We start from the raw sequence: 40,693 nt of genomic DNA, 5'->3' as shown, positions 1-40,693 counted from the left end.
GAAAATCCAGCGAAGAGGTAATGGATTTCAAGTGTGACGAGCTGATTTTGGGAAAAAAAGATGCCGATTCAAGGGCGCTTACCTTATACCACTAAAGACAACACCCCATGTTTTTTCGTTTGCCTCATAATCCCCCATATAAAGGCATCCTGTTCTTCTGTTTATTTCATCTAATAGCACACTGAGCAGATTATTATGAATTTTTTGTACCACGTTAAATTCAATCGACAAAAAATGTGACGAAAAATATGACCATTGACCCTCTGGGCCAGAATAAACCACCATCGAGTTCCCGTTGCAACCACCTGGCAACTTATTGAACATATTTACTATTTGTTTTTTGTGGTTTTTATTTGACCAGTATTTTTCAAAGTCTGATGAAGAATGTATTGATATATTATTTTTTAACAATCCAGAGTTGAATATTTTAACTCTCTCTTCTTTTAAATGATTTATTGCAATATAAAACCAATCTACTTGTTTTGTGGGAACCAATTTGGTTCCACTATTAATGCAACTATCATCAAGAATGTCAACCACATTTAACTGGTCATCTCCACCTCGACTGGCATGTGATTTTACGAAGATGCACTTTGTTTTTGGTGATAATGACTTTATTGTCTTATATGGATCTAGAGTGAATTTTTTTACAAAAGGTGGTGCATTTTTGTTCTCTAAAAAGAAAATAGTTGAGAGAGCCATATCATACTGAGGGAGAACAACATTGTTCACCCTATAGTTACTAAGCAAATATTCGATCCCATTAATATGGTCACGATGAAAGTGAGATATAAACAATATTTCAATCGGCTTTTCTTTATCAAAGTAACCAACAATAGCATTCTCTATTGTTTTTATTCCGCCAGTTTCCGTGCCACAATCATAAACCACATAAAAATCATCAAACTCTTCGGTGTAAAAAGCACCTTGACCAACCGAATGAAAAGTCCTCAACACAAGAAGTCCCTCTTAACATAATCCAATATCTATCGTTGAATTCATAATAAATGAGCCCGTAGATGCAGATTGCAGTTTAACAATCAGGGAGCCTCGGCTCCCTGATTGAATTTATTATGCTGCCGGAATCACGATTACTCGCAGCGCACCAGCACCCGACCGGTGATCTGGCCCTGGGTGATGGCGTCGGCGGCAGCAATCACGCCGTGCAGATCCACCTCGTGGCAGGCTTGGCTGTAGAAGCTGGCGGGCAGCAACTCACCCAGCCGCTGCCAGGCCTCGGCACGACGGGTCAGCGGGCACTGGACCGAATCCACCCCCTGCAGGCGGATATTGCGCAGGATAAACGGCATCACGCTGGAGGGCAGATCGGCGCCACCGGCCAGGCCGCAGGCGGCAACCGCGCCATTGTATTTGACTTGGGAGATCACCTTGGCCAGCAGCTGACTGCCCACGGTATCGATGGCACCGGCCCATAACTGCTTGTCCAGCGCCTTGGCAGGGCCAGCGAACTCATCGCGCGCGATCACCCGGCTCGCCCCCAGTGCCGCCAAATAGTCATGGTTGTCGGCACGCCCGGTCACGGCTACCACCGGATAATCCAGCTGCGCCAGCAGAGCGACCGCCACCGAGCCGACGCCACCACTGGCGCCCGTGACCAGCACCTCGCCCTGCTCCGGGCTGACACCGGCCTCTTCCAGCGCCATCACGCAGAGCATGGCGGTCAGGCCGGCGGTGCCAATTTGCATCGCCTGACGCTCGCTCAAGGTTTCCGGCAGCAGCAACAACCAGTCCGCCTGCAGACGAGCCCGGGTGGCCATGCCGCCCCAATGATTCTCGCCAACCCCCCAGCCGGTGGAGAGCACCCGATCCCCGGGGGCGAAGCGTTCATCGGCAGATTCCAGTACCTCCCCCACCAGATCGATACCCGGAATCATGGGCCAGCGCCGGACGATTGGCCCCTTGCCGGTGATCGCCAGACCATCCTTGTAGTTCAGCGAGCTGTAGTGCACCGCCAGCAACACCTCGCCAGCGGGCAAGCTGGCCTCAGCCACATCCTGAACCCGAGCCTGGGTCTTTCCATCTTCCTGCTCTAACAGTAATGCCTTGAACATATCTCACCCGCTGCTAAAAAAATGACGTCAGGGCTCATTCTGCCACACTCCGGGCCCTGCCGCGTCATCTCCAGCGCCAGAGCCTTGACACTTATCGACGAGACGGAAAATCAGCGGAAAGAGGAAACCATTTTTTGGCGCGTGGCAGAGTGACTCCTGCATGTAGATGTAAATTTAAAACCTTATATTTCAATGCAATAAAACATATCATTGGTGATTTACCATCATGCCGAGAAAATAGGCATAGGAGTTGCTATTTAATCTGCAACAACGTTTTATGCAGTAGGTGGCCTCGATGGAAAGCCTTCAATTAATCAGTAATTTTGGTCGCAATGGTGAGCTGAAGCTGAACCATTACCCGACGCATCCCTCGATTGCCAATCGGGAGAAGCTGGAGTTGCTGGAAAGCCTGATGTCGCAGGAAAAACTTGCCGATCTGCTGCAAACTTTTGCCGCCTGGGTTGCCAACCAGTTGCCGGTTTGCCGCATGGCCTACCACTTCATGACCCGGCGCGTAAAACTGCTGGACAGCCTGAAGCGTGGCCACAAGCAGAGTTTCACCCTGCAGGATTCCCAGATGCAGTATCTGGGGCAGATGGATTACGAGTTGCAGGAGAACCTGGATCCCCAGCAACAGCGTAAGCTGCAACAACTGCACCAGCTGTTGGCTCAGCCGTTACGTCTGTTTCTGCGCATGGAGCAGATGGATTTGCAAAGTCGGCTCGATCACCTCACCGGTGTCGGTAACCGCGCCTTCTTTGATGAGTCACTGCCGCGTGCCATCCAGCAGAATCAGCGCAATCCGGACGGTCTGACGCTGGTGTTGCTGGATCTGGATCGGTTCAAGCAGGTCAATGACACCCACGGCCATCCGGTCGGGGATAAGGTACTCAAAGAGTTCGCCGATATTTTGACGCGCAGTGTCCGCGGTACCGATCTGGTGTTCCGGTTGGGCGGCGATGAGTTCGCCCTGCTGTTGCAACCGGCGGATGAAGAGGCCGCCACCCGGGTCGAGGCGCGCATCAACTACCATCTGCGCAACAATAAGGAGTTGCAGCCATTAGCCGTTGGTTGCAGTCTGGGCTTTGCCCGCTGGCACAAGGGCATGGATGCGACCGCACTCTATACCCAGGCCGACCAGCAACTCTATCGCCACAAAAATAGCCGGGCCTGAACAGGCCCGGCTGTTATTCCGCCCCCCAGCTTATGGCCAAACCCGCGCCACCATCGGCGACCACGAAATCCTGACTGACAAAGATCCCCAGCGCCGCCGCAACTTGCTCACCATAGAACAACAGCGGGATCTGGCTACGCTGCCAGGGAGCTATCTCATACTCCTGCCACAGTTTTTTCAGCGAGCGCGAGCCCGAGCGACCGGCGGGATGGGCGCGCACACCGCCGCCCACCGCAAAGCGCAGTGACAGTGGTTCGTCCGCCGTAGGCAGTCGCAGATCCGCCCCTTCCGTCACGGGCGTCAGCCGCAGCAGCTGCTCCCCCACCTGCCAGACGCCGGGATAATCCAGCACCAGTGTCGCTCCCGAGACCGGGGCCGCATCGGCCACGCGGTACAGGGCGCCCTGATAGCGGCGGATCACGCCGCAGTCGGTCTTGAGCTGGGGATTGGCATCCTGACGCGCCATGGCCACTTCCGACCAGATCCGCAGCACCGCATCCCGATCCGGCACAGCGCCACTGTGCCGGCGTAGCCAGTAGCGCAGCAGGTTATGCCGCCGCGACGGCGACAGGCACGCTAACTCAGCCAGTAACAGGCTGCCGTCTGGCTGTTGGCAACTAGCCAGATCGGCGGCCGCTACCTCGTTCGCCAGAGCCTCTTGCTCGCCGCACAGTTCGGCACTGCGGCTGGCCGTACGGCCAAAGCTCGGCCAGCGCTCCTGCAATAGCGGCAGGATCTGCGCTCGCAGAAAGTTGCGATCGAAGCGCTCATCCTGATTGCTGTCATCCTCTATCCACTCCAACTGCTGCTGCCGGGCCCACACCAGCAACTGCGCCCGGCTGCAATCGAGCAGCGGTCGCACCAGCTCGCCGGTGGCAAAGGGTTGCCGGACCGGCATGGCCGATAGACCGCGCACCCCGGCACCGCGCTTGAGGGCCAGCAGCATAGTTTCCAGCTGATCGTCCTGATGATGGGCGGTGAGCAGGGTGCCCCCATGCGGCAGATGACGAGCCAGCGCCTGATAGCGCACCTCACGGGCACTGGCTTCCAGACTCTCCCGCGGGCCGCGGGGCACAGTCACCCGCTCCACGACACAGGGCACGGCCAACTCGCGGCAGATGCGCAGACAATGCTCCGCCCAGGCATCGGCGTGTGGATTCAAGCCATGATGGACATGCACCGCCTGCAGGCTGTAGCCCGGGCTCAGACGCACAAACTGCGCCAGCCAGACCAGCAGCACATGGGAGTCCATGCCGCCACTGTAGCCGATGACCAGTGGCCCCGGTGAGAGCTGGGCCCCCAGCCACGCCAGATGGGACTCCTGTAGTCGATCGATATGCTTCATGATTCCGGCTTCCTCATCGTGGGTTTCGGGGCTTCGTGGCGGGCAGTGCATCCATCTGCGGTTATTGGCTGAGCTCGAGAACCGGGCTGTGCGGGGCATGATAGCAGAGACGGGGGCTCATCCCATCTTGCTCGTATGCCTTGTCTTGTCCGAGTGCGCGGGTTCGTGAACCACCACGGCAGAGGCAATCTGTGACTGCTCTCGCCTTCCCTGCGCCCGAACCCCAGCTCTGGCCACAAAGCCGCTATGATAGCCGCGGTTTGATTGTATTGATGAATAGACAAGGAGTGTCCATGCACTGTATCCATTGCGGTAGCGCCCATACCGATACCGCGCAATATTGTCCCCAGTGTGGCCAGCCGTTAGCCAACGCCACGCTCAACCCCGCCGAGGTGACGCGGCAGAATTTCGAGGCCATGGTCGGGCCGAAGAACCAGCATTATTACCTGCCACGTTTCGAAGCCTTTGAAGCCACCGGCAAGACCAGCCTCGGTTGGCATTGGCCCGCCTTCTTCATCACCTTTTACTGGCTGCTATACCGCAAGATGTGGCTGGCCGCCCTGCTCTATTTCATCCTGCCCTATGTGGTGACCACCGCGTTAGGTGTTGTCGGTGCTGTGGTGGGCGAGCAGGGCCAGATGCTGGTGCTGGGCGGCTATGGGGTGTATTGCCTGGCCATCCTGCTCTTGCCGCCAATGCTGGCCAATGGTCTCTATTACCGTCATTGCCAAAGCAAGATCCGCAAGGCTGAGGCCCAGTATCCGGAGCGACAACGCCTGCTCGGTTATCTTCAGGCCAAGGGGGGCACCAGCAATGTGATCCTGTTTGTAGTGCTGATATTCGGTCTGATCGCCGTTATCGGTATCCTGGCGGCCATTGCACTTCCGGCTTACCAACAATACACACAAAAAGCCAAGCTCATGCAGGTCTATCACTCCGGCCAGAGCGTCACTCAGGAGCTGAGCCTCTATTACGCCGAGCATCAGGCTCTGCCTGACAATCTGAGTCAGCTGACGCTGCCCCAACTAGCGCCCCAGATCGCAGCCCTGCAACTGGATCCGGAACATGGCGTCCTGGATGTGCAGCTGGCAGCCCCGGCATCCGGTCAATCGTTGCAATTTATCGCCAGCGCCGATAGCAATGGCGCCCTGAGCTGGCGCTGCCAGAGCCAGACCGTTCCAGTCCGCTCTTTGCCCCCGGCCTGCCGCTAGAAGACTCGAGTGTTCCAAGCCGCAGAGACAACAAAGGCACCCGAGGGTGCCTTTGCTTTTACCGCAGAATGGTTCAGCAATAGCCGAACGACATCAGACGGTTATAGCGCTCTTCCAGCAACTGCTCGGTGGAGAGACGACGCAGATCGGCCAAGTCCGCCAGCAGACGCTTGCGCAGCAAGGCGGCCATACCGTCGTGATCCCGATGGGCGCCGCCAAGGGGCTCCGGCACTATGTTGTTGATCAGCTTCAGCTGCTTCAATCGTTGTGCCGTGATACCCATGGCTTCGGCCGCGGTGGAGGCCTTGTCAGCACTCTTCCACAGGATCGAGGCACAACCTTCCGGTGAAATCACCGAGTAGGTGGAGTATTGCAGCATGTTGACCCGATCGCCGACGCCGATGGCCAGTGCACCACCGGAGCCACCCTCACCGATCACGGTACAGACCACTGGCACCTTGAGGCTGGACATCACCTTGAGGTTACGGGCAATGGCTTCCGATTGCCCACGCTCTTCGGCACCGATCCCCGGGTAGGCACCCGGGGTGTCGATAAAGGTGATAATCGGCATCTTGAAGCGCTCGGCCATCTGCATCAGACGCAGTGCCTTGCGATACCCTTCCGGACGCGGCATGCCGAAGTTACGGCGGATCTTCTCCTGGGTGTCGCGCCCCTTCTGTTGACCAATGACCATCACCGGCTCACCTTCGAAGCGGGCAACGCCACCTATGATTGCCTTGTCGTCAGCAAAAGCGCGATCGCCGGCCAGCTCTTCAAACTCGGTAAACAGACGGCTGATATAGTCCTTGGTGTAGGGACGGCCAGGATGACGGGCAATTTGGGAAATCTGCCAGGCGCCCAGCTCGGAAAACAGCTTGCGCGTCAGCTCTTCGTTTTTTTTCTCCAGCCGGGAAATCTCCTCGGAGAGATCCACGTTGTTACCCACCCCACTGCTGACATGTTTAAGCTCATCAATCTGAGCCAACAGCTCGGCAATCGGTTGTTCAAAATCCAGAAAATTCAAATTCATAGTGATATCCGAAATCGCTACTCAAAAATCAGGTCGACATTCTGCTTGCCCAACAGCACATGCAGGTCGTCCAGTAGTTGATCGGTGGGCGTAACTCGCCACTCGGTGCCCAGTTGCAAGGCGGCCTGTACGCCAGGTTTGCGGTAGCATACCTGAACCGGACAGATACCGGCACGATGAGGTTGCATAATTTCAGCAAAACGCTGGAAAAAGCGCTCATCGATTTGTTTTTGTTCCAGGTTCAGACGCAGTCCGCGCGCATAGCGCGCCCGGGCGTCGGAAATATCCATCAACTCTCGGGCCGACATCTTAAGCCCACCGGAGAAGTCGTCAAAGCTGACCTGTCCACTGACGACCAGTATCTTGTCTTGGACAAGCAAGGATTCATATCGTTCCAACGCTTCGCTGAACAATGTGATATCCAACCGACCAGAGCGATCATCCAGGGTCAGGATCCCCATGCGGTTGCCCCGCTTGGTCACCAGAACCCGGGCGGCAATCACCAATCCGGCCACAGTGGTGATCTTGTCCCGCTCGGTGGCATGCACCTCACTCAGGCGGCCGGAGACATAATGTTTGAGCTCGGGCAGATACTGGTTGATGGGATGTCCCGTCAGGTAGAGCCCCAGCGTCTCGCGCTCCCCCTCCAGCCAGATCTTGTCCGGCCACTCCGGCACCACGGCAAAGCAGGGACTGGGCAAGACGGCATCATCATCGTTGGCAAAGATATCGCCAAACAGATCGTTCTGCCCCCGCGCCAGATCCTTGGCCTTCTGCTCGGCAGCTTTCATGGCCTCTTCCAGACTCGCCATCAGCGCCGCTCTGTGAGGACCAAGCCGGTCCAGCGCCCCGGAGTAGATGAGCTTCTCCATCACCCGCTTGTTCAGGCGCTTGATATCCACCCGGTTGCAGAAATCAAACAGATCCCGGAACGGCCCACCCTGATTGCGGGCCTCGATGATGGCCTCGATAGGCCCCTCACCCACGCCTTTCACCGCGCCTATGCCATAGACGATATGGCCTTGCTCATTGACGGTAAACCGGTACTGGCCGCTGTTGACGTCCGGCGGAATGATGGTCAGCTTCATGCGCTGACACTCATCCACCAGGGTCACTATCTTGTCGGTATTATCCATATCCGCGGTCATCACCGCGGCCATGAACTCCGCCGGGAAGTGGGTCTTCAGCCACAAAGTCTGGTATGAGACCAGCGCATAGGCCGCGGAGTGCGACTTGTTGAAGCCGTAACCGGCGAATTTCTCCACCAGATCGAAGATTTTCATCGCCAGTTCGCCATCGACACCATTGGCGACCGAGCCGGATTCGAAGCCTGCGCGCTGCTTGGCCATCTCTTCGGGCTTTTTCTTACCCATGGCGCGACGCAGCATATCTGCGCCCCCCAGGGTGTATCCCGCCAGGGTCTGGGCGATCTGCATGACCTGTTCCTGGTACAGGATGATGCCGTAGGTCGGCTCAAGGATCGGTTTCAGAGATTCATGCTGCCATTGCACATCGGGATAGGAGATGGCTTCCCGGCCATGCTTCCGGTCGATGAAGTTATCCACCATCCCGGATTGCAGTGGCCCGGGTCGGAACAGGGCCACCAGTGCGATCATATCTTCAAAGCAGTCGGGCTTGAGGCGCTTGATCAGATCCTTCATGCCCCGGGATTCCAGCTGGAACACCGCGGTGGTCTCATAGGCGAGCAGGGTGCGGAACGAGGCTTTATCTTCCAGCGAGATGGCGTCGATACGAATCGGCTCTTTGCCCTCCAGCTGCAGACGCGGATTGATCATATCCAGTGCCCACTGGATGATGGTCAGGGTGCGTAGCCCCAGAAAGTCGAACTTGACCAGACCGGCGTATTCGACGTCGTTCTTGTCAAATTGGGTGACCGGGTTGTTGCCTTCGCTGTCGCAATACAGAGGCGCAAAATCGGTGATCCGGGTTGGCGCTATGACCACGCCACCGGCATGCTTACCGGCATTGCGGGTCACCCCTTCAAGCTTGCGCGCCATATCGATAAGCGCCTTGACCTCTTCATCCTGCTCATACAACTCAGGCAGTTTCGGCTCCGCCTCGAACGCCTTGGCCAGCGTCATCCCCGGATCGGGCGGCACCAGTTTGGAGATGCGGTCGCAGAAGCCATAGGCATGGCCCAGCACCCGGCCCACATCACGAATGGCGGCCTTGGCGGCCATGGTGCCGAAGGTGATGATCTGGGAAACCGCTTCCCGGCCGTACATGTCAGCCACATGCTCAATCACCTCATCCCGACGATCCATGCAGAAATCGACGTCGAAGTCGGGCATCGACACCCGCTCCGGATTCAGGAACCGTTCGAACAGCAGGTCAAATTCCAGCGGATCCAGATCGGTGATCTTGAGGGCATAGGCGACCAACGAACCGGCCCCCGACCCCCGCCCGGGCCCAACCGGAATATTGTGATCCTTGGACCACTGGATAAACTCCATCACGATGAGGAAGTAACCGGGGAACCCCATCTGGTTGATCACCTTGAGCTCGATATCCAGCCGCTCATCATATTCCGGCCGTTTCTGCGCCCGGACTTGTGGATCGGGGAACAGAAACTCCAGCCGCGCCTCCAAACCTTCCTTGGAGCGCAGCACCAGATAGTCTTCGGTGGTCATGTCGCCAGTCGGGAACTGCGGCAGGAAGTATTCACCCAGCCGCACGGTGACATTGCAACGCTTGGCGATTTCCACACTGTTGATCAAGGCTTCGGGCAGGTCAGCAAACAGCTCGGCCATCTGCTCCTGACTCTTCAGATACTGCTGCGGGCTGAAGCGCTTGGGGCGGCGGCTGTCGTCCAAGGTGTAGCCATCGTGGATGGCCACCCGGATTTCATGGGCGTCAAAATCTTCTTCGTTAAGGAACACCACCTCGTTGGTGGCCACCACCGGCAAGTCGGCCTCCAAGGCCAGCGGGACCACCATGCGGATATAGGTTTCTTCGTCGGGGCGTCCGGTGCGGATCAGTTCCAGATAAAAACGGTCGGCAAAATGCTGGCGATAAAAGTCGGTGCAACGCGCCACCATGGCCTCATTGCCCTTGAGCAAGAACTTGCCGATGTCGCCATCGCGTCCGCCCGATAGCAGGATCACGCCCTGGTGGTGTTCCACCAGCCACTGCTTGTCGACCACCGGGAGATCCTGAACGTGACCGCGCAGATAGGCTTTGGAGATGAGCTGCACCAGGTTCTGCTGCCCCTCATTGTTCATCGCCAGGCCGGTCAGCCGGAATAGCTCGTCGCCCAGCTCGTCGCTCTGCACCCAGAGATCGACCCCGATCACTGGCTTCATCCCCTTACCATGGGCATCGCCATAGAAGCGCACCAGACCGCACTGGTTCATCTGATCGGTGATGGCCATGGCCGGCATGCCATATTCGGCCGCCCGAGCCACCAACGGCTTGATCTTCTGCAAACCGTCGACCATGGAGAAGTCGGAATGAACACGCAAATGTATGAAACGAGGTTCGGCCATCTTCGTCTATCCCTTCATGAAGCGAGCAGCGGAAATGATCATTCCAGACCCAGTGCCAGGCGCACCGGACGGAAACTACGTCTGTGATAGGTCGTAGCCCCGAACTGCTGTAAACGGGCCAGATGTTCGGCGGTCGGGTAGCCCTTGTGCTGGGCAAACCCGTAATTCGGGAATAACAGATCCAGCTCGGCCATCTCCCGATCCCGGGTGACTTTAGCCAGGATCGACGCAGCGCTGATTTCGGCGACCTTGCTATCCCCTTTGACGATCGCCTGTGCCGGAACACCGAAATCCGGCGTCCGGTTGCCATCCACCAGCACATAACCGGGCTGGATCGATAAGCCAGCAACGGCACGCTGCATGGCCAGCATGGTGGCCCAGAGGATATTCAGGCTATCAATTTCGGCGGGAGAACAACGCCCGATCGCAAATGCCAAAGCCTTATCGGTGATCTCGTCATACAGCGCCAGACGCTTCTTTTCGGAGAGTTTCTTCGAGTCATTCAGACCGGTGATCGGTCGTGCCGGATCCAGGATCACGGCCGCTGTCACCACATCCCCGACCAGAGGGCCACGACCAACCTCATCCACGCCAGCGACCCGCACCAGGCAAGGGTCGCAGGGATAGAAAAAATCACTCATGGCATATCCAGTAATTGCAGCACGGCATCGGCGGCTTGTTGGTCCGCATCGCAGCGGATCAGTTGGTGCAGGCGAGTAAACTCCGCCAGTAAGGCCGAGTTGTCTTGTGCCAGCAAGCGATTGAGCTCCTGGCTGATGGCTTCCGGCGTGCACCCGCTCTGGATCAGCTCAGGGACTATGTTTTTACCGGCCAGTAGATTGGGCAGAGCAAAGGTGCGAATGCTCACCAGCCGCTCCGCTAACCAGAAGGTTAAAGCATTGACCTTGTAACCCACCACCATGGGGCGTTTGACCAGCATAGCCTCTAAGGTAGCGGTGCCAGAGGCCAACAAGATGGCATCGCCCGCAGCCATCACATCACGGCCTTGGCCATCGAACAGGTGAATGGGCAACTCGGGAGCTGTCGCCGCCAGAATGGCCTCGAACTGCGCACGGCGTCGAGGATTGACCAGAGGGACCACAAACTCCAGCTCAGGATGAGAGTGGCGCAACAGCAGGCAGGCTTGCAAGAAGATGGGAGCCAACAGCTCGACCTCCCCTTGGCGACTGCCCGGCAAGACCGCCAGAAAAGGCTTGCTAGCATCCAGTCCCAAGCGCTCACAAGCCTCGGACTTGTCACTGACCAGCGGGATCGCATCGGCCATGGTATGACCGATAAAGCGGCAGGGTGCCTGATGCTGATCATAGAAGGCTTTTTCGAACGGCAAGAAGGCCAATACCAGATCGGTGGCCGCCTTGATTTTATGAATGCGCGATTGACGCCAGGCCCAGACCGAGGGGCTGACATAATGGACCGTCTTGATGCCCTGGCGCTTGAGCTTGAGTTCAACCCCGATATTGAAATCCGGAGCATCGACGCCGATAAACAGATCCGGCGGGTTATCCAGCAAGGTCCGGATCAGCTGTCGACGCACCTGCAGCAATCGCGGCAACCGCCCGAGCACCTCGACCAACCCCATCACCGCCAGCTCTTCCATCTCGAACAGAGTCTGGATCCCCAGAGCCTGCATACGCGGCCCGGCAATACCGATAAACTCGGCATCCGGGTGCCGAACTCGCAACTCGCGCATCAGACCTGCAGCAAGAATATCGCCGGAGACTTCTCCGGCGACAATGGCGATACGTAGTGGACGGTTCGAGATCGTCATGAGCGTTTAGCGAACAATGCCGCGTTCATTCTGTTTGAGAAAGTCAACAAACAGAGCCACCGCAGGCTCTTCCGCAGCCATGGCTTCCAGCTCCGGCAGTGCCGCTTCGATCGTTAACCCCTGGCGATACAGCAGTTTATACGCGCGCTTAACCATGGTGATCGCCTCAGGAGAGTAACCCCGGCGCTTCAGACCTTCGCTGTTCACCCCGAATGGCTTGGCATAATGCCCTGCTGCCATGACATAAGGCGGCACATCTTTGTTCAAGGCCGCCATGCCGGCCACAAACGCGTGGGAGCCGACACGACCGAACTGATGAATGGCCGCCAGACCACCAAAGATGACCCAATCGCCGATGTTCACATGGCCTGCCAGGGTGGCATTGTTGGCGAAGATACAATCGTCACCAATCACGCAATCGTGGGCGACATGAACATTGACCATGAACAGGTTACGACTCCCCACTTTGGTCAGTGCTTGATCCTGCACTGTACCGCGGTGGAAGGTGCAGTGCTCGCGGATCACATTGTGATCGCCAATCTCCAGGGCCGTGCGTTCACCCTTGTATTTCTTATCCTGGCAATCCTCGCCAATGGAGCAGAACTGGAAAATCTTGTTGCCTTGACCAATTTTGGTCGGCCCCTTGATCACCACGTGAGAGCCAATCCAGCTCCCATCGCCGATTTCAACCTCGGCACCGACCACAGTCCATGGGCCTATTTCCACATGGGCACCAATCACGGCATCCGCGTGGATAATTGCAGTTTCATGAATAACAGCACTTGGATGGATCACAGCATCAGCTCTCGCGTTTGGCACACATCAGTTCAGCGGTACAAACCACTTCACCATCCACAGTCGCCACGCCGGTAAATTTGGCGATGCCACGACGTTCTTTCAGGAATTCCACATCCAGCACCAACTGATCTCCCGGCACGACGGGACGCTTAAAGCGGGCATTGTCGATAGATGCAAAATAATACAATTCATTCGGCTTGGGCTTACCCACCATACGGAAGGCCAGAATACCGGTTGCCTGCGCCATCGCCTCGAGAATCAAAACACCGGGAAATACCGGTTTTTGCGGGAAATGGCCCTGGAAAAACGGCTCATTAAAGGACACATTCTTGATACCTCTCAGTACCTTGCGCTCCTCGCTGATCTCGTAGTTGACCACCCGGTCCACCAATAAGAAGGGGTAACGATGGGGCAGCAGCTCCAGAATGTCCTGGATGTCGAGTTGGTTAAGTTGGTTGCTCAAACCTGTATCCTTATCGCTTATTGTTCTTGGTCTTCGATCCGTTTTTCCAGCTGGTTGAGGCGCTTGTGCATCTCATCAATGTGCAGGACGCGTGCCGCCATCTTGCGCCATTCCCTATTGGACTGAGCTGGAACGCCCGAGGAGTAAATCCCCGGCTCGGAGATCGATCGCATCACCATGGACATGCCGGTGATGGTGGCCTGATCGCATACTTGAATATGGCCGTTGATCACGGCCGCGCCGCCAATGATACAGTATTTGCCGATTTTGGTGCTACCCGCGATCACTGTACCGCCCGCAATCGCCGTGCCGTAACCGATTTCTACGTTATGGGCAATCTGGCACTGGTTATCGATGATGACATTATCCGCAATGATGGTGTCATCGATGGCGCCCCGATCAATGGTGGTTGATGCACCGATCTCGACCCGATTCCCCAGGATCACTTTGCCAACCTGCGGGATCTTGATCCATTCGCCGCGCTCGTTGGCATAGCCGAAGCCATCCGCGCCAATCACGGTTCCGGATTGGATGAGGCAGGCATCGCCAATCTCCACATTGTGATAGATAGTCACATTCGCCCACAACCGGCTGCCTTTGCCTAACCGGCTGTTTTTACCAACAAAACAACCCGGGCCAATGGCCACACCATCACCCAGCACAACACCAGATTCAATAACGGCATGGGGACCGATCGCTACGTTTTGTCCTAGTTGGACATCGGCTGCAATAACGGCGGTGGAGTGAATATCCAAAGCAGGCTGCGGGGTGGAATCAAGCAGCTGAGCCACTCGCGCAAAACCAACGTACGGGTCTTTCACCACCAGAGCATTGGTCTGACATACCGATAGATCCGCTGCTTTCACCAACACAGCACTGGCGGCTGTTTGGGCCAGAAAGCTTTGATATTTGCTATCGGAAAGAAAACTGATCTCGCCAGAACCGGCTGTTTCCAAGTTGGCAACACGGGACACCTCGATTGAGGCATCCCCATGCAGCTCGGCGCCAAGCAGAGTGGCCAGTTGTCCGAGAGTCACACTCATTGCTTACTTGCTCTTGCTAACTTGTTGGATGACTTGAGCCGAAATATCCAGCTTCTCGGCACCAAAAACCACAGATTGACCATTCAACACCAGATCATAGCCTTGTGCCTTGGCAATACTGTCGATGGCGTCCTGAACCTTGTTCAGCACCTTCTTCTGCTCTTCATTGAAACGGCGACGCTGATCTTCCTGCAACGCTTGTCCCTTCAAATTGAAGTCGGCTTGCAGTTCAGCCAGCCGACGCTGCAGTTTGGTGCGCTCATCGGCAGCCATGAAGGCTTCGTCTTTTTTCAATTTAGCAGCTAGGTTTTGGCCTTCCGTTTCCAGACGCTGCATCTCACTGATACGAGAAGAAAATTCGGATTTCAGCTTGGCTTCAACTGCCTTGCCCTGCGGGATTTCCTGCATGATGCGCGGCACATTGATGACTGCAATTTTGGTCTCAGCAGATGCTTGAGCCGAGAAACCTGCGGCCATCAAACCCAGAGCCAGACTAGCGACTTGTAATACTTTACCCACTTCCTACTCCTTGTTTTATCTCACCTTTAGAAGGTGCGACCGATATTGAAGTTGAATACTTCTGTTTTGTCACCCGGCTGTTCTTTGATCGGACGGGCAAACGAGAATGCTAATGGCCCTAAAGGTGATAGCCATTGCAGGGCAATCCCCATAGAGGAGCGGTATAGCGATGGATCAGAATAATCGTAGAATTTGTCACAGGATGAACTACATGCGTTGTAATCTGCGGGATCAAAAGTAGTGTCCCAGACAGTCCCGATATCAAAGAACACCGATGTCCGTAACTGGTTGCGATAGGATTCGCTGGCAAACGGTGTCGGAACGATAAACTCGAAGCTGGCAACACTCATAGCATTACCACCGACAGACTGATCGGTCGCCGTGATGCTGTTATTACCTTGATCGTTGTACAGATAGAGCGCCTTAGGCCCTACGCTATTGCTCTTGAAGCCCCGCAACCAGTCATTGCCACCCGCATAATAATTTTCAAAGAACGGAAGTACCTGATCGAAGCCACCAACCTGACCATATCCTGCGCCATAGGCGAGCTTCATCCGCCCCAACAAGACCCAGCTATGCTCTTTATCCAGCGGGTAGTAGTGAGAGTCATCAAAGCTGACCTTGTAGAACTGCAGATCCGAACCCGGGATGGTAATCTTGCCGTTAAGCTGTTGTTTATCGCCCTGAGTCGGGAACATCCCCTTGTTCAGATCGTTGCGGATCCAGCTACTGGAAAGATCAAAGTTGTTGAATACCACCCGACCTTCACTATCCCGATTCTCGGCATAAATTTCCCAGAATTTACGAATTTGCGCGTAAGCCTGAAGTTGAGACAACTTGTTATGTTCGAAGCCAACGCCGTATTCAAGGCGGTTAATCTCGTTCACCGGATAGCCCGCCGTCACCCGAGTACCGATGGTCTGGTTGTTATAATCCACCAGATTGGCATCGCCCGCCTCAAACTCGGTGTAATACACGCGGCCACCAAGGCTGATACCGTCTAGCGTAAAATAAGGATCGGTATAGCTGACATCAAACGTCTTGCTGTAGTCGTTCATATTGAAGGTAAACGCACCCTTCCGACCCGAGCCCATGAAGTTGTCCTGAGTCAGGCCGAACTGGAAACTCACCCCAGAGGTGGTGCCATAGCCAACACCACCGGTTACTGAACCTGCGGGTTGCTCCTTAACGGTGACATCCAGATCAACCTTATCCTCACTGCCCGGCAAGCGGCGTGGCTGCACCTCAACGGTTTCGAAGAATCCGAGGCGGTTCAGACGCGCTTTGGAGCTTTCAACCTGTTCATTCGACAGCCAGGTCCCTTCCATCTGCCGCATCTCACGACGCACCACCTCATCCTTGGTCGCCTGGTTACCTTGCACCATGATATTCCGGACATAGATGCGCGGCCCCGGAGTCACATTGATATTCAGAGAAACTTCTTTTTTCTCATCATCAATCTGGGGAAAAGTGGTGACTTGCGGATAGGCATAACCAAATTTACCCAGGAACTTGGATAAACTCTCTTCGGTATGGGTGACATTGGCAGCAGAATAGAGCTCACCTGCCGTAATGGGGATCAGCTTTTGCATTTCGCTGCCCCGGCCGATCAAGTCCCCTTTCAGGCTGACTTGCGAAACCTTGTACTGCTCACCCTCATTGATATTGATGGTGATATAAATGCCTTTCTTGTCAGGCGTCATGCCAACCTGAGTCGACTCAACCTTGAAGCGCACATAACCGCGGTCCATGTAATAGGAGCTCAGGGCCTCCAGATCACCGCCTAACTTTTGCTTTTGATACTTCTGATCCGCAATGAAGTTCCACCAAGGAACCTGATCACGCAAGGACATCTGCGCCAGCAATAGATCTTCGGCAAAGACCTTGTTACCGACAATATTGATCTGCTGGATCTTGGCGGAGACACCTTCCACAAAGTTAAGCTTCAAATCGACGCGATTCCGCGGCAACGGAGTCACAATCGCCTGGACTTTGGCTGAATACTTACCCACGCCGTAGTAAAAATCTTCTAGATTTTTTTCCAGCGAGCGCAATACCGTGCGATCTAGGGGTTCGCCGACGCGAACACCAGAAGACTCGATAGATTGCTTGAGTTGCTCTTCTTTGATGTCTTTGTTACCCACGAATTCGATATTACTGATGGTCGGTCGTTCTTTGACTTCGACCACCAGAACATCGCCTTCCCGTATCAACTGAATATCTTCAAAGTTCCCAGAAGCGTAGAGCTTCTTGATGGCATTAGCTGATGTTTGCGCATCCAGGGTGTCACCCACTCGCACCGGTAAATTGAGTAACGCAGCCCCCAAGGTAACCCGCTGCAATCCTTCAACACGAATATCTTTAACGACAAAGGAACTCGAAGTTAACTCGGCCCCTTGAGCCATCAAACTGATGCCCAACAGGCAAGAGGCGACCAGCGCTTTTCTTACAGCCATGTTATTCTCGTATGTCCTAGTTGCCACGCCCTCACAGGCGCACAAAATCATTAAACAGCGCAATCCCCATCAAACAAACCAAAACGGCTGCGCCAAACTTGAATGCATATTCCTGCACTTTTTCCGGTACAGGTCTGCCGGTTATTGCCTCAAAGACAAAGAACAGCAGATGCCCTCCATCCAGCACCGGCAGAGGGAATAAATTGATAATACCTAAATTGACGCTCACCAGCGCCAAAAAACCGAGGAAGTATACCAGACCAAAACTGGCAGTGCTGCCTGCGCCCTTCGCAATTGAGATCGGACCGCTCAGATTATCCAGCGAAACCACACCGGTAATCAGCTTACCCAGCATATCCACGGTCAATGACATGACAGCACCCGTTTTCTGCACCCCCGCCCACAACGCATCAACAGGGCCGTAGTGCATTTCCACGCGATACTTGTCATCCAGAGGCAGGACTTTAGGGGCCAAGCCAACATAGCCTTGCACCTTCCCTTGCTGCTCACGGGCCGCAGGGATCAACGCTAGCTCAAGCTCGGCACCAGCACGGAGCACTCGCAGCGTTATGGATCTGTCCGGAGATGCCTGGACCAAGGTGACAAATTGCTGCCACTCGGTCAATGGCTGACCATTGGCAGCCAGTAAACGATCCCCCACCAGCAAACCCGCTCGCTCGGCACTCCCATCCGCCACCAGTTGACCGACCTCGAGAGTCACTTGCGGGCCAAGAGGATCAATCCCCAACGCCGTAAAGGGAGCCTGTTCCTCTGTGCCATCCAGCGCCCAGCCCTGTAATGACAGTTGCTTCTGTAACCGGATCCCACGGTCGTCCTGCACCGTCAGCTGCACTTCATCATCACCCAGATGCCCCACAAGAGCGTAGGCTACAGCCTCCCAATCAGGTGTCGTCTGCTCACCAATCTGCAGGATCTCCATCCCCGCTTGCAAACCGGCCGCTGCCGCCGCCGTTTGTGGCCTGACCTCGCCAATCACCGGCTTGACGGTCGGCACACCGACCATAAACATTAGCCAGAACGCGAAGAGCGCAAACACAAAGTTAGCCGCCGGGCCTGCCGCCACGATCGCAAAACGCTGCCACACGGCTTTGTTATTAAAGGCTTGTGACTTGAGTTCTGCTGGCACCGGATCTACCCGTTCATCCAGCATCTTCACGTATCCGCCGAGCGGGATCAGAGATAGGGAAAACTCGGTTCCCAACTTGTCTTTGCGGCTAAACAGTACCTTGCCAAACCCGAGAGAAAAACGCTCAACCCGAACACCGCAGCGCCGGGCAACCCAGAAATGACCCCACTCATGCACAGCAATCAAGATGGCTAACGCAAGAATGAAGGAAAAGAAATTCCAGAGAATGGCCGTCATGTTGTCTCCTTGAGTAACCGTAATGCCAGGCGCCGGGCCTCGGAGTCCAATTCAAGAATCGTGGTCAAATCCGGCGTAGCACGAATAGATAGCGATTCGACCACCTGGGCACAGACTCGATAGATGTCCATGAACCCGATTTGAGCATCCAAAAATGCCCCTACAGCCAATTCATTTGCGGCATTCAGCGTCGTCGTTGCCGCTTGGCCAGACCAACAGGCGTCCATCGCCAACTGCAGGCAAGGATAGCGCTCGTAATCCGGTCGGATAAAGCTCAACTCGCCTTGAGAAAAGAAATCGAGAACCTCGACTCCGGAGCTGACTCGCTGCGGATACGCCAAAGCATGGGCGATTGGCGTGCGCATATCGGGTCGTCCCATCTGCGCCAGCACAGAGCCATCCTTATATTGCACCATAGAATGGATCACGGACTGGGGATGAATGATGACCTGGATTTGTTCCGGCGCCGCATTGAATAACCATTTGGCCTCAATGAACTCAAGCCCCTTGTTCATCATGGTGGCGGAATCTACCGAGATCTTGCGTCCCATAGACCAGTTAGGATGAGCAATAGCTTGTTCTGGCGTGACCGAGGCGAGGTTCTCCAACGCCGTGTAGCGAAAGGGGCCACCAGAGCCGGTGAGCAAGATGCGCTCCACGCCCGCCGCGGCGAGATCACAGTAGCCCATGGCACTCTGTACATGTTCAGGCAAGCATTGGAAGATCGCATTGTGTTCACTATCCACGGGCAGTATGGTTGCCCCCGATGCTTGAGCCGCCTGCATAAACAAGGCACCAGACATCACCAGCGCCTCTTTGTTGGCCAATAGAACCCGCTTGCCCGCCTCTATCGCCGCCAGCGCAGACAGCAAACCGGCAGAACCGACGATAGCGGCCATGACAGTATCGACCGCGCCAAGCCGAGCCACCTCTTGCAAGGCAACGGCACCACTGAGCACTTCTACATCCTGAATCCCAGCCTCGGCCAGTGCCAGACGCAGGGCTACCGCCGCATCCTCTTGTACCAGCACGGCATACTGAGGTCGAAATTCGAGACAATCGGCCAACATTCGGGTGACATCGGCATTCGCCGCAAGAGCCACCACATTAAAACGTTCCGGATGACGACGCACCACATCCAGAGTGCTACGACCAATAGAACCGGTCGAGCCCAACACAGTCAGCTGATGCATGGCAAAGCCCTAGTTGAGTAACAAATAGCTGACGACAAAAATCGGCAAAGCGGCCGTCAAGCTGTCGATGCGATCCAGAACCCCACCGTGTCCTGGCAGCAGGGAACCCGAATCCTTGATACCCGCCTCACGCTTGAACAAGCTCTCTGAGAGATCACCCAACACGGAAGCAACAACGGCCAACATGGCGCAAAGCACTATGACTACAGTTTCTCGAACGCCCAAAGAGCGGCTATAGGCAACCGCACCCGCCACCAGAGCCGACAACAGTAAGCCCCCGAGCAGACCTTCGACTGTCTTCTTCGGACTGACCGCCGGTAGCATCTTACGCTGGCCAAAAGCCCGGCCAACAAAATAGGCCCCCGAATCGGCACACCAGACCAAGAGCATCACAAAAAACAATGTCCAACCGCCCAGCATCGGGTCGGCCAGATAATCATGGCTACGCAGTAACAGCAGCGCCCAGAAAAACGGCAACAGAGTCAAAACGCCGAATAGCGCCTTCAGGCTGGCACTTTCACGCCACAGCTGGGTGCCGCGAGGATATCGCAAAACCATCACCAGCGCGGCAAGCCACCATAGCGCACCGGCATATAAAATCGCCATCACCAGCGGATGCGGAGCCGCCACGGGCAACAAGGAAGGGGGACTTAACCACAGGGTAAGAGTGAGCAAGGCACCCATGGGGAGCAACAAACGATGGGGATGAGCCGGGCAGACAAAGCGCCCCCACTCCCGACTGGCGAGCAAAAAAATCAGAATAGCTCCCAGGCTGAAGGCATCTAGCGACAAAAAAAACATCCAACCAATCGCCAAGGGGATCAGGACAAGCGCAGTGATAATTCTTTGTTTCAACAACGAGATCCTCTAACTTCAGCCGGGTTGGTCCAACAACGCCCTGATCTGTTCACCCGTACAGCCAAAGCGGCGTTCACGGCTGGCAAATGAGGCAATTGCCTCACTAAATACCACTGCATCAAAATCCGGCCATAGCACCGGCGTAAAATAAAGCTCAGCATAGGCCGCCTGCCAGAGCACGAAATTGCTAATGCGATGATCGCCCCCGGTGCGGATCAACAGATCGACATCGGGTAAGCCATGGGTACTCAAGTGCCGGGCCAAGGCATCTTCATCGATCTGCTCCGGCGCCAAATGGCCAGCCTGTACTTCGACCGCTAAAGCAGCGGCAGCCTGAGTAATATCCCAGCGGCCACCATAATTGGCAGCCACGTTGAGTATCAGACCCGTATTGTTGGCCGTCAGTGCCTCTGCGGCAGCAACTTTGTCTTGCAGGCGAGAGCTGAATCGGGAGCGTTCTCCCGTGATCCGCAAGCGGATGTTGCTCTTGTGCAGCTTCTTGACTTCACCGCCGAGAACATGGATGAAGAGCTCCATCAAGGCCGAGACCTCAGATTCCGGTCGACGCCAATTTTCGCTGGAAAAAGCAAAGAGAGTCAGGGCCGACAAGCCAAGACGGGAGGCGACGGAGACTGCATCGCGAACCGCATTCACTCCTGCCTTATGACCGAAGACGCGCATCTTGCCGCGCTGTTGGGCCCAGCGTCCATTACCATCCATGATGATGGCAACGTGTCGGGGGAGCCCCTGTTTGGCCATCTCACCGAGAGAGGCAGGTAACGACATGCTTCATCTCCTGTACATAGAAAAACGCCGTGCAGAGACCTACACGGCGTCGGTACTATACCTGATGTGACAATCAGATTTCCATCAGCTCTTTTTCCTTGGCGGTCAGCAAGTCATCCACCTGCTTGACGAAACCATCGGTCAGCTTCTGGATGTCTTCCTGAGCACGGCGATCGTCGTCCTCGGAGATATCCTTGTCTTTCAGCAAGGCCTTCAGATCGGCATTGCAATCCCGGCGCACGTTACGGACCGCAACTCGAGCCTGCTCCGCTTCAGCACGCACCAACTTGATCAGATCTTTACGACGCTCTTCGGTCAGCGCAGGCAACGGCACACGGATCGTGGTACCAGCCGATGAGGGGTTAAGCCCCAGATCAGAGGTCATAATGGCCTTTTCAACGGCCTGGATCATCGAACGATCGAATACGGTAACCGCCAGCGTGCGTGAATCTTCGGCCACCACGTTAGCGACCTGACGCAGCGGGGTGGAAGAACCGTAATAATCAACGGTGATGCCATCCAGCAGTGCCGGTTGTGCACGACCGGTACGGATCTTGGACATCTGACTCTTGAGCGACTCGACGCTCTTAGTCATCCGCTCTTTTGCATCTTGCTTAATATCATTGATCACTGTCGTTATCCTTCTTCTGTGTCGTCTGACTTTACTGATGATTGTAACCAGTAAATGCGATCGGCAAAGCCAGTGTTATTTGTTTTTGTGATGGATCAGAGTACCTTCCTGCTCGCCCATGATGACACGACGCAAAGCGCCCGGCTTATTCATGTTGAAGACACGGATCGGCAAGTTATGGTCTCGCGCCAGAGTGAAGGCGGCCAGATCCATGACTTTGAGTTCTTTATCCAGCACATCGCTGTAATCAAGTTCAGTATACAGTTCAGCATCCGGATTCTTGACCGGATCATCAGAATAAACACCATCCACCTTGGTCGCCTTCAAGACGGCATCGGCTTCGATCTCGATACCGCGCAAACAAGCGGCCGAATCGGTGGTAAAAAATGGATTACCGGTACCTGCAGCAAATATTACGACCTTGCCCGCGCGTAACTGGCTGATCCCTTCGGCCCAGCTGTAAGAATCACAGATCCCTTGCAGACTGATGGCGGACATCAGGCGCGCATTCACATAGGCACGATGCAACGCATCCCGCATGGCCAGACCATTCATCACGGTCGCCAGCATACCCATGTGATCACCCACCACCCGGTTCATGCCTGCCTTGGCAAGACCGGCACCACGGAACAGGTTACCGCCACCGATGACCAGACCGACTTGTACCCCGAGCTCTACCAGCTCCTTGATTTCCTGAGCCATACGTTCCAACACCGCAGGATCAATGCCGAAGCCTTCATCACCTTGCAGGGCTTCACCACTCAGTTTCAACAGAATTCGTCTGTAAGCAGCTTTAGGATTGGTACTCATCTTTTCTTCCTGGTCATAGAAAGACCGCGACATAGGTCGCGGTCTGAATTGGCTTGCTAACTTTATCGCAGATTAGCCTTTCATGGCAGCGATTTGAGCCTGAACTTCGGCGGCGAAGTCAGTCTCTTGCTTCTCGATGCCTTCGCCTACTTCAAAGCGAACGAATTCCAGCACATCAGCGCCTTCTTTCTTCAGCAGATCGGCAACCAGAACGGAAGGGTCCTTGACGAACGGCTGACCGGTCAGGGAGATTTCACCGGTGAATTTCTTCATGCGGCCTTCAACCATCTTCTCGGCGATTTCTTTCGGCTTGCCAGAGTTGATCGCGATGTCGATTTGGATTTCGCGCTCTTTGGCAACCACTTCAGCAGAAACATCTTCCGGCTTAACGAATTGCGGGCTGTTGGCAGCAACGTGCATGGCCAGATCTTTAGCCAGATCTGTGGTACCGCCAACCAGCTTGGTGATAACACCAATACGACCACCGTGGATATAGGTACCCAGGTTGTCACCTTCAACCACGATCACGCGGCGCAGGTTCATGTTTTCGCCCAGCTTGGCAATCAGGTTGTTCAAAGAGACTTCAACGCTATCACCATTTTCCATGGTGGCGGCCTTCAGTGCTTCGAGATCCGTGATCTTGTTAGCAACGGCCAGCGCCAGAATCTGTTCACCGAAAGCACGGAAGCTGACGTCCTTGCCCACGAAGTCGGTTTCACAGTTCAGCTCGATCATGACAGCGGTGTTGCCTTCGGCACGAGCCAAGATCACGCCTTCGGCAGCGATACGGCCAGCCTTCTTGGCAGCCTTGGCTTGGCCAGACTTACGCATGTTCTCGATCGCCAGCTCGATGTCGCCATCGGCTTCGGTCAGTGCTTTTTTGCAGTCCATCATGCCCGCGCCGGTACGCTCGCGCAGTTCTTTAACCAGAGCGGCGGAAATGTTTGCCATGTCCTATATCCTCGGTCTGAGTGATTTGTATAAAAATGCAGGGGTCACGAGGACCCCTGCTAACCAATTACAACGGGTTAATAAGGGGGAACAGCGAACTGTCCGGGCCTTTATTAGTTGGCTTCTACGAAACCGTCTTGCTCGGCTTGAACTGCAATGTCCAGCTCGCGGGAGGCATTCACAACACCAGCAGCGGCAGACAGGTACAGGCTAACGGCACGGATCGCATCGTCGTTACCCGGGATGATGTAATCAACGCCGTCCGGGTTAGAGTTGGTATCAACGATAGACACAACCGGGATACCCAGGTTGTTGGCTTCTTTGATAGCGATGTGCTCGTGCTCAGCATCAACAACGAACAGAACGTCCGGCAGGCCGCCCATATCCTTGATACCGCCCAGGCTCTTTTCCAGCTTTTCCATTTCGCGAGTACGCATCAGCGCCTCTTTCTTGGTCAGCTTTTCGAAGGTACCGTCTTGAGCTTGAAGTTCCAGATCTTTCAGACGCTTGATGGACTGACGAACGGTCTTCCAGTTGGTCAGCATACCGCCCAGCCAGCGATGGTTCACATAGAACTGATCGCAGCTACCAGCGGCTTCTTTCACGGCTTCAGCGGCAGCACGCTTGGTACCGACGAACAGGATCTTGCCCTTCTTGGCAGCAACGCTGCTGATGAAGTTCAGCGCATCATCAAACATAGGAACAGTCTTTTCCAGGTTGATGATGTGCACACCGTTACGGGCACCAAAGATGAAAGGCTTCATCTTCGGGTTCCAGAAACGGGTTTGGTGACCGAAGTGAACGCCGGCTTGCAGCATGTCGCGCATTGAAACTTTTGCCATTTTAAACCTCTGTATGGGGTTAGGCCTCCACACATCCCGCGACTCCGACCCAAAGGGCACCCCGGAGAGCGTGTCGATGTGTGTGTGGTTTAAGGATTTAAGTGTGTTGAGCATGACAGGCATGACTCGGCGCGCTTTATACCATATTCGCCCCGCAAACACCACCGTCGAGCCCTGCCGTCACTGCGGTCCGATCAGAGTTGCCTCGACAATCAGAAATTTGTTGATCCGGATCAGCAAACTGGAACTCCGAGTAGCAAATCGTTACAATTTCGCATCATCAAAAATGCCGCGCGCAGGATGCCCGCCCCAAGGGTGAGCGGCCAAAAATCTGAATCGAGAGATGCCATGTCAGTCGTACTGAAAACCCCGGATGAAATTGAAAAAATGCGTGTTGCAGGCCGTCTGGCGGCTGAAGTACTGGAAATGATCGCCCCTCATGTTAAGGCCGGCGTTTCCACCGAAGAACTGAACCAGCTGTGCCATGACTATATCGTCAATGTGCAACAGGCTATCCCGGCACCGCTGAATTATCACGGCTTTCCGAAATCCATCTGCACCTCGATCAATGAAGTGGTCTGCCACGGAATTCCGAATCATAAAAAACTGCGGGATGGCGACATTATCAACCTGGATATTACCGTCATCAAAGATGGCTATCATGGTGATACCTCGCAGATGTTTATCATCGGCAACGCGACGCCACGGAATCGCCAACTCTGCGACATTGCCCAGCAAACCCTGTATGCCGCCATTCGCACCGTTCGCCCGGGCTCCTGCCTGAGCGAAATTGGCGCCGTCATCCAACCCATGGCGGAAAAAGCTGGCTTCTCGGTGGTTCGCGACTACTGTGGTCATGGCCTGGGCAAAGCCTTTCACGAAGAGCCGCAGGTGCTGCATTACCGCAATAGCCACAAGCTGACGCTCAAACCTGGCATGTGCTTCACCATAGAGCCGATGATCAACGCCGGTACCTACCGCTGCAAGGTTGATCGCAAAGATGGCTGGACTGTGACCACCGGCGATCGTCAACCCTCAGCACAGTACGAACATACCTTGCTGGTCACCGAAGAGGGCTGTGAAGTGTTGACCTTACGCAGCGATGAAACGCTGGAGCGTTACATCAAGGGCTGAGCCAGCTTCGCCACGCCGCCAGGGAGGCCGCATGCAACACTATCAACCGATCCCCGATTTCCTGCCGGCGGCGCCATTGGAAATGGCCAACGGCCGGGAGAGCCTGGGACAATTTCAAGGCTGGCTACGCGACCAGTTTTTGGCCGGCAGCCCGGTCGGGGAACTGGTGGCGGCTCGTTCCCATTTCATCGATCAGCTGCTGAGTCTGTGTTGGGAGCAGTTCGGTCTGGCCGAACAGCCGCAACTAGCATTGGTTGCGGTCGGTGGTTATGGCCGCGGGGAGCTGCATCCCAGTTCCGACATCGACATTCTGGTTCTCAGCCCTTCTCCCCTGTCCGCCGCGATCGGGGAGCGCATTGGTCAGTATCTGACCCTGCTTTGGGATTTGAAGCTGGAGGTCGGTCATGCGGTCCGTACCGTCAGTGACTGTGTGGCGCAGGGGAAACTGGATATCACCATCGCCACCAACCTGTTGGAATCCCGGTTGATTACCGGCTCTCTGGATACCTTTGCTGCTCTGAGTCAAGCCATTCAACCCGATCATTTCTGGCCCAGTGACGCCTTCTTTCGTGCCAAACGGGATGAACAGACTGCCCGCCATCTGCAATATCAAGACACCGTCTATACGCTAGAGCCTGACTTGAAGAGCAACCCGGGTGGGTTACGGGATATCCAGACTCTCGCCTGGGTGGCTCGACGCCAGTTCGGTGCCACCAGTCTCTATGAAATGACCAGCTACGGTTTTCTCAGCCGTTCCGAATACCTGGAGTTGCTGGACTGCCAGAACTTTCTCTGGCGCTTGCGGTTCGCCCTGCACATTGCCATCGACAAGAATGACAACCGCATGTTGTTTGATCGCCAACGCGCCGTCGCGGAACTGCTAGGCTATCCCGGACAAGGCAATGCGCCCATCGAGCAGATGATGAAACGCTTTTACCAGACGGTACGTCGGGTAGCCGAACTCAACGAGATGCTGCTGCAACTATTTGATGAGGCGATCCTGGGCAATGGTGCCACCGAGGTTCGCCTGCTGAACGAGCAGTTCCTGCTACGAGGGACTCTCATCGATACCCGGGATCCCGAGCTCTTTCGCCGCGAACCGCTAGCCATGCTGTCGCTGTTCTACCAGATTGCCGAACACCCCGAGATCACAGGTATCTATTCGGCGGGCCTGCGGCAACTGCGCGAAGCCCGTCGCAGTCTGATCTTCTCGCTGCAAGAGTTGCCCGAATGTCGCCAGCAGTTTATCCAGCTGTTGCGACATCCCCAGGGCATGGGACTCGCCATTACACTGATGCATGAGCACGGGATCCTTGCTGCCTATCTGCCACAGTGGGGGCAGATTGTCGGCCAAATGCAGTTTGATATGTTCCATGCCTATACGGTCGACGAGCACACGCATCGATTGCTGAAGAATATCCATCGCTTCATCCTGCCCAACAACGAACGTGAGCAACCGCTGTTTCGTGAGGTTTACTCCCGGCTACCAAAACCTGAGTTGCTACTACTCGGCGCCTTGTTCCACGACATTGCCAAAGGCCGGGGCGGCGATCACTCGGAACTGGGGGCCAGTGAAGCACTCTACTTCTGCCAACTACACGGACTCGATCGCTACGAAAGTCGCCTGGTAGCCTGGCTGGCTCGTCAGCATCTGCTTTTTTCCGTCACGGCCCAGCGACGTGACATCTATGACCCGGATGTGGTGAATGACTTTGCGGAAAAAGTCCGTGATGAACAACACCTGGACTATCTCTACTGCCTGACGGTCGCCGATATCTGTGCCACCAATGACAATCTGTGGAATGACTGGAAAGGTACCCTGCTGCGCGAACTCTATTTCGCCACCCAGAAAGCCTTACGGCTCGGTCTGGAAAATCCGCCTGATCTGAAATTGCGGATCCGGGAAAACCAGCGCAAGGCGCTGGAGCTATTACGCCCCAGTGGTATTGCCGAAGATGCCATTCTGACTTTGTGGCAAAACTTCAAGGCCGATTACTTCATGCGGCATAGCCCGGAGCAAATTGCCTGGCATAGCCAGCATATTCTGCCCCATGACAAGAGTGAGCCCCTGGTATTGTTTGGCCAGCATGCGGCGCGCGGTGGCAGCGAGCTATTCCTTTATTGTCGGGATATGCCCAACCTGTTCGCCACGGTAGCCTCGATACTCGGTCACAAGGGATTGAATATTCACGACGCCCAGATCATGAGCTCCAAAGATGGTTATGTGATGGACACCTTTGTCGTGCTGGAGTCCAATGGTGATGCCGTGGATCCGGAGCGGATCCCGTCGTTGCGCAAAGGGCTGACTAATGCCCTGAATAATCCGGCAATGCCGTTACCCAAGCCAAAACCGCTGTCACGCCGCCACCGCCAGTTTACTGTCCCTACTCGGGTCAACTTCCTGCCGAATAAAGGCGATCGAAAACACACCTTGATCGAGCTGACCGCGCTCGACCGCCCGGGCGTTCTTGCCCGGATCGGCGCCGTGTTCCAGAATTGCGAATTAGTAGTCCATGCCGCCAAAATCACCACCATAGGCGAGCGAGTCGAAGACTTTTTCTCCCTCACCCGCCGTGATGGTCAGTTACTGACCGATGCCGACGAGGATCGAGTGCGAGAAAAATTGGTCGCCGAGTTAAACCCCGACGACGATATGTGATAAAAAGGATGCCATTTTTTGAAGGGAGACAATCATGACTGAGTTACAACGCCTGATCGAAGAAGCTTTCGAGCGCCGTGAAAGCATCACCCCCGCGACCGTCGATGCCTTGACACGCCAAGCTATTCTGCAAACTGTAGACATGCTGGACTCCGGTAAAGCGCGCGTCGCCGAGAAAATTGCCGGTGAGTGGGTGGTTCATCAGTGGCTGAAAAAGGCGGTGCTGCTCTATTTCCGCATCAATGACAATGCCATGCTGGCCGCGCCGGGTACCAACTTCTATGACAAGGTGCCGTTGAAGTTTGAAGACTATACACCGGAACGCTTCAAGGAAGAGGCCATTCGCGTGGTACCGAATGCCATCGTGCGCAAGGGGGCTTACATCGCCCGTAACGCCGTGCTGATGCCTTCTTACGTCAACATCGGCGGTTATGTTGGTGAAGGCACCATGGTTGATACCTGGGTGACCGTCGGCTCCTGTGCCCAGATCGGTGCCAATGTTCACCTCTCCGGCGGTGTCGGGATCGGTGGTGTTCTGGAGCCACTGCAAGCCAACCCGACCATCATCGAAGATAACTGCTTCATCGGTGCCCGCTCCGAAGTCGTGGAAGGTGTCATCGTTGAAGAAGGCTCCGTGATCTCCATGGGCGTATTCATTGGCCAATCCACCCGCATCTACGATCGTGAAACCGGCGAGATCCACTATGGTCGCGTACCGGCAGGTTCAGTTGTGGTATCAGGCTCCCTGCCCTCCAAGTGCGGCACCTACAGTCTGTACTGCGCCGTTATCGTCAAGAAGGTGGATGCCAAGACCCGCGCCAAGGTCGGCATCAATGCCCTGCTGCGTAGCATCGACTAACTGTCCTACAGACACAGTTGATACCAAGGGGACCATTCGGTCCCCTTTTTATTACCTGCCGCTGAGACCTCCGAGATCTTGGACAGGAGAAATGAAGAAGCACGTTGCTACAGGATCTAGCTCATCTCTCCCCTATTTTCTAACCATCACATTGAGCTAAAAGCGGCCCAATAAAAAAGGGAAGCCGAAGCTTCCCTTTTTGCGATGGAACTGAATGCTTAGTGGGATTGCATCCACTGATCCATGTCGGTCTTCAGGTTGTCAGACTTGGTACCGAAGATGGCCTGGATACCAGAACCAGCAACGACGACACCAGCGGCGCCCAGTTGCTTGAGCTTGGCTTGGTCAACCTTGGCCACATCCTTAACACCGACACGCAGACGAGTGATACAAGCGTCCAGAGAAGCAATGTTAGCCTTGCCACCGAAAGCCAGAACCAGCTGCTCGGCCATGTAGTGCTCAGCCATTTCAGAAACAGATTCCTCGGCAACTTCGTCTTCACGACCCGGAGTCTTCAGATCCAGAGCAGAGATAGCTACACGGAAGATGGTGTAGTAAATCGCAGCGTAGACCAGACCCAAGATTGGGAACATCCAGCCCTTGGTGGATTGAGCGAACAGAACAACGAAGTCAATCAAACCGTGGGAGAAAGTAGTACCGTGCTTCATACCCAGCAGGATGGTAACTACGAATGCAGAGCCAGCCAGCAGAGCGTGAATTGCGTACAGAACCGGAGCCACGAACAGGAAAGCAAATTCGATTGGCTCGGTGATACCGGTCAGGAAGGAGGTCAGGGCTGCGGAGACCATGATACCACCAACCTTGGCACGGTTTTCTGGCTTGGCAGCATGCCACATAGCGATGGCAGCAGCAGGCAGACCGTACATTTTGAACATGTAACCACCAGCCAGGTTACCGGCAGTTGGGTCACCCGCGATGTAGCGAGCGATTTCACCGTGGATCACCTGACCAGCAGCATTGGTGTACTCACCTGCTTCGAAGAAGAAAGGTACGTTCCAGATGTGGTGCAGACCGAAGGGGATCAGTGAACGTTCAACAAGACCGTAGATACCGAATGCCAGAGCCGGGTTCTGATAGGCAGCCCAATGGGAGAAGGACTGGATCAGAGCACCAACTGGCGGCCATACGAAGGCCATGACCACACCGACAACGATGGCGACGATACCAGTAGACAACGGAACAAAACGCTTACCGGCAAAGAAGCCCAGGTATTCAGGCAACTGGATGCGATAAAAGCGATTGAACATGAAGGCGGCGATACCACCGGCGACGATACCACCGAGAACACCGACGTTGGAAACCTTGTCCGCCATGGAAGCATAATCAGCGGCAGCCGGATCCAGGCCAGCGATGATCGGAGCAACTACGCCGATGGTTTTGGTCAGAATTACGTAACCAACGGTAGCGGCCAGACCGGCAACACCGTCGTTGTTGGTGAAGCCCAGAGCTACACCGATTGCGAAGATCAGAGCCATGTTACCGAATACGGCACCACCGGCTTGTTCCATAATTTGTGAAACGATGGCCGGCAGCCAGCTGAATTTGGCGGCACCGACACCCAGCAGAATACCTGCAACGGGCAGTACGGATACCGGCAGCATCAGTGATTTACCGACTTTCTGCAGGTTTGCGAACAGATTTGACATAGTGTGAGCTCCTGAGGAGTTTGCGTCCTTAAGTGATTATTGTGAATACACCGGACAAGCTATTAAAACCTGTCATCATGGTTATTGCCTTACGAATGTATTCAACGAGTGGAATATAGCGCGAAGATGAAAAGGGCAAACGCAGGAGATGCAAAAAACGAAAGGGCGATCACAAAGAATTTTGTTTAAAACCAAGTGGTTATATTTGAATGAATTTTTGACATTTAATTGTAATCATTGAATATTTCAATGTCTGTTTCAGATAGATTTAAATTGTCTACTCAACAATTCTCAACGTAATAAAACGCAATACAAATGTAACCATATGTAACATTGCTGTTTTTGTGACTAGTCTCGATATTTATTTTTATATCGCTTCTTTAAATAAAAATAAACCCCGCAAGCGGGGTTTATTTGAATCTTTGTATGGTTTATTTCTGTGAGTTCTTGATTGCATTCACTAACGTCTGCTTGGCACTACCAGAGCCAGCCCGTTCAGCCTCACCACTCAGCGCCATGGCCTTTTCAATATCACCCGAGCTGACCGCCTTCTGAATTAACTGGTTATACATGGCTTCCGTTTCTGCCAGCATAGTTCCGGTTGCCACCGTCGTCGTGGCAACGGGAGCAGCCGTCAATGCCGCGGCCTGGTTCGCAGCGGGGGCTGTTGCGACCACAGCCGCAGTGGCTGCTGCCGGTGCTATCACCAATTTGTTCGGAGCGACTTCAGCCTTAGGAACTGTTGCCTGAATCGTATCTTGGTAGGCCGGTTTGTAGAGATTTTCCAGCCCCGAGTTACCGGAAAGATCTTCTACAGACATCTTGACCAGACCCCAAGGCGAATGAGGAATGACAGGATCTTTGATGCCTGGATCTACAACCGCCAACGATTTGGCCATCAACTTGGCATCGCTGGTAATAGTCGTGGTTTCGTTCAGCTTACTTTCCGAGGTGTAAAGCACAAGATAACTTTCGTTGTTCGGGTTACCAATATAGGTACGGTCGATCGTAAATTCACCTTCGAGGCGATTACCCTCCAGCAATTTGGCTGGTTCATATTTGAATACATCACTACCCAAAACACGAGTCACTCTGAACTGACTATCCAGCATCATTACTTTGGGTAAAAACAGGGACTGATCGATTTGTGCCGCAAGTGTAATTTTTAGATCACCGCTATTTTGCGGCAACTGGAAGGCTAAAAAATGACTCTTGCCATCATCAAATGTAAATACCGGAGTTGAACCGTCAATGACTAATAATTGCTCAAAATCGGCGGGGATAGGAGTGAAGGTAAAAGATGCAATGTTTTGGCAGCAATTTTGTGCTTGATGCAACTGGTCAATGGCTGCATCACGATTATCTAGAACCGCTTTATATTCGCCGGTCGGAACAATCAGATCATCGACCGAGGAGCACGCTGACGTCATAGCAGCAACAAGTAATGCAATAGTTAATCGAGTCGCTTTCATCAAAACATCCTGAGCAATTTTTTTAAAAAAAAAGCCCCCGTCAGACGGGGGCAGTCTTAACTTATGCGCTTAAGCTTACCACCAAGCTTCAGCTTGTACACCGAAGTTATAGGTGTTGTCGTCTTTGCCACTGTTGAACGGAGTGCCTTGATCGCCAACACTCAGGTAGGAAGCAAACACGCGGATTTCAGGACGAGCCCAGAAGCCTTTGCCAGCAGAGAAGGCTTGAGCAATGGTGTACTTCTCACCATCATTAGAGGCGCTAGAGCCATCCAGATTGCTTTGCTTATCCTTGCCATAACCGACTTCAAAGATGGTCTTCATGGTGTCGGTCCACTTGTAGACTGGGCGAACAACTACAGAGTAGGTTTCCCATTTGTCCAAGCCACCCCACATCTCGTTACCTACGCCATAAACCAGTTGATGGCTCAGGTCCCAGCTGTCGCCCAGAGAGATCACACCGTGGTTGATGAAACGGAAACCATCGGCACCATCTTTGGCTTCGGCGCCATACCAGCTACCGTCGCCTTGGAAGGCAAAATTCTTGGAGTAACCTTCAGTACCGTATTGCAGTACGGTCTTGTTGAAGCCACCCAGAATACCTTGGGTCAGTTCAGCCGTCAGCATCACGCCATCTTTGGCATTCTTGTACTTGCCATCCAAGGCATCTTGGGCATCAGTCGAATTGACGATAGCATAGTCAGCGCCCACTTCCAGAGTGGCATCAGACCATAACGGGATACCGGCATAGCGAGCATCCAACGTGTTGATGTTTACCGGATCTCGCAACACAACAGATGTATTGCCATCCCATCCTGCAATAAGGTCGTATTGATTCATTTCCAAGTCTTTAGCACTGCGATCGTTACGAACCCAAGCAAAAGACAACTGACCAGGGCCAGCCTGAATGGCTTCAACACCGGCACCGGCACCAGAGATGTTCCAGTAGTAGAAGTCAGAGATGTGAATATCATGACGTTGGTAGAAACGCTTACCAGCCCAAGTCACTTCGCTACCACCGAACAGGCCCTTGGCCTGGACGTTGAATTGGCGCAGAGCAAATTCAACATCTTCACTCTTGGCACAAACACCATTAGCGGCAGTAGCAGTGCTGTCACAAACCTGGTTAGCTGAGGTGCTTTCCCAGTCGTTAGAGCCGTTAGAGGTCATGGCGAACATTGAGTCCACATAGAAGGTCTTGCCGCCCTTGTTGTAAACTTCCTGGCCCAGTTGGATTTCAGAGTAGGTATCATCTTCGTTGCCCAGACGACCGACCTTTTTCTTAGCGTAGGTCTGCATGTCACCATCTTGGGAGACACCGACACCAGAACGCATGTAGCCATGGAAATCAACGGCGGAGGCAGAGGCAGAGCCCAGAGCCATAATTACTGCTGCAGAAATTGGAAGCCACTTTGCTGTCATAATATTTTCCTTTATCCCTTGGGGGTAAATGGTCATAAATTGGTGGAAACGTGTCGTAAACCGAAAAGGGCTAACGACTGTCCGGGGCCATTATAGGGATCCCATTTCACCCGTGGAATTGAGCCTCGTCACAAAATGGCAACTCCCACCCCAACAACCACAAAAACCATAAAATAAACAAAATACGGAGCATGCAACTACCAATACACCAAAAACAACAAACATGCGGAATATAAAACCAAAAAAACTCAAATTCGCGCTTCACCGACAAAATCATCAAACTCGTCTGATCAGACAATCTTGATCAAGATCACCTGCAATTTGGAACTTTCTTTTTAACAAACTGTCCGATTGAAAGCGCTTGCAGAATACAAATCAACCACGGGTCCTCCTCCCCGGATAAGACTCACCAGCCAAATTGCTCAAATAATTGTTTCCATTGCTGATCCTGCTCCACCTTTAGGCATAGCGGAAATCCATGCACCGGATGTTGAACCGTTAGACGGCTGTTGCACAGCATCAGTCGCTGGCAATCGAACTGCTCACGGAAAAAACGGTTATGCCGACCATCACCATGAGTGGTATCACCCACAATCGGATGCGAGATATGAGCCAGATGGCGACGAAGCTGATGCTTACGCCCGGTATGAGGCAATAAGCGCACCAAACTGTAACGACTGGATGGATGGCGGGGGGATACGGCATGGGGAAGTTCAATCGTCTGTAAGCGCTGTAGCCAGGTTTGCGCGGACTGCGCTGGTTTATCCGGATCCGCAAACACATCCGCGATCTTGTCGAGCTCTTCTTTGAGCGGGTAGTCAATGTACAACTGCTCCGGAGCCCAACCCCGCACCAGTGCCAGATACTCTTTTTGCACCCGATGCAGGGCAAAATCCTCACTCAGACGACGAGCCGTTACCGGATCCAGTGCAAACAACAGGACCCCCGAAGTCGGTCTATCCAGCCTATGCACCGGATAGACGTGTTTACCGATCAGATCTCGGGTCATCTGCATGGCAAATCGGGTTTCATGTTTATCCAACCAACTGCGATGCACCAGTAGCCCCGCAGGCTTATCAATCGCCACCAGGTATTGATCCTGATACAACACACGCAAACTCATGGCTGACGATCTACAGGTTGGCCAGTCAAGGCTTCATCGAGTGCGGCCAGTGTATCCAGCAGTGAACCGTGATGGGCAAGCTCCTGCTTATAGACTTCTGTCGCCATGGCATAAAGCGCACTTTGGGTTGGCAATGCCATCTGTAGCAGCATCATCTGCCGCAAGCGGGCAATCAGCACAAACTGCAACCATTGATGAAAATCCAGAGTATCCATGCAAAAAGGCAGAGTGCTGGCCATAGCCTCCGCAGTGGGAGGGGCCATCTGCCACAGTGAGCGCTGCTTTAATTCCAGCTCTAGTTGTTCAAGAATATGGGTGACACGCACGAGTTGACTCATCTTCAATTCTCCAAAAATCGCCGCGCACTATAGCATTAGCAACAGCGGCTCCCTATATTGCGCAGCAGATGTCATCCCAGTTCAGCCACCATCGAGGAAAACGCCATGAGTGAATATTGGTTTTTGTGCGGTTTACTCGTTATCGCCATCGAATTCTGGCAACGACGCCGACAGGCGGAGCTGGCAGAACGACTGGTCAATCAGTACTGCGGTCGTGAACAGTGGCAGTTCATATCCATCGCCCGCCACGAGGCAGAGATCCTGCCGCTGTTGCTGCGAATGTTGTTGCATAAACCCTCGTGTTTTACGTTTGAATACAGCGAAGCCGGCAGGGCGGGAGCATACTTCGTATGATTTTTATCCATTAGGTGCATGACGTTAAAATTCCCGCTTGAAAATGAATTTTTCTGATGACTTATGCAATTTGGCACGCCATTTTTGAGCAAAAATCATCCTAAATCAAAGTATGCTCCCGCCCTGGCGAAGCCGGGGAAGACAAATCTCAGGGCGAGTTATTTCTAACCGGTTTGCGCCATCCGCTGTTTCGGGTGCATAGTCACCGGGAACATGCCGACAACGTCATCCCCTTCCCGACCGTTCATCATTGAGACTCGACTTGTTCGGAGAACGCTAAATGTCGATAGAAACCGTCATGCAGATAGCACGACAACTGCACGCAGAAGGAAAACAACCATCCGTCGCCTTGATCAAGGCCCGCCTGCCAGCCCCTTGCCCGATGCCGGATGTGATTACTGGGATCCAGCGCTGGCGCCAGCAGGCAACAAGCAATGCCGGTGAAGAGCAACCCATTGCTGCAGCCAGACCTCTCAATCCAGAGCAATCGGTAGATCCGCTACAGGTTGAAATCCAGCAGCTACGGGATGAGGTTTCGCAACTCCGGGAAGAGGTAGTGATGCTACGCCGTAGTATTCGGATCATGACAGAACGATTCGAGTAACTTGGGACATATACATATAGAGCAGCAAAAAGCCCTCATGACTGAGGGCGTTACTAATTCCGTAATGGCTCCAGTCGCGCCAAAAAGGTTGCCAGGTTGGGCGCTAGTCGCTGGCGTTGCTCACGACCAAGCCGTTCATAACAAACCTCGCCACTCGCATTATCAAGGCTGATCACATGGGAATCCGAACGCGTGGTAGCTAAAAAGAATGTGGGCTGCAAGCGCAGGCGCCGCTGCATCAGCGCATGACCGATCAGATTTTCCTGTAAGCGCTCAAAGTCAGCAGCATTCCACGCTAACACGGGCTCAACGCGCAAACCTTTAAATGAAAAAGCCAAGGCTCCCGCATACCAATGGCAAAAATAACTTACTAGATCCGTATGCAGAGCCATTTCCAGACCCGATTCGACATTCGCCATGCTTCCCGCTTCCGGCCTCGCGACGGGTTGCCAGCTAATCTGCTGATCCCAAACATCACCCACTTCGCAGGGTGAGCGCCATTCGGCATCAAAGCTACGCCTAGGTAGGCCTCCAGACTGTCGTTGGTAGCGCATCCAGCGCACAAACAATTCAGACATTGCTGAAACAACTTGATTCGACATCGCTTTTTCCCACAATGAGGCAAAGCCGTATTTTAACTCGAGGCCGAGCGCCATGACACACAAAGCTCGCTACCATGACAGCCCTGCTTTGCAAGGGTTGTCGCTAGGCAAAAGCCAGGATTATATGGCGCACTATGCGCCAGACTTGTTGCAACCCGTGCCCCGCAGTCTGAATCGGGAAGACCTGCAACTGGGTGCCGCACTGCCGTTTACCGGTGTCGATCTTTGGACCCTGTATGAGCTCTCATGGTTGAATACCAAAGGTAAGCCGCAAGTAGCCATTGGCGAGGTAGCGGTACCTGCCACCAGTAGCAACCTGATCGAGTCCAAGTCGTTCAAACTGTATCTCAACAGCTTCAATCAGACGCAGTTTGCCAATATCGACACAGTGCGTGCCACCCTGCAGCGGGATCTATCCGCCTGTGCTGGCGGCCCAGTCCAAGTCAGCCTCTATTCACTCTCCGATGCCCCCCATGAGATCGCGCGGCTTCCCGGGACCTGCATCGATGATCTGGATATCGCTATCGATAGCTACCAATTTGATCCTGAGCTGTTGCTCCATGCAACATCCAATGTCGAGGTTGACGAGGTATTGCACTCCCATTTACTGAAATCAAATTGTCTGGTCACCAGTCAACCGGATTGGGGCAGCCTGGTGGTACACTACCGGGGCAAGCAAATCCACCATGAGGCTCTGCTGCGTTATCTGGTCTCATTCCGCCAACACAATGAATTTCACGAACAATGCGTAGAGCGTATTTTCGTCGATTTGATGCACTATTGTCAGCCCGAACAATTGACCGTCTATGCGCGCTACACGCGCCGGGGGGGATTAGATATCAATCCATTCCGGAGTAGCTGGCAGCCTGTGCCTGCCAATCTTCGTTTGATCCGGCAGTAAGGCGGCTCATGAATGCAATCGCTGTAATCAGGATGGTGCCCGCGTGTTATCGCTGACTCTACTTCTTTCTAGTTTTGCACTGCCCTCGCTGCCTTTGGAGACCACGCTGATGCCTGGTCCCCTGGTCGAGGCTCAGCAGCAGGAAAGCTCACATCCTGAACATTGCATTCAGCTCTCGCAGCAGTTTTTACAACGCGAACTCGTGGACAAGGTGCTGCCGGCGCTGACACAGAATCCCAGCGCTTACCGGGAGACAACCGAACGTTACCGCACCCGCCAGCAAAGCGTGGAAGCAACGTTAATCTACGCTCACTGTTTGACCCGGCAATCCCAGGATGTCTTGGCGCAACAGATGTTTACTCAGGCGGCGCGAGAGGCGCATCAGTTCAACCTGCCCACCCTTGAAGCCATCGCCTATTTCCAGCTCGGGCGTCAGGCCCTGCTGGCGAACAGCGACTATAAAACCGCACAGTCCCAACTGCAGAAACTACAACACCAGCTGCGCACCACCACCGTGAGCAACGCACTATTGCCGTTATATGCCCAATTGTTACAAACCAGCCTGAATGTTGAATTACACCGCTTCGAGATCGCGCAAAAAGAGTTGGCCAACTTGCGTGATCTACTCACGACCAACACCTTACCGGCCGCACTCGATATCGCGATCCTCACCCTCTCCGGTGACTATCATGACGCACGCCAACAAAACGAGATGGCTTTAGCCAGCTACGCCGATGCCTTGCGTATCGCCATCAGTCAGAATGAAACCTTGCTCCAGGCTCAGCTCGCAGAAAAAATGAGCCTGATCTTTGAACAAAATGGCAATCTGTCCCAAGCGCTGCATTTTAGCGAGATGGCTTGCGATCAGTGGCAGCGGATCGGCAATGGCGACTGGTTGGCCCAGGGTTTGATCCGTTTGGCGGCCCTAAACCGCGAAGCCAATGACCCCAATCTGGCACTCTCCCTGCTTTTTAACGCTCTGGATATTTATCGCAACATCAATCGCCCGCTGTCGTTGGCCCATCTCAATCATGAAATTGGCAAAACTTACCTGAAAATCGGCAATCGAGCCGCCGCCCGAACCTATCTCATCGCCGCACGCAACAGCTACAAACTCAACCGGGATCGACAAGGCGAACTAGCCACCCTGATCACCCTCAGCGCGCTGCATCTGCAACAGCATGAGCCAGAATTAGCCATTGCCTTGCTGGAAAGCGTACCGGCGCAGTCGGACTTATCCGCCCCTGCCATTCCGGAATTGCATTACCAGCTTTCTCAGGCCTATGAGCAAAAAGGGCTGTTCCGGCAAGCTCTCAGTCACTTCAAACAGTTTGCTGCCGGTAGCGAGGCGACGTCGAATCGCTACCAACATCAGGGGAATGAGCAATTTCGAGACAACTATTTACGCGTTGAACTGGAGCGTAATGTCAACAGCCTGAAACAACAGCAGCAACAGTTAGCCCAGGAGCGCACCCGTTATCTCTGGTTGACCGCGGTAACCACATTATTGATTGGGGTCCTGTGTTACGTATTACTGCGCATGAATCGGCGACAGACCCAATCCAGCGCCAATATGCACCAGTTGAAACAACAGTTAGGACAAGCCCCCTTCAGTCATCTACCCAATCAGTACCAGCTCCAGGAAACGCTGGAACAGCTGGATCAGCGTCCCGAAGTGGATGTCGGTGAACCGGATGATGATTTAACGCATAATGCGCGACACTTCATCCATATCAGCTTGCCAGCACTGCGCCGACTCTGCGAGCGCGTGGGCACCGAGCAGGCGGAACAATTGCAGCAGACGCTGACCGATCGCCTCATTGCCATGTGCACGGAGCGTGAACAGCTGTATCAACTGGCGGAGAGTCGCTTTTTACTGCTGCAACCGCACACACCGGGTAGCAGCCTGGTAGCCAGCGCAGAATTCTGGATTTCCCGCCTGACCGAGATGCTGATTGAACTGAAACTGGATAATCGCGTCGTCATGGGATTGGTGCACTTTCCGTTCCTCACCCGCTGCCCGCGCGCGATAGAAAGTCACAATGTGGTTGAATTGAGTCTGATCGCCCTAGCCGCGGCGGACCAAATTGCCGAAAAGTGCCAACTAACATCATGGGTTGAGCTTTCTGCTATTGACTGTCAGCAAGCGGCATTTTTCAATGGTGTGTTCAGAGCCCGGGCTCTGGAGGCCATTGACAAAGGACTTGTCAAAGTCAACGCGCTACATGGCAAACAGCTGATCGAGTGGCAGCACATTGTCTAACGGGTGAGTCGATTCACCTCTTTGCTTTTCAGCCAGCCATGGCGTAATACCGTATGGAACTTGGACATGAATGATGTATCTGCCATCGCTGGGCAACTAAGCAAACTCAGAGAACGGCTGGACCAAAAAGAACTGGAGCTGGGTGTGCTTGCCGAACAAACAGATGCCGAACGAATCTGCGCCATACAATTCATCACGCGCCTGACCCATGCTTGTCGTGGGCATGACCGCGAGTTGGATAACAAACTGGCCAAGTTACGGCAGCGTTTTGAAGAGTTAACGCCATTACACCAGCTCTCTGATGATATTCAGGTGGTCGAGAAGCTACTGCAACAGCACGCGGTCGCCCTTGAAGAGTCCCTGCGCGTAACCCGAGAAACCATCAAGGAAGGTGGTCGTCATCTCAGTGCCATCAAAGAGATCCCGGAAAAAAT

The 40,693-nt window shown here is 54.1% G+C and carries 35 protein-coding genes and 1 pseudogene; 10 read left to right on the top strand and 26 right to left on the bottom strand.

Translation table 11 applies throughout. The features are described from left to right. Positions 1-78: 78 nt before the first annotated feature. Both ACYVG7_RS09175 and acuI read right to left on the bottom strand, forming a co-directional pair. Positions 79-957 (bottom strand): MBL fold metallo-hydrolase, encoded by an 879-nt coding sequence (locus ACYVG7_RS09175; protein ID WP_460882844.1) that lies wholly within the window; start codon positions 955-957, stop codon positions 79-81. Between the two features lie 134 nt (positions 958-1,091). Next, positions 1,092-2,072 (bottom strand): acrylyl-CoA reductase (NADPH), encoded by a 981-nt coding sequence (gene acuI, locus ACYVG7_RS09170; protein ID WP_460882843.1) that lies wholly within the window; start codon positions 2,070-2,072, stop codon positions 1,092-1,094. Between the two features lie 295 nt (positions 2,073-2,367). Between acuI and ACYVG7_RS09165 the strand changes: the two genes are divergently transcribed. After that, on the top strand, positions 2,368-3,246 hold the full coding sequence (locus ACYVG7_RS09165; RefSeq protein WP_460882842.1) for a GGDEF domain-containing protein: 879 nt from the start codon (positions 2,368-2,370) through the stop codon (positions 3,244-3,246). A gap of 13 nt (positions 3,247-3,259) precedes the next feature. Here ACYVG7_RS09165 and tilS read toward each other — a convergent pair whose 3' ends face one another. After that, positions 3,260-4,591, bottom strand: a complete 1,332-nt coding sequence (gene tilS / locus ACYVG7_RS09160) for a tRNA lysidine(34) synthetase TilS (protein ID WP_460882841.1) — start codon at positions 4,589-4,591, stop codon at positions 3,260-3,262. A 293-nt stretch (positions 4,592-4,884) separates the two neighbouring features. Between tilS and ACYVG7_RS09155 the strand changes: the two genes are divergently transcribed. Continuing rightward, positions 4,885-5,802, top strand: a complete 918-nt coding sequence (locus tag ACYVG7_RS09155; RefSeq protein WP_460882840.1) for a DUF2628 domain-containing protein — start codon at positions 4,885-4,887, stop codon at positions 5,800-5,802. A 73-nt stretch (positions 5,803-5,875) separates the two neighbouring features. Here ACYVG7_RS09155 and accA read toward each other — a convergent pair whose 3' ends face one another. The 17 genes from accA to rpsB form a co-directional block, all read right to left on the bottom strand. Next, entirely contained in the window at positions 5,876-6,832 is a 957-nt protein-coding gene (accA, locus tag ACYVG7_RS09150) for an acetyl-CoA carboxylase carboxyl transferase subunit alpha (RefSeq protein ID WP_460882839.1), read from the bottom strand. 17 nt (positions 6,833-6,849) lie between these two features. Beyond that, positions 6,850-10,338 (bottom strand): DNA polymerase III subunit alpha, encoded by a 3,489-nt coding sequence (gene dnaE / locus ACYVG7_RS09145; protein ID WP_460882838.1) that lies wholly within the window; start codon positions 10,336-10,338, stop codon positions 6,850-6,852. A gap of 38 nt (positions 10,339-10,376) precedes the next feature. Next, positions 10,377-10,979 (bottom strand): ribonuclease HII, encoded by a 603-nt coding sequence (rnhB, locus tag ACYVG7_RS09140; protein ID WP_460882837.1) that lies wholly within the window; start codon positions 10,977-10,979, stop codon positions 10,377-10,379. Continuing rightward, complete coding sequence (gene lpxB / locus ACYVG7_RS09135; RefSeq protein WP_460882836.1) at positions 10,976-12,127, bottom strand: lipid-A-disaccharide synthase; 1,152 nt, start codon at positions 12,125-12,127, stop codon at positions 10,976-10,978. The genes rnhB and lpxB overlap by 4 nt, the downstream gene beginning before the upstream one ends. Before the next feature lie 6 nt (positions 12,128-12,133). Next, entirely contained in the window at positions 12,134-12,922 is a 789-nt protein-coding gene (gene lpxA / locus ACYVG7_RS09130; RefSeq protein WP_460882835.1) for an acyl-ACP--UDP-N-acetylglucosamine O-acyltransferase, read from the bottom strand. Positions 12,923-12,926: 4 nt separating this feature from the next. Beyond that, positions 12,927-13,388: a 3-hydroxyacyl-ACP dehydratase FabZ gene (gene fabZ, locus ACYVG7_RS09125; RefSeq protein WP_460882834.1), complete on the bottom strand. Its 462-nt coding sequence runs from the start codon at positions 13,386-13,388 to the stop codon at positions 12,927-12,929. Between the two features lie 17 nt (positions 13,389-13,405). After that, positions 13,406-14,431 carry a UDP-3-O-(3-hydroxymyristoyl)glucosamine N-acyltransferase gene (gene lpxD, locus ACYVG7_RS09120; protein ID WP_460882833.1) on the bottom strand — a complete coding sequence of 342 codons (1,026 nt, stop codon included), beginning with the start codon at positions 14,429-14,431 and terminating at the stop codon, positions 13,406-13,408. Between the two features lie 3 nt (positions 14,432-14,434). Beyond that, positions 14,435-14,908, bottom strand: a complete 474-nt coding sequence (locus ACYVG7_RS09115) for an OmpH/Skp family outer membrane protein (RefSeq protein ID WP_460882845.1) — start codon at positions 14,906-14,908, stop codon at positions 14,435-14,437. A 68-nt stretch (positions 14,909-14,976) separates the two neighbouring features. After that, positions 14,977-17,406: an outer membrane protein assembly factor BamA gene (gene bamA, locus ACYVG7_RS09110; protein WP_460882832.1), complete on the bottom strand. Its 2,430-nt coding sequence runs from the start codon at positions 17,404-17,406 to the stop codon at positions 14,977-14,979. 31 nt (positions 17,407-17,437) lie between these two features. Next, positions 17,438-18,790, bottom strand: coding sequence for a sigma E protease regulator RseP (gene rseP, locus ACYVG7_RS09105; RefSeq protein WP_460882831.1), 1,353 nt, complete (start codon positions 18,788-18,790; stop codon positions 17,438-17,440). After that, on the bottom strand, positions 18,787-19,983 hold the full coding sequence (gene ispC / locus ACYVG7_RS09100; protein ID WP_460882830.1) for a 1-deoxy-D-xylulose-5-phosphate reductoisomerase: 1,197 nt from the start codon (positions 19,981-19,983) through the stop codon (positions 18,787-18,789). Before ispC ends, rseP begins: the two co-directional genes overlap by 4 nt. 9 nt (positions 19,984-19,992) lie before the next feature. Then, positions 19,993-20,841, bottom strand: a complete 849-nt coding sequence (locus ACYVG7_RS09095; RefSeq protein ID WP_460882829.1) for a phosphatidate cytidylyltransferase — start codon at positions 20,839-20,841, stop codon at positions 19,993-19,995. Positions 20,842-20,856: 15 nt separating this feature from the next. Beyond that, positions 20,857-21,627: a polyprenyl diphosphate synthase gene (gene uppS / locus ACYVG7_RS09090; protein ID WP_460882828.1), complete on the bottom strand. Its 771-nt coding sequence runs from the start codon at positions 21,625-21,627 to the stop codon at positions 20,857-20,859. A 73-nt stretch (positions 21,628-21,700) separates the two neighbouring features. After that, the gene (gene frr / locus ACYVG7_RS09085; protein WP_460882827.1) at positions 21,701-22,258 is read right to left on the bottom strand and encodes a ribosome recycling factor; all 558 of its coding nucleotides are present in this window, start codon (positions 22,256-22,258) and stop codon (positions 21,701-21,703) included. Between the two features lie 75 nt (positions 22,259-22,333). Next, the gene (pyrH, locus tag ACYVG7_RS09080; RefSeq protein WP_460882826.1) at positions 22,334-23,068 is read right to left on the bottom strand and encodes a UMP kinase; all 735 of its coding nucleotides are present in this window, start codon (positions 23,066-23,068) and stop codon (positions 22,334-22,336) included. Positions 23,069-23,140: 72 nt separating this feature from the next. After that, positions 23,141-24,019 (bottom strand): translation elongation factor Ts, encoded by an 879-nt coding sequence (gene tsf / locus ACYVG7_RS09075; protein ID WP_460882825.1) that lies wholly within the window; start codon positions 24,017-24,019, stop codon positions 23,141-23,143. Between the two features lie 113 nt (positions 24,020-24,132). Next, positions 24,133-24,861, bottom strand: a complete 729-nt coding sequence (rpsB, locus tag ACYVG7_RS09070; protein ID WP_460882824.1) for a 30S ribosomal protein S2 — start codon at positions 24,859-24,861, stop codon at positions 24,133-24,135. Between the two features lie 300 nt (positions 24,862-25,161). Between rpsB and map the strand changes: the two genes are divergently transcribed. From map to dapD, 3 genes are read left to right on the top strand one after another with little or no spacing between them, the layout of a single operon-like run. Then, complete coding sequence (gene map, locus ACYVG7_RS09065) at positions 25,162-25,995, top strand: type I methionyl aminopeptidase (RefSeq protein ID WP_460882823.1); 834 nt, start codon at positions 25,162-25,164, stop codon at positions 25,993-25,995. 31 nt (positions 25,996-26,026) lie between these two features. Further along, positions 26,027-28,654 (top strand): bifunctional uridylyltransferase/uridylyl-removing protein GlnD, encoded by a 2,628-nt coding sequence (gene glnD / locus ACYVG7_RS09060; RefSeq protein WP_460882822.1) that lies wholly within the window; start codon positions 26,027-26,029, stop codon positions 28,652-28,654. A 34-nt stretch (positions 28,655-28,688) separates the two neighbouring features. Continuing rightward, positions 28,689-29,513, top strand: coding sequence for a 2,3,4,5-tetrahydropyridine-2,6-dicarboxylate N-succinyltransferase (dapD, locus tag ACYVG7_RS09055; protein ID WP_460882821.1), 825 nt, complete (start codon positions 28,689-28,691; stop codon positions 29,511-29,513). Between the two features lie 218 nt (positions 29,514-29,731). Here dapD and ptsG read toward each other — a convergent pair whose 3' ends face one another. From ptsG to ACYVG7_RS09030, 5 genes are all read right to left on the bottom strand, one after another. After that, a complete protein-coding gene (gene ptsG / locus ACYVG7_RS09050) occupies positions 29,732-31,180 on the bottom strand; it encodes a PTS glucose transporter subunit IIBC (protein WP_460882820.1) in 1,449 nt (482 codons plus the stop codon). A gap of 431 nt (positions 31,181-31,611) precedes the next feature. Further along, the gene (locus ACYVG7_RS09045) at positions 31,612-32,652 is read right to left on the bottom strand and encodes a MalM family protein (protein ID WP_460882819.1); all 1,041 of its coding nucleotides are present in this window, start codon (positions 32,650-32,652) and stop codon (positions 31,612-31,614) included. Positions 32,653-32,727: 75 nt separating this feature from the next. Then, positions 32,728-34,074 carry a maltoporin gene (locus ACYVG7_RS09040; RefSeq protein ID WP_460882818.1) on the bottom strand — a complete coding sequence of 449 codons (1,347 nt, stop codon included), beginning with the start codon at positions 34,072-34,074 and terminating at the stop codon, positions 32,728-32,730. Between the two features lie 406 nt (positions 34,075-34,480). Then, positions 34,481-35,197: a tRNA pseudouridine(65) synthase TruC gene (gene truC, locus ACYVG7_RS09035; protein ID WP_460882817.1), complete on the bottom strand. Its 717-nt coding sequence runs from the start codon at positions 35,195-35,197 to the stop codon at positions 34,481-34,483. Beyond that, complete coding sequence (locus ACYVG7_RS09030; protein WP_460882816.1) at positions 35,194-35,535, bottom strand: YqcC family protein; 342 nt, start codon at positions 35,533-35,535, stop codon at positions 35,194-35,196. The genes truC and ACYVG7_RS09030 overlap by 4 nt, the downstream gene beginning before the upstream one ends. A gap of 105 nt (positions 35,536-35,640) precedes the next feature. Here ACYVG7_RS09030 and ACYVG7_RS09025 point away from each other — a divergent pair, with 105 nt between their 5' ends. After that, a complete protein-coding gene (locus ACYVG7_RS09025; RefSeq protein WP_460882815.1) occupies positions 35,641-35,889 on the top strand; it encodes a DUF3301 domain-containing protein in 249 nt (82 codons plus the stop codon). A 280-nt stretch (positions 35,890-36,169) separates the two neighbouring features. Then, complete coding sequence (locus ACYVG7_RS09020) at positions 36,170-36,493, top strand: hypothetical protein (protein ID WP_460882814.1); 324 nt, start codon at positions 36,170-36,172, stop codon at positions 36,491-36,493. Positions 36,494-36,546: 53 nt separating this feature from the next. On the opposite strand, the gene syd is transcribed toward ACYVG7_RS09020, so the two are convergent. After that, the gene (gene syd, locus ACYVG7_RS09015; RefSeq protein ID WP_460882813.1) at positions 36,547-37,149 is read right to left on the bottom strand and encodes a SecY-interacting protein; all 603 of its coding nucleotides are present in this window, start codon (positions 37,147-37,149) and stop codon (positions 36,547-36,549) included. Between syd and queF the strand changes: the two genes are divergently transcribed. From queF to ACYVG7_RS09000, 3 genes and pseudogenes are all read left to right on the top strand, one after another. Further along, the gene (queF, locus tag ACYVG7_RS09010; protein ID WP_460882812.1) at positions 37,148-37,996 is read left to right on the top strand and encodes an NADPH-dependent 7-cyano-7-deazaguanine reductase QueF; all 849 of its coding nucleotides are present in this window, start codon (positions 37,148-37,150) and stop codon (positions 37,994-37,996) included. The genes syd and queF overlap by 2 nt on opposite strands. Positions 37,997-38,105: 109 nt before the next feature. Beyond that, entirely contained in the window at positions 38,106-40,259 is a 2,154-nt protein-coding gene (locus ACYVG7_RS09005; protein ID WP_460882811.1) for a hypothetical protein, read from the top strand. A 66-nt stretch (positions 40,260-40,325) separates the two neighbouring features. Then, positions 40,326-40,693 (top strand): annotated as a pseudogene (locus tag ACYVG7_RS09000) (GGDEF domain-containing protein); the annotation flags it as partial.

The organism is Pseudaeromonas pectinilytica, assembly GCF_054780855.1.
The sequence above is the reverse complement of the archived record's forward strand: the minus strand, read 5'-3'. Positions and strand labels throughout refer to the sequence as shown.

What these genes read in the sequence shown, in the direction of transcription:
- syd (WP_460882813.1), bottom strand. Translation starts at nt 37,149, where the DNA reads ATGGCGCTCGGCCTCGAGTTAAAATACGGCTTTGCCTCATTGTGGGAA.
- tsf (WP_460882825.1), bottom strand. Translation starts at nt 24,019, where the DNA reads ATGGCAAACATTTCCGCCGCTCTGGTTAAAGAACTGCGCGAGCGTACC.
- map (WP_460882823.1), top strand. Translation starts at nt 25,162, where the DNA reads ATGCCCGCCCCAAGGGTGAGCGGCCAAAAATCTGAATCGAGAGATGCC.
- ACYVG7_RS09030 (WP_460882816.1), bottom strand. Translation starts at nt 35,535, where the DNA reads ATGAGTCAACTCGTGCGTGTCACCCATATTCTTGAACAACTAGAGCTG.
- rnhB (WP_460882837.1), bottom strand. Translation starts at nt 10,979, where the DNA reads ATGAGTGATTTTTTCTATCCCTGCGACCCTTGCCTGGTGCGGGTCGCT.
- uppS (WP_460882828.1), bottom strand. Translation starts at nt 21,627, where the DNA reads ATGTCGTTACCTGCCTCTCTCGGTGAGATGGCCAAACAGGGGCTCCCC.
- glnD (WP_460882822.1), top strand. Translation starts at nt 26,027, where the DNA reads ATGCAACACTATCAACCGATCCCCGATTTCCTGCCGGCGGCGCCATTG.
- pyrH (WP_460882826.1), bottom strand. Translation starts at nt 23,068, where the DNA reads ATGAGTACCAATCCTAAAGCTGCTTACAGACGAATTCTGTTGAAACTG.
- tilS (WP_460882841.1), bottom strand. Translation starts at nt 4,591, where the DNA reads ATGAAGCATATCGATCGACTACAGGAGTCCCATCTGGCGTGGCTGGGG.
- ACYVG7_RS09165 (WP_460882842.1), top strand. Translation starts at nt 2,368, where the DNA reads ATGGAAAGCCTTCAATTAATCAGTAATTTTGGTCGCAATGGTGAGCTG.
- ptsG (WP_460882820.1), bottom strand. Translation starts at nt 31,180, where the DNA reads ATGTCAAATCTGTTCGCAAACCTGCAGAAAGTCGGTAAATCACTGATG.
- bamA (WP_460882832.1), bottom strand. Translation starts at nt 17,406, where the DNA reads ATGGCTGTAAGAAAAGCGCTGGTCGCCTCTTGCCTGTTGGGCATCAGT.
- ACYVG7_RS09020 (WP_460882814.1), top strand. Translation starts at nt 36,170, where the DNA reads ATGTCGATAGAAACCGTCATGCAGATAGCACGACAACTGCACGCAGAA.
- queF (WP_460882812.1), top strand. Translation starts at nt 37,148, where the DNA reads ATGACACACAAAGCTCGCTACCATGACAGCCCTGCTTTGCAAGGGTTG.
- lpxB (WP_460882836.1), bottom strand. Translation starts at nt 12,127, where the DNA reads ATGACGATCTCGAACCGTCCACTACGTATCGCCATTGTCGCCGGAGAA.
- dapD (WP_460882821.1), top strand. Translation starts at nt 28,689, where the DNA reads ATGACTGAGTTACAACGCCTGATCGAAGAAGCTTTCGAGCGCCGTGAA.
- rseP (WP_460882831.1), bottom strand. Translation starts at nt 18,790, where the DNA reads ATGACGGCCATTCTCTGGAATTTCTTTTCCTTCATTCTTGCGTTAGCC.
- rpsB (WP_460882824.1), bottom strand. Translation starts at nt 24,861, where the DNA reads ATGGCAAAAGTTTCAATGCGCGACATGCTGCAAGCCGGCGTTCACTTC.
- acuI (WP_460882843.1), bottom strand. Translation starts at nt 2,072, where the DNA reads ATGTTCAAGGCATTACTGTTAGAGCAGGAAGATGGAAAGACCCAGGCT.
- ACYVG7_RS09045 (WP_460882819.1), bottom strand. Translation starts at nt 32,652, where the DNA reads ATGAAAGCGACTCGATTAACTATTGCATTACTTGTTGCTGCTATGACG.
- ACYVG7_RS09025 (WP_460882815.1), top strand. Translation starts at nt 35,641, where the DNA reads ATGAGTGAATATTGGTTTTTGTGCGGTTTACTCGTTATCGCCATCGAA.
- dnaE (WP_460882838.1), bottom strand. Translation starts at nt 10,338, where the DNA reads ATGGCCGAACCTCGTTTCATACATTTGCGTGTTCATTCCGACTTCTCC.
- ACYVG7_RS09040 (WP_460882818.1), bottom strand. Translation starts at nt 34,074, where the DNA reads ATGACAGCAAAGTGGCTTCCAATTTCTGCAGCAGTAATTATGGCTCTG.
- ACYVG7_RS09005 (WP_460882811.1), top strand. Translation starts at nt 38,106, where the DNA reads ATGCCTGGTCCCCTGGTCGAGGCTCAGCAGCAGGAAAGCTCACATCCT.
- lpxD (WP_460882833.1), bottom strand. Translation starts at nt 14,431, where the DNA reads ATGAGTGTGACTCTCGGACAACTGGCCACTCTGCTTGGCGCCGAGCTG.
- truC (WP_460882817.1), bottom strand. Translation starts at nt 35,197, where the DNA reads ATGAGTTTGCGTGTGTTGTATCAGGATCAATACCTGGTGGCGATTGAT.
- accA (WP_460882839.1), bottom strand. Translation starts at nt 6,832, where the DNA reads ATGAATTTGAATTTTCTGGATTTTGAACAACCGATTGCCGAGCTGTTG.
- ACYVG7_RS09155 (WP_460882840.1), top strand. Translation starts at nt 4,885, where the DNA reads ATGCACTGTATCCATTGCGGTAGCGCCCATACCGATACCGCGCAATAT.
- ispC (WP_460882830.1), bottom strand. Translation starts at nt 19,983, where the DNA reads ATGCATCAGCTGACTGTGTTGGGCTCGACCGGTTCTATTGGTCGTAGC.
- ACYVG7_RS09115 (WP_460882845.1), bottom strand. Translation starts at nt 14,908, where the DNA reads ATGGCCGCAGGTTTCTCGGCTCAAGCATCTGCTGAGACCAAAATTGCA.